This window comes from Bradyrhizobium sp. SZCCHNR1051, assembly GCF_032489615.1.
GTDB lineage: Bacteria > Pseudomonadota > Alphaproteobacteria > Rhizobiales > Xanthobacteraceae > Bradyrhizobium.
This window is the reverse complement of sequence record NZ_JAUEYJ010000027.1, coordinates 1-57,237: the sequence shown is the minus strand read 5'-3', so window position 1 is coordinate 57,237 and position 57,237 is coordinate 1. Positions and strand designations below refer to the sequence as shown.

At 66.1% G+C, this 57,237-nt stretch carries 51 protein-coding genes and 1 tRNA gene; 21 read left to right on the top strand and 31 right to left on the bottom strand.

Annotation, left to right across the window (positions count from 1 at the left end; genetic code table 11):
• Window positions 1-220 precede the first annotated feature (220 nt).
• Entirely contained in the window at window positions 221-2,029 is a 1,809-nt protein-coding gene (locus QW868_RS28755) for an amidohydrolase (protein ID WP_316232099.1), read from the top strand.
• Window positions 2,030-2,101: 72 nt separating this feature from the next.
• On the top strand, window positions 2,102-3,607 hold the full coding sequence (locus QW868_RS28750; protein WP_315780432.1) for an MFS transporter: 1,506 nt from the start codon (window positions 2,102-2,104) through the stop codon (window positions 3,605-3,607).
• On the opposite strand, the gene QW868_RS28745 is transcribed toward QW868_RS28750, so the two are convergent.
• Window positions 3,604-4,464, bottom strand: a complete 861-nt coding sequence (locus tag QW868_RS28745; RefSeq protein ID WP_315780430.1) for an LssY C-terminal domain-containing protein — start codon at window positions 4,462-4,464, stop codon at window positions 3,604-3,606. The two genes, QW868_RS28750 and QW868_RS28745, sit on opposite strands and share 4 nt — an antisense overlap.
• A 208-nt stretch (window positions 4,465-4,672) precedes the next feature.
• A complete protein-coding gene (locus QW868_RS28740) occupies window positions 4,673-4,975 on the bottom strand; it encodes a hypothetical protein (protein WP_316232098.1) in 303 nt (100 codons plus the stop codon).
• 252 nt (window positions 4,976-5,227) lie between these two features.
• On the opposite strand from QW868_RS28740, the gene QW868_RS28735 reads away from it, so the two are divergent.
• From QW868_RS28735 to QW868_RS28715, 5 genes are all read left to right on the top strand, one after another.
• Window positions 5,228-5,953 carry a sulfite exporter TauE/SafE family protein gene (locus QW868_RS28735; RefSeq protein WP_315799129.1) on the top strand — a complete coding sequence of 242 codons (726 nt, stop codon included), beginning with the start codon at window positions 5,228-5,230 and terminating at the stop codon, window positions 5,951-5,953.
• A 19-nt stretch (window positions 5,954-5,972) separates the two neighbouring features.
• Complete coding sequence (radA, locus tag QW868_RS28730; RefSeq protein ID WP_316181902.1) at window positions 5,973-7,463, top strand: DNA repair protein RadA; 1,491 nt, start codon at window positions 5,973-5,975, stop codon at window positions 7,461-7,463.
• Window positions 7,464-7,636: 173 nt separating this feature from the next.
• Window positions 7,637-8,263, top strand: a complete 627-nt coding sequence (locus QW868_RS28725; protein WP_315739453.1) for a CvpA family protein — start codon at window positions 7,637-7,639, stop codon at window positions 8,261-8,263.
• Between the two features lie 59 nt (window positions 8,264-8,322).
• Window positions 8,323-9,819 (top strand): amidophosphoribosyltransferase, encoded by a 1,497-nt coding sequence (purF, locus tag QW868_RS28720; RefSeq protein ID WP_315739370.1) that lies wholly within the window; start codon window positions 8,323-8,325, stop codon window positions 9,817-9,819.
• A 283-nt stretch (window positions 9,820-10,102) separates the two neighbouring features.
• Complete coding sequence (locus QW868_RS28715; RefSeq protein WP_315755770.1) at window positions 10,103-10,846, top strand: SDR family NAD(P)-dependent oxidoreductase; 744 nt, start codon at window positions 10,103-10,105, stop codon at window positions 10,844-10,846.
• A gap of 61 nt (window positions 10,847-10,907) precedes the next feature.
• On the opposite strand, the gene QW868_RS28710 is transcribed toward QW868_RS28715, so the two are convergent.
• The 3 genes from QW868_RS28710 to QW868_RS28700 are packed head-to-tail and all read right to left on the bottom strand — an operon-like array spanning window position 10,908 to window position 13,401.
• Complete coding sequence (locus QW868_RS28710) at window positions 10,908-11,210, bottom strand: hypothetical protein (RefSeq protein ID WP_316159926.1); 303 nt, start codon at window positions 11,208-11,210, stop codon at window positions 10,908-10,910.
• Window positions 11,211-11,245: 35 nt separating this feature from the next.
• Entirely contained in the window at window positions 11,246-12,487 is a 1,242-nt protein-coding gene (locus QW868_RS28705) for a patatin-like phospholipase family protein (protein WP_315755771.1), read from the bottom strand.
• The gene (locus QW868_RS28700; RefSeq protein ID WP_315739366.1) at window positions 12,484-13,401 is read right to left on the bottom strand and encodes a DUF3313 family protein; all 918 of its coding nucleotides are present in this window, start codon (window positions 13,399-13,401) and stop codon (window positions 12,484-12,486) included. The genes QW868_RS28705 and QW868_RS28700 overlap by 4 nt, the downstream gene beginning before the upstream one ends.
• Window positions 13,402-13,562: 161 nt before the next feature.
• On the opposite strand from QW868_RS28700, the gene QW868_RS28695 reads away from it, so the two are divergent.
• The 3 genes from QW868_RS28695 to QW868_RS28685 all read left to right on the top strand — a co-directional run bounded on the left by QW868_RS28695 (window position 13,563) and on the right by QW868_RS28685 (window position 16,813).
• Window positions 13,563-14,201 carry a TetR/AcrR family transcriptional regulator gene (locus QW868_RS28695; protein ID WP_315739365.1) on the top strand — a complete coding sequence of 213 codons (639 nt, stop codon included), beginning with the start codon at window positions 13,563-13,565 and terminating at the stop codon, window positions 14,199-14,201.
• A gap of 101 nt (window positions 14,202-14,302) precedes the next feature.
• Window positions 14,303-15,442 carry a hypothetical protein gene (locus tag QW868_RS28690; RefSeq protein WP_316232097.1) on the top strand — a complete coding sequence of 380 codons (1,140 nt, stop codon included), beginning with the start codon at window positions 14,303-14,305 and terminating at the stop codon, window positions 15,440-15,442.
• A 144-nt stretch (window positions 15,443-15,586) separates the two neighbouring features.
• Window positions 15,587-16,813, top strand: coding sequence for an ABC transporter substrate-binding protein (locus QW868_RS28685; RefSeq protein WP_315777460.1), 1,227 nt, complete (start codon window positions 15,587-15,589; stop codon window positions 16,811-16,813).
• 99 nt (window positions 16,814-16,912) lie between these two features.
• Here QW868_RS28685 and QW868_RS28680 read toward each other — a convergent pair whose 3' ends face one another.
• The 9 genes from QW868_RS28680 to QW868_RS28640 all read right to left on the bottom strand — a co-directional run bounded on the left by QW868_RS28680 (window position 16,913) and on the right by QW868_RS28640 (window position 26,492).
• Window positions 16,913-18,133 (bottom strand): PLP-dependent aminotransferase family protein, encoded by a 1,221-nt coding sequence (locus QW868_RS28680; RefSeq protein WP_316232096.1) that lies wholly within the window; start codon window positions 18,131-18,133, stop codon window positions 16,913-16,915.
• Between the two features lie 136 nt (window positions 18,134-18,269).
• Window positions 18,270-19,523 carry a TCR/Tet family MFS transporter gene (locus QW868_RS28675; RefSeq protein WP_316232095.1) on the bottom strand — a complete coding sequence of 418 codons (1,254 nt, stop codon included), beginning with the start codon at window positions 19,521-19,523 and terminating at the stop codon, window positions 18,270-18,272.
• Between the two features lie 29 nt (window positions 19,524-19,552).
• A complete protein-coding gene (der, locus tag QW868_RS28670) occupies window positions 19,553-20,923 on the bottom strand; it encodes a ribosome biogenesis GTPase Der (RefSeq protein WP_315739359.1) in 1,371 nt (456 codons plus the stop codon).
• A gap of 82 nt (window positions 20,924-21,005) precedes the next feature.
• The gene (locus QW868_RS28665; protein ID WP_316232094.1) at window positions 21,006-21,542 is read right to left on the bottom strand and encodes a hypothetical protein; all 537 of its coding nucleotides are present in this window, start codon (window positions 21,540-21,542) and stop codon (window positions 21,006-21,008) included.
• A 46-nt stretch (window positions 21,543-21,588) separates the two neighbouring features.
• Window positions 21,589-22,242 (bottom strand): tetratricopeptide repeat protein, encoded by a 654-nt coding sequence (locus tag QW868_RS28660; RefSeq protein ID WP_315739356.1) that lies wholly within the window; start codon window positions 22,240-22,242, stop codon window positions 21,589-21,591.
• Between the two features lie 177 nt (window positions 22,243-22,419).
• The gene (locus QW868_RS28655; RefSeq protein ID WP_316232093.1) at window positions 22,420-24,012 is read right to left on the bottom strand and encodes a class I adenylate-forming enzyme family protein; all 1,593 of its coding nucleotides are present in this window, start codon (window positions 24,010-24,012) and stop codon (window positions 22,420-22,422) included.
• 167 nt (window positions 24,013-24,179) lie between these two features.
• A complete protein-coding gene (gene panB / locus QW868_RS28650; RefSeq protein ID WP_316159934.1) occupies window positions 24,180-25,004 on the bottom strand; it encodes a 3-methyl-2-oxobutanoate hydroxymethyltransferase in 825 nt (274 codons plus the stop codon).
• Window positions 25,005-25,006: 2 nt separating this feature from the next.
• Complete coding sequence (locus QW868_RS28645) at window positions 25,007-25,594, bottom strand: NnrU family protein (protein WP_316232092.1); 588 nt, start codon at window positions 25,592-25,594, stop codon at window positions 25,007-25,009.
• 301 nt (window positions 25,595-25,895) lie between these two features.
• Window positions 25,896-26,492 carry a hypothetical protein gene (locus QW868_RS28640; protein WP_316232091.1) on the bottom strand — a complete coding sequence of 199 codons (597 nt, stop codon included), beginning with the start codon at window positions 26,490-26,492 and terminating at the stop codon, window positions 25,896-25,898.
• A 163-nt stretch (window positions 26,493-26,655) separates the two neighbouring features.
• On the opposite strand from QW868_RS28640, the gene QW868_RS28635 reads away from it, so the two are divergent.
• From QW868_RS28635 to QW868_RS28625, 3 genes are all read left to right on the top strand, one after another.
• Window positions 26,656-27,384, top strand: coding sequence for an aspartate/glutamate racemase family protein (locus QW868_RS28635; RefSeq protein WP_316232090.1), 729 nt, complete (start codon window positions 26,656-26,658; stop codon window positions 27,382-27,384).
• A gap of 82 nt (window positions 27,385-27,466) precedes the next feature.
• On the top strand, window positions 27,467-28,333 hold the full coding sequence (locus QW868_RS28630; protein WP_316232089.1) for a S1C family serine protease: 867 nt from the start codon (window positions 27,467-27,469) through the stop codon (window positions 28,331-28,333).
• Window positions 28,330-28,737: a response regulator transcription factor gene (locus tag QW868_RS28625; protein WP_316232088.1), complete on the top strand. Its 408-nt coding sequence runs from the start codon at window positions 28,330-28,332 to the stop codon at window positions 28,735-28,737. The genes QW868_RS28630 and QW868_RS28625 overlap by 4 nt, the downstream gene beginning before the upstream one ends.
• Before the next feature lie 42 nt (window positions 28,738-28,779).
• Here QW868_RS28625 and QW868_RS28620 read toward each other — a convergent pair whose 3' ends face one another.
• The 10 genes from QW868_RS28620 to QW868_RS28575 form a co-directional block, all read right to left on the bottom strand.
• Window positions 28,780-29,271, bottom strand: coding sequence for a GDSL-type esterase/lipase family protein (locus QW868_RS28620; protein ID WP_316232087.1), 492 nt, complete (start codon window positions 29,269-29,271; stop codon window positions 28,780-28,782).
• A 283-nt stretch (window positions 29,272-29,554) separates the two neighbouring features.
• A complete protein-coding gene (locus QW868_RS28615) occupies window positions 29,555-31,174 on the bottom strand; it encodes a peptide chain release factor 3 (protein WP_316232086.1) in 1,620 nt (539 codons plus the stop codon).
• A gap of 141 nt (window positions 31,175-31,315) precedes the next feature.
• Window positions 31,316-32,323, bottom strand: a complete 1,008-nt coding sequence (locus tag QW868_RS28610) for an anion permease (RefSeq protein ID WP_315739343.1) — start codon at window positions 32,321-32,323, stop codon at window positions 31,316-31,318.
• A gap of 14 nt (window positions 32,324-32,337) precedes the next feature.
• Complete coding sequence (locus tag QW868_RS28605; RefSeq protein ID WP_315739342.1) at window positions 32,338-32,982, bottom strand: DUF47 domain-containing protein; 645 nt, start codon at window positions 32,980-32,982, stop codon at window positions 32,338-32,340.
• Between the two features lie 143 nt (window positions 32,983-33,125).
• Window positions 33,126-34,094: a branched-chain amino acid ABC transporter permease gene (locus tag QW868_RS28600; RefSeq protein ID WP_315739341.1), complete on the bottom strand. Its 969-nt coding sequence runs from the start codon at window positions 34,092-34,094 to the stop codon at window positions 33,126-33,128.
• 1 nt (window position 34,095) lies between these two features.
• Complete coding sequence (locus tag QW868_RS28595) at window positions 34,096-34,959, bottom strand: branched-chain amino acid ABC transporter permease (protein WP_315739340.1); 864 nt, start codon at window positions 34,957-34,959, stop codon at window positions 34,096-34,098.
• A gap of 77 nt (window positions 34,960-35,036) precedes the next feature.
• On the bottom strand, window positions 35,037-36,260 hold the full coding sequence (locus tag QW868_RS28590; protein WP_315780400.1) for an ABC transporter substrate-binding protein: 1,224 nt from the start codon (window positions 36,258-36,260) through the stop codon (window positions 35,037-35,039).
• A gap of 104 nt (window positions 36,261-36,364) precedes the next feature.
• Window positions 36,365-37,111: an ABC transporter ATP-binding protein gene (locus QW868_RS28585; RefSeq protein WP_315739337.1), complete on the bottom strand. Its 747-nt coding sequence runs from the start codon at window positions 37,109-37,111 to the stop codon at window positions 36,365-36,367.
• A complete protein-coding gene (locus QW868_RS28580) occupies window positions 37,104-37,859 on the bottom strand; it encodes an ABC transporter ATP-binding protein (RefSeq protein WP_315739336.1) in 756 nt (251 codons plus the stop codon). The genes QW868_RS28585 and QW868_RS28580 overlap by 8 nt, the downstream gene beginning before the upstream one ends.
• A 312-nt stretch (window positions 37,860-38,171) precedes the next feature.
• Entirely contained in the window at window positions 38,172-38,528 is a 357-nt protein-coding gene (locus QW868_RS28575; protein ID WP_315777446.1) for an ArsC family reductase, read from the bottom strand.
• 219 nt (window positions 38,529-38,747) lie between these two features.
• Here QW868_RS28575 and QW868_RS28570 point away from each other — a divergent pair, with 219 nt between their 5' ends.
• On the top strand, window positions 38,748-38,942 hold the full coding sequence (locus QW868_RS28570; protein WP_315712501.1) for a hypothetical protein: 195 nt from the start codon (window positions 38,748-38,750) through the stop codon (window positions 38,940-38,942).
• A gap of 48 nt (window positions 38,943-38,990) precedes the next feature.
• Here QW868_RS28570 and QW868_RS28565 read toward each other — a convergent pair whose 3' ends face one another.
• Together QW868_RS28565 and QW868_RS28560 are read right to left on the bottom strand one after the other, a co-directional pair.
• The gene (locus tag QW868_RS28565) at window positions 38,991-42,299 is read right to left on the bottom strand and encodes a DEAD/DEAH box helicase (protein ID WP_316232085.1); all 3,309 of its coding nucleotides are present in this window, start codon (window positions 42,297-42,299) and stop codon (window positions 38,991-38,993) included.
• Window positions 42,300-42,413: 114 nt separating this feature from the next.
• Entirely contained in the window at window positions 42,414-43,004 is a 591-nt protein-coding gene (locus QW868_RS28560) for a histidine phosphatase family protein (RefSeq protein WP_316232084.1), read from the bottom strand.
• 107 nt (window positions 43,005-43,111) lie between these two features.
• On the opposite strand from QW868_RS28560, the gene QW868_RS28555 reads away from it, so the two are divergent.
• A complete protein-coding gene (locus QW868_RS28555) occupies window positions 43,112-44,740 on the top strand; it encodes a tyrosinase family protein (protein WP_316232083.1) in 1,629 nt (542 codons plus the stop codon).
• Entirely contained in the window at window positions 44,737-45,141 is a 405-nt protein-coding gene (locus tag QW868_RS28550; protein WP_316232082.1) for a hypothetical protein, read from the top strand. Before QW868_RS28555 ends, QW868_RS28550 begins: the two co-directional genes overlap by 4 nt.
• Window positions 45,142-45,171: 30 nt before the next feature.
• Here the strand turns inward: QW868_RS28550 and QW868_RS28545 are convergent, their stop codons facing one another.
• Window positions 45,172-46,152, bottom strand: coding sequence for an oxygenase MpaB family protein (locus tag QW868_RS28545; protein ID WP_316232081.1), 981 nt, complete (start codon window positions 46,150-46,152; stop codon window positions 45,172-45,174).
• Window positions 46,149-46,853: a glutathione S-transferase N-terminal domain-containing protein gene (locus QW868_RS28540; RefSeq protein WP_316232080.1), complete on the bottom strand. Its 705-nt coding sequence runs from the start codon at window positions 46,851-46,853 to the stop codon at window positions 46,149-46,151. Before QW868_RS28540 ends, QW868_RS28545 begins: the two co-directional genes overlap by 4 nt.
• Before the next feature lie 124 nt (window positions 46,854-46,977).
• Here QW868_RS28540 and QW868_RS28535 point away from each other — a divergent pair, with 124 nt between their 5' ends.
• Window positions 46,978-47,355 (top strand): hypothetical protein, encoded by a 378-nt coding sequence (locus QW868_RS28535; protein ID WP_316232079.1) that lies wholly within the window; start codon window positions 46,978-46,980, stop codon window positions 47,353-47,355.
• A 2-nt stretch (window positions 47,356-47,357) separates the two neighbouring features.
• Here the strand turns inward: QW868_RS28535 and QW868_RS28530 are convergent, their stop codons facing one another.
• Complete coding sequence (locus QW868_RS28530) at window positions 47,358-47,585, bottom strand: hypothetical protein (RefSeq protein WP_315739326.1); 228 nt, start codon at window positions 47,583-47,585, stop codon at window positions 47,358-47,360.
• Window positions 47,586-47,664: 79 nt separating this feature from the next.
• Window positions 47,665-48,744, bottom strand: a complete 1,080-nt coding sequence (locus QW868_RS28525) for an Acg family FMN-binding oxidoreductase (protein ID WP_316232078.1) — start codon at window positions 48,742-48,744, stop codon at window positions 47,665-47,667.
• Between the two features lie 1,141 nt (window positions 48,745-49,885).
• On the opposite strand from QW868_RS28525, the gene QW868_RS28520 reads away from it, so the two are divergent.
• A tRNA-Ser gene (locus QW868_RS28520) sits at window positions 49,886-49,962 on the top strand.
• 173 nt (window positions 49,963-50,135) lie between these two features.
• A complete protein-coding gene (locus tag QW868_RS28515; RefSeq protein ID WP_316232077.1) occupies window positions 50,136-51,476 on the top strand; it encodes a TROVE domain-containing protein in 1,341 nt (446 codons plus the stop codon).
• A gap of 58 nt (window positions 51,477-51,534) precedes the next feature.
• Here the strand turns inward: QW868_RS28515 and QW868_RS28510 are convergent, their stop codons facing one another.
• Complete coding sequence (locus tag QW868_RS28510; RefSeq protein WP_316232076.1) at window positions 51,535-52,539, bottom strand: glycerophosphodiester phosphodiesterase family protein; 1,005 nt, start codon at window positions 52,537-52,539, stop codon at window positions 51,535-51,537.
• A gap of 195 nt (window positions 52,540-52,734) precedes the next feature.
• Between QW868_RS28510 and QW868_RS28505 the strand changes: the two genes are divergently transcribed.
• Both QW868_RS28505 and QW868_RS28500 read left to right on the top strand, forming a co-directional pair.
• Window positions 52,735-54,114 carry a 3' terminal RNA ribose 2'-O-methyltransferase Hen1 gene (locus tag QW868_RS28505; protein ID WP_316232075.1) on the top strand — a complete coding sequence of 460 codons (1,380 nt, stop codon included), beginning with the start codon at window positions 52,735-52,737 and terminating at the stop codon, window positions 54,112-54,114.
• An 8-nt stretch (window positions 54,115-54,122) separates the two neighbouring features.
• Window positions 54,123-56,684 carry a polynucleotide kinase-phosphatase gene (locus tag QW868_RS28500; protein WP_316232074.1) on the top strand — a complete coding sequence of 854 codons (2,562 nt, stop codon included), beginning with the start codon at window positions 54,123-54,125 and terminating at the stop codon, window positions 56,682-56,684.
• The last annotated feature ends 553 nt before the right edge of the window (window positions 56,685-57,237 follow it).

Below are 57,237 nucleotides of genomic sequence, written 5' to 3'. Positions count from 1 at the left end.
GGTCCTCCTTTTCTCTGTCTGAAAGCATTCGATTTGAAGTTTATCCATCAACAGGAAACGAAGACTTCAGTATGCGTGCTGGCGCTCGACGCCGCCGAGATTGACTTGATCGTTGTCAATCTTGGCGGGTGCTGAGTGAAGTAGTTTCAGCGTCTGACTCGGCAATCGTGCAGCTCACCCGGAGCGCGGAATTTTCGGAGCAGGACTTCGGAGCAGGACAATGTGCATTGCATGCGGTTCCGCCATCGGTTCGCTGTTTGCGGCATCTAAGTCGGAGCGCGGCGGACTGACCCGTCGCCAGATGGTCGCGACCTCGGCTGCGGCCGCAGCGTTCGCCGCTGCCTCGGCTCCGGCCTGGGCCGCCTCCAGCAGCACGACCATCTTTCGCGGCGGGCGCGTCTACACGGTGGACGACTCCCTGCCCTGGGCCCAGGCCGTCGTCGTCAAGGGAGACACGATCGTCTACGTCGGCGACGACGCAGGCGCGATGAAATTTGCCGGACGCGGGGCTGACGTCATCGACCTCAAGGGGCGGATGCTCATGCCGGGCTTCGTCGAGGCGCATTGGCATCTTTGCACGCTGGCCTTCGCCCGCGGCGCCTGGGTCAACGAGGAGGATCCGGAGCGCATCTACGCGATCCTGCGCGATTACGCGAAGACGCATTCCGACGAAAAGTTCATTCTGGGCTTCGGCTGGATCGCTAGCGCGTTTCCCGCCTCGGGTCCGCGCAAGGAGCCGCTGGACGAGATCTTCCCCGATCGACCGGTCCTGCTCGTCAGTTGCGATCTGCACGGCTACTGGGTCAATTCCAAGCTGCTGGAGATGGCCGGCATTACGAAGGATACCCCGCGCGACGTCGTGCCCGGCTCCTCCTGGTACGAAAAGGATCCCAATGGCCTGCCGACCGGCTTCATTTCAGAAGTGCCTGCGCTGTTCGCGGTGCTCAAGGCGCTCGAAAAGCACGGCATCGAACCATTCGGCCTGAAGTCGACCGCCGCCGCGATCGAGGAATGGCAGCCCAGGCTCGCAGCCGCCGGCATCACCACCTTCTTCGATGCCGGCTTCAGCGCCTGGCCGACCGAGCAGCATCACGGTTTCGGCATGCTGGTCGAGCTCGAGAAGCGCGGCAAGCTGCTGCAGCGCGTGATCGGCAGCCTGTATCACAATGATCCCAGCGTCGATCCGCTGCCGATCATTCGGGCCTACCGGAAGCGCTATCGCACTCCGCTGGTCAAGGCCGAGGTGCTCAAGCTGATCGTCGATGGCACCGAGCTGAGCCGCACCGCCTATCTGCTGGATCCCTATGCCGGAAGCCCGGATTGGCGCGGCGAACCATTGTTGCCATCGCCCGTGTTGAATCGGATACTGCGCGAAGCCCATGCCGAGGGAATCGATACGCACCTTCACGCCGTCGGCGATGCCGCCGTCCGCATGAGCCTGGATGGATACGAAGCCGCCTTTGGCAAGAACGGCCCCGGCAACCGCCGTCATACCATCTGCCACGCATTCCTCACCGCGCCATCGGACATTGCGCGCTTCAGAAAGCTCGGCGTGATCGCGAATACGCAGATCCAATGGGGCGTGCCGGATGCCAGCCAGCGTCGCGTCTGCGAGATCTACGGCGACGAGCGCTGGAGCCGCATGTACACCTTCAAGACGTTCATCGACGAAGGCGTCACGGTGTCGTTCGGCATGGATGCGCTGGCGACCGGCTCGAAGGTCGTCGTCAAGCCACTCGAGGCGTTGCAGGCCGGCCATACACGTCAGGAGCCGGGCAAGCCCGACGGCCTAGTCCATCCGCCCGCGACCGAACGCCTGGGCCTGCCGGACCTCATCCGAGGCTACACCATCAACGGAGCCTACCAGCTTCGCATGGAGGACAAGATCGGCTCCATCAAGGTCGGCAAGCTGGCCGATCTGATCGTGCTCGAGAACAATCTGTTCGATGTCGGGCCGCACGACATCGGCAAGGTCAATATTCAGCTGACGATGATGAACGGCCGGATCACGCATCGTCATGGAATCTGAGCGGGAGCGGTGAACGTGCTCGAGACGACGAACGCGCCGAATGAACAACGGCTTGCGCAAGCGAGCGCGCCGATGTCGAAACGTAATCGCTGGCTCATCCTCCTGACCGTCTCCAGCGCGCTGGCGCTCGTCGTGATCGACATGACGGTGCTCTATACGGCGCTGCCGAGCCTGACCCATGAGCTGGCTGCAACGGCCTCGGAGAAATTGTGGATCGTCATGGCCTACGGGCTCGTCGTCGCCGGCCTGCTTCCCGGCTTCGGCTCGCTCGGCGATCGCGTCGGGCACAAGAGGACATTCGTTGTCGGCCTCATCGTCTTCGGACTGGCCTCGGTCGTGGCCGCCTATTCGCCGACCGCCATGGCCCTGATCGGCGGACGCGTCCTGCTCGCGATCGGCGCCGCGCTGATGATGCCGGCGACGCTGTCGATCATTCGCATCACCTTCTCCGATGACCACGAACGGGCGCTCGCCATCGCGATCTGGGGAGCCGTTGCGTCCAGCGGGGCGGCCGTCGGCCCCTTGGTCGGCGGTGTCCTGCTGGAATATTTCTGGTGGGGCTCGGTCTTTCTGATCAACGTGCCGCTCGTCGTGCTGGCGCTGGTCGCCGGCCTGCTGCTGATTCCTGCACCGGCCGATCGTGCTGAGCGCGACTGGGACCTCCTCGGTTCAGTGCAGGTGATGGCCGGGCTGATCGGCTTCGCCTACGTCGTCGAGGAGCTCGGCAGTCGCCAGTCTTCCTATGTCGTCCTTGCCGGCACGGCTGTCGCGACGGTCATCATGTTGACGGTGTTCGTACGCCGTCAATTGCGTCTCGAGGATCCTTTGCTCGACTTCACCCTGTTCCGAAACGTCGAGTTCACGCTCAGCGTGATCACCGCGATCGTGGCTTCACTCGCCATTGCGGGGACGGAGCTCGCGATCAGCCAGCGCCTGCAACTCGTCCTCGGCTATTCGCCGCTGCAGGCGGCATTGTACATCCTTCCGGCCCCGCTCGGTGCCTTCATCGGCGGGCCGCTCGCGAGCCTGATGCTCCGTCGCGTCCGAGCCGCCACCACGATGTCCGGCGCGCTGTTGATCGCAGGCATCGGCGCGGCCGGCTACCTGCTCTGCTACAACGCCAGTCTGGCGCTGCAACTGATCTGCATCGCGGTCAATGGTCTAGGGCTGGGAGCATCCATCGCTGCCGCCTCCAACGCTGTGATGAATCACGCGCCTGAAGGCCGCGAAGGCATGGCCGCGTCGATCGAGGAGGTGTCGTTCGAGCTCGGCGGCACAATCGGCATCAGCATTTTCGGAAGCATTCTATCCGGAGTCTATACGGCGTTCATGGTTCTGCCCGACGGCCTCGGCATTCCCGCCGCTGCGCGCGACAGCATCGACGAGGCGCTGATCGCCGCCGAGCGGCTGCCGACTGAGCTCGCTGCAATCGTCGCCTCGCACGCTCATCGCGCCTTCGATCAGGCGTTCCTGACTGTCGTCAGCGTTGCGATGGTCGTCCTGCTCGGCACCGCCTTCCTGGTCCGGCCTCGAGCAGAGGGAACGACCTCGAACGCGGCTCGTCAGCAAGTCCACTAGGCCGGCGTCGAAGACCCCTCATGCGCGTCGGCATTGGCGGCGATCACCACGCTCGCCAACGCGATGTCGCCGTCCGATACGTAGTGATTGACCCGCTCGGGCAGACTCCGGCCGGCCTTATAGAGCTCGACGGTCTCGATCGATCGTGTTCTGATCAATTCGGCCATGATGTAGTCCCGCTCCGCATTGGCATCCGGATCGGTGGCGTGCGTGATCTGAAAGGTCAGTCGGGTGAGCGACAGGCCCGTATCCTTCGTGCCGGCACCGACCCAGAGGACGGACTCATCGGCCGCAGGCGTGTCGGTCGTTAACCAGAAATCGCCAGCGTTCCAGCTCTTCTCGGCGTGGGCAAGGTCAACGGCCCAGAACCGGACGTGATGACGCTTTCGCGGACTATTGCCGATGGCTTTCTGAAAGCCGATATCCTGGCCGCGACCGAACAGATAGAGGGTGCTGAAAGGAGCAGTGGGGTACGGCCTGGCGAGGACGAAGGCGCGGACCATGGCCCACGAGCTTGCCAGCCCCAATCGGTCCGCCTCGCACCAACCGATCGCAGCAAAGCTCGCGCGGAGCTGTCGAAGCGTGCCGATCAGGGCGAGATTGACGGGGTCGCCGGGCAATCCATCGCCGGTGATCGTGTAGCTGGGCACCCTCCGGCTCTGAAGGATCCTGAGACTCAATCGGATCACGCGTGGCAGAACGACATAGGCCGCGATTGCGTAGCTGACGCCGACGGCGGCAATCCAGGGCAGCCTGCGGTCCGCCGTCTCGAACACCACGAACACGATCAGCCAGACCGTGAAGATCCCGAGCCCGGCGACCAGCACGCGTTGCATGAGGCGTAAGAGCAGTCGCACTGGATCGGTCCGGTGAAAACGAGGTGATCAGCAATCGCGTTTTCGGTAGGGTGTCCGATCTTCTCTTCGTTGGCAACACCGCACGTGAAGGCACGAGGCCGCCCGGTCGCCGGCGCTATGACGAGGTTGTCCGCCCTGGGTTGCTCGACATTCGTCTGCGGCGGCACGCAGCCCCGAGCCAGCCCAAAGACAGCCGGACTGCGCGTGCTTACGCCGACAGCCGCTCGGCGTTGGCCGCGACATAATCCCGATAGAGATCGACGACCGCGGCCGGGCTCGCGCTGGCCATCAGCTTCGCCGTCGCCTCCAGGGCTGCGGCGATCTTTTCGCTGACCATCAGCTCCGCTTCCTGGCCCGCGTCGGCTTCGCCGCGCGCGAACTTTTCCAGCCGGAGCCGGATGACCTCGCCGGCTTCCATGGCCAGCATCGCGGCCGTGAACCAGGGGAACTTCGCATCGGCGGTTGCCGTCAGGGACGGCCGCATCTGCAAGGACATCGGGGTTTTGCTCATCGTCATCGTCCGAGAACATGAGCGGACGTGCGAGGAATACGCTTCAACTTTTAATGATGCGGACGCACAATCATCGACGATTTCGAGTCGGCACGAACCGCCGATTAACCACACGGCGCAGCTTGTCCCCGTCATTTGCGAGCGGAGCGAAACAATCCAGAATCCCTCCGCGGAGACAGTCTGGATGGCTTCGCTCCGCCGCTCCGCTCGCAATGACGTGGGGATAGAGCTCGTCTGCTGGAGGCGACAATCTTGGGCTTCCTGTTCGTGCTCGCGATAGGCCTCGTTGCCGGCACGTTGTCCGGCATCGTCGGCACCGGCTCGTCGATCATGCTGATGCCGGTGCTGGCCTACGAGTACGGCCCGAAGGAGGCCGTGCCGATCATGGCGGTCGCCGCCGTCATGGCGAACCTGTCGCGCATCCTGGCGTGGTGGCGCGAGGTCGACTGGCGCGCCTGCGCGGCCTATTCGGTCACCGGCATTCCGGCCGCCGCACTCGGCGCGCGCACCTTGCTGATCCTGCCGTCGCAGGCGGTCGATATCACGATCGGCCTGTTCCTGATGGCGATGGTGCCGGTACGGCATTGGCTGACGCGGCACGACCTCAAGGCCAACCTCTGGCACCTCGCGCTCGGCGGTGCGGTGATCGGATTTCTGACCGGCATCGTGGTCTCGACCGGGCCGCTCAGCGTGCCGCTGTTCCTGTTCTATGGGCTGTCGAAGGGCGCCTTCCTCGCCACCGAGGCTGCCAGCTCGCTCGGGCTCTATGTCTCGAAATCCATCACCTTCCAGCGCTTCGGCGCGCTGACGCCGGACATTCTGCTCAAGGGCCTGATCGCCGGCGGCTCGCTGATGGCTGGCGCCTTCGTCGCCAAACGCTTCGTGCTGCACATGAAGCCCGATGTGTTCCGCGTGGTGATGGATGGCATCATGCTGGCCGCAGGCCTAACTATGCTATGGAACGCCACCCACTCCTGAGCACATCGATTCTCCCTCCATGGCCAAGACCACGCTCTCCTTCGTCTGCCAGAACTGCGGCGCGGCCTATTCGCGCTGGCAGGGCAAATGCGAGGCCTGCGGCGAGTGGAACACGCTGGCGGAGGAAGACACCACGGGCGCAACCTCCGCGCCGGTGTCGCTGCGCTCCAAGCGCAAGGGCCGCACGTTCCAGCTGGAATCGCTGACCGGCAAGACCATCGACGCGCCGCGGCTGTCGTCGGGCATGACCGAGCTCGACCGCGTCACCGGCGGCGGCTTCGTGCGCGGCTCGGTGCTGCTGGTCGGCGGCGATCCCGGCATCGGCAAATCGACGCTTCTGACCCAGGCGACCTCGATGCTGGCGCGCGCCGGCCATCGCGCGGTCTACATTTCCGGCGAGGAAGCTGTCGCCCAGGTGCGGCTGCGCGCCGAGCGCCTCGGGCTTGCGGATGCGCCGGTACAACTGGCGGCTGAGACCTCGGTCGAGGACATCATCGCGACCCTGTCGGAAGGCGGCGTGCCGCGACTGATCGTGATCGATTCGATCCAGACAATGTGGACCGACACCGTCGAATCGGCGCCGGGCACGGTTACCCAGGTGCGCGCCTCGGCGCAGAAGCTCATTCGCTTCGCCAAGAAATCCGGCGCCGCCATCATCCTGGTCGGCCACGTCACCAAGGACGGCCAGATCGCCGGCCCCCGCGTCGTCGAGCACATGGTGGACGCGGTGCTGTCGTTCGAGGGCGAGGGCTCGCAGCAGTTCCGCATCCTGCGCGCCGTCAAGAACCGGTTCGGCCCGACCGACGAGATCGGCGTGTTCGAAATGACCGGATTGGGTCTGCGCGAGGTCACCAACCCCTCCGAGCTGTTTCTGTCCGAGCGCGATCTCGGCAGCCCCGGCACGGCGGTCTTTGCCGGGATCGAGGGCACCCGCCCCGTGCTGGTCGAAATCCAGGCCCTGGTGGCGCCGACCTCGCTCGGCACGCCGCGCCGCGCCGTCGTTGGCTGGGATCCGAGCCGGCTGTCAATGGTGCTGGCCGTGCTGGAGGCGCATTGCGGCGTCAAGCTGTCGGGCCACGACGTCTATCTCAACGTCGCCGGCGGCCTGCGCATCAACGAGCCGGCGGCGGATCTCGCCGCGGCCGCAGCTCTGGTCTCCTCGCTGGTCAACGCGCCGCTGCCGCCCGATGCGGTCTATTTCGGCGAGATTTCGCTGTCGGGCGCGGTCCGCCCGGTGGCGCAGACCTCGGCGCGGCTGAAGGAGGCCGCCAAGCTCGGCTTCGGCCGCGTCGTGCTGCCGGAGCGCGCCCGCGGCGAGGCCGGCGGCGATGCCGGGCTCAGCCTCAATACCGTCGGCGGATTGACCAGCCTGGTCGCCGACATCGCCGCGCGAGGCACGCCCCGCGCCCGCCACGACGGCAGCCGGGACGAGGGTGAGCAGGGCCGCCGTGGCCCCAGCCATGCCGAAAAAAATGCCACACCAGCGAGATTCCGCCGCCAGGACGGCTAGCCGGACCGTGACGTTCGCGTGACTCGCCGCTATACAACGCCGCAACCGGGCGCCCACGCGGGATGGTGCAGCGTCCGGACTTGCCGGGGAACCCTGCTCTCCTCCGCCTGGAGGGGCGGTCCTCCGTCAATTCGAAGCGAACCTTGGACCTGACAAGCGGACCTGAGCAGCCGATGCCGATAACGATCCTCGATCTCATCCTGCTCGGCGTGATGCTGGTGTCGGGGCTGCTCGCGATGGTCCGCGGCTTCATGCGCGAGATCCTGTCGATCGCCGCGTGGGGCGCGGCGGCCCTGGTCACGCTTTATTCATTCTCGAAGCTGCTGCCGACCGCCAAGACCTATTTCAACAACGATACCGTCGCCAGCGTCGTGGTCGTTGCCGGTACTTTCGTGGGCACCCTGCTCATCGTCTCGGTGATCACGGTCAAGATCTCCGACATGATCCTCGATTCGCGCATTGGCGCGCTCGACCGCACCCTGGGATTCCTGTTCGGACTGGGCCGTGGCCTCCTGATCGTGGTCGTCGCCTTCCTGTTCTTCAGCTGGCTGGTGCCGGACAAGCAGCGTCCGGACTGGGTCACCGGCGCCAAGTCCCGCGTGGTCCTGCAGGGAACCGGGGATTGGCTGATGTCGCTCTTGCCTGATGATCCCGAGAACACCATTTTAAAGAAATTCAAGAAGAACAAGCCGGACGACGACCAGACTGACACCGAGTCGCCCGGAGTGGGCGGCGATGGGTACAGCAAGCCTGCCCGCGACAGCTTGAAGAAGCTGATCGAGAAACCCGCGGCCAAGTGAGCCTAGCCCAGAAGAGAGGCGCGATGGACCAGCACCACGATTCTTCCGGCGAAGCCCAAATGGACTCCCACGCGGATCTGGACTTCGGACCTCAAGCCTACCTCAGAGACCCAGACCTTGACGGAGACACGCTGCGCGAAGAGTGCGGCGTGTTCGGCATTTATGGGCACAATGACGCCGCCGCGATCACCGCGCTCGGCCTGCATGCGCTCCAGCATCGCGGCCAGGAAGCCGCCGGCATCGTCTCCTACGATGGCGCGCGCTTCCACAGCGAGCGCCGCCTGGGTCTCGTCGGCGACACCTTCTCCCGCCGCGAGGTGATCGAGCGCCTGCCCGGCAATGCCGCGATCGGCCACGTCCGCTACGCCACGACCGGCGCGACCATCCTGCGCAACGTGCAGCCGCTGTTCGCCGAGCTCAATGCCGGCGGCTTCGCGGTCGGCCACAACGGCAACCTCACCAACGGCCTCACCCTGCGCCGCGAGCTGGTGCGCGCCGGCGCCATCATGCAGTCGACCACCGACACCGAGGTGATCCTGCATCTCGTCGCGCATTCCCGCCGCACCAACTTCATCGATCGCTTCATCGAGGCGCTACGCGCGCTCGAAGGCGCCTACTCGCTGGTCTGCATGACCAACAAGAAGCTGATCGGCGCCCGCGATCCCCTCGGCATCCGCCCACTGGTCTATGGCGAGCTCGAAGGCTGCCCGATCCTGGCCTCGGAGACCTGCGCGCTCGACATGATCGGCGCGCGCTACATCCGCGACATCGAGCCGGGCGAGGTCGTGATCTTCGACGAGACCGGCGCGCACAGCCACAAGCCGTTCCCGCCGAAGCCGGCGCGTCCGTGCGTGTTCGAATACATCTATTTCGCGCGGCCCGATTCCGTGGTCGGCGGCCGCTCGGTCTACGAGGTGCGCAAGGCGTTCGGCGCGCAGCTCGCGCGCGAGAGCCATCCCGACGTCGACGTCGTGGTGCCGGTGCCGGATTCCGGCGTGCCGGCGGCGATCGGCTACAGTCAGCATTCCGGCGTGCCGTTCGAGCTCGGCATCATCCGCAATCACTATGTCGGCCGCACCTTCATCCAGCCGACCCAGGCGATCCGCGAATCCGGCGTGCGCATGAAGCACTCGGCCAACCGCGCCGCGATCGAGGGCAAGCGCATCATCCTGATCGACGACTCGCTGGTGCGCGGCACCACTTCGCGCAAGATCGTGCGCATGATGCGCGACGCCGGTGCCACCGAGGTGCATTTCCGCCTCGCCTCGCCGCCGATCCTCTACCCCGACTATTACGGCATCGACCTGCCGGACCGTGGCGGCCTGCTGGCGGCGACGCATTCGCTCGAGGAGATGCGCGAGCTGATCGGCGCGGATTCGCTGGCGTTCCTGTCGATCGACGGCATGTACCGCGCCATGGGCGAGCCGGCACGTGATCCGGCCGCACCGAAATACTCCGACCACTGCTTCACCGGCAGCTATCCGACCCACCTCACGGACCAGGCGATGGTCGAGTCGACCCAGCATCAGCTGTCGCTGTTGGCCGAGGCGAGCTGAGGTTCTTTCCACACGCAGTCATTCCGGGGCGATGCGCAGCATCGAACCCGGAATCCCGAGCTTGCTGATCCCCGTATCATCTCCAGATTCCGGGTTCGAGGCCTGCGGCCTCGCCCCGGAATGACGATGCATAGTGAGCTGTCGTCCCGGCCAAAACCGGGACCCATCATCGCCAGCCGTCCTTGGCGGGCAGGACTAGCCACAGACAGCCAACTCCCTCATAACCGCCGCGGAGTATGGGTCCCGGCTTTCGCCGGGACGACGACGTCAGAGATTTGCGACCATGACCCTTCCCCTCGCCAACCGTATTGCCCTCGTCACCGGCGCCTCGCGCGGCATCGGCCATGCGACCGCCCGCGCGCTCGCCCGCGCCGGCGCCCATGTCGTGGCCGTCGCCCGCACCCAGGGCGGGCTGGAGGAGCTCGACGACGAGATCCGGAAAGAGACCGGCAACGGCGCCACCTTGGTGCCGCTGAGCATGACCGACAGCGACGGCATCGCTCGGCTCGGCGCCGCGCTGCATGAGCGTCACGGCAAGCTCGACATTCTCGTCGGCAATGCCGCCGTGCCCGGCCCGTCGTCGCCGCTCGGCCATATCGACCTGAAGCCCTGGAACGACGTCGTCGCCGTCAACCTCTCCGCCAACTTCCAGTTGATCCGCTGCATGGAGCCGCTGCTGAAGGCCTCCGACGCCGGCCGCGCGGTGTTTCTCACGTCAGGCGCCGCCCACAAGGCCCAGGCCTATCTCGGCCCCTACGCCGTCACCAAGGCCGCGCTGGAGACGCTGGCACGGGTGTGGGCGCACGAGACCGAGCGGACGCCGCTGCGCGTGAACCTGTTCAGCCCGGGCCCGATCCGGACCCGCATGCGCGCCACGGTGTTCCCCGGCGAAGATCCGATGACGCTCGAAACGCCCGAGCAGGTCGCCGAGTTCATCGTGCCGATGTGCCTGCCGTCGTGGACCGAGACCGGCAAGCTCTACGAGTACAAGACGCGCACCCTGAAGAGCTTCCAGCCGCCGGCGTAGCCCTGCGCAACCACCGTCATTCCGGGGCAAGGCCGCAGGCCTTGAATCCGGAATCTCGTTGTTATCTTGCGGTCGGATTGGCGGCAGCAGAGTTCGCCGCGGAAGGCTTGGCCGCCGCAGCCTTGTCCGCAGCCGGCGCCTGACGATCGCGCACTGCCGTCAGCTCCTTGCGCAGCTTCTCCTGCTGCTCCGGCGTCAGCACCGGGCGCTGGTCGTCATGCGGCACGTCGTTCACCGGGAGATAGTTGTACGTATTGCCGTACTGCGCCGTGTCGGACGATGGCGTCGTGCCCGAGGTCGCGCAGCCGCCGAGCAGCACGGACGTCAACAGCGCCGCACTCCCCAGCGCCGAACGCAAGGTCACGTGTCGCGCAAATGGCAAGCAGGTCTGACGGAAGTTCATCGCGCGGCCGCGGCCATGGTGCGCGTGGTCCCCTGCGCCGTGATGCCGTGCTCGTTGGACTGCAGCCCCGGCAGGCTCTTCACCCAGGGATAGCCGCGCTGGCCCATGTCGTGGCCGCGATCGAACAGCGCAGTCATGTAGGTGCGATCGAACGGGCCGTCGGCCTTGACCTGGAAATCGGCCGGCACGCTGGCGAGGTTGAAGTCGATGCCGTTGAACTTCGCCACCGAGTAGATGCGGTAGATGTCGCCGATGCCCTGGTTCTTGATCAGGGTCGACAGCGAGCGCTGCGTCACCGAGAGCACGTCGGCGCCGACGCTGTCCCATTGCGGATCGATGCGGGCGTTACGGATGACGTAGAGATGTGCGCCGCTCACGCTCCTGCGCGGGCCGCGGCCGGAGACGAGGCGCAGCACCGAGGGACCGATGAACACCTGCCGGGTGACGCCGCCGTCGACATGCAGCTCGTCGTAGTCCTTGTCGCCGATCCGCACCTTGATGCGAACGGGGGCGAAGGCGCCCGGCACGGTCGCGGAGGCCAACAGCACCTGACGGAACAGGGCGATCGCCTCTGGCGTATCGGCTGCTGCGATGCGGCCCATGTCCCACAGCACCGGACGCTGCGCATCGAGATTGGTGGTGCCGACCAGCAGCACCCGGCCCTTGCTGCTCTCGCGCGCGACGTCGCGGAGAAACTCGCGATCGACATATTTCTCGATCAGCCGCGACAGCGGCGTGTTGTCGGCCAGCGCCGAGCCCTGGAGCAGGCCGGGAATGTTGACCGTGAAAATGTCCTTGCGCTCATAGGCGGTGAAGATTTCGCGCAGCTTGTCGTCGTGCTCGCGCCCCAGGAAGACGAACGGCGCGATCAGCGCGCCGGAGCTGACGCCCGTCACCATGTCGAACGACGGCCGGTTCCCGGCCTCGCCCCAGCCGGCCAGAAGCCCGGCGCCGAACGCACCGTTCTCGGCACCACCGGAGATCGCGAGGAAATTCAGCGGACGCGAGATCGGGATTTCGGCCGACGCGCGCGACATCGCGGCCTCGGCAAAGCGCGGCGCCGGCTCATCACCCCAGTAGCGGACGTTGCGGAAGCCGACCGGGTCGGCGCTGACGGCAGCCGCTTCCGGCAGCGCGTTGCGCGGCATGATGGCTGCGCAGGCCGCCAGCAACAGCGACGCGGCGAACGCGAGCAGGATACGCGGGACAAGCGCGCGGAACGAGGCGGCAGACTTCATCGCGACGCTTGCTGCTCCACGCTTGCGATCTCCGGCGACGGCTGCGGCGCGTCGGGCCTGGCCTCGTCAGCGCCCTTGTCAGTCCAGCCCGGCGGCAGGCCCAGGCCGGCACCGACAAAGCCCTTCAGGCCGGGGAAGCGTCCGTACTGCTCACATGCGGCATATTTGGGAGCGCCACCCAGCTTGGCCGGCACGCTCGACACCGAAGGCAGCGAGGCCAGCGACGGGACGCCTGAGAACGGCGACTCGCCGGTCGACACCAGCTTGGCGAAGTCGGCGCCGAACTCGGAAGCGAGGTCGTAGGCGTCGCCGTCATTGGCCATCCGCGCATTGGAGACCGAGTTGGCGCCGCGCGCCCACACCATCGCGGCCTTCTGGAAGCCGGCAAAGTCGCGCGCCTCGGCCTCGACGGACAGCGTGCCGAGCCCGACCGGCAGCCGGGGCACCGGCACGGGAACGCCCGGCAGCGCGACGCTCTTGGCGATGGACGCCGCCTGCGAGGCTGCCGATGCGGTCGCGTTGGTCGCCGTGGCATGGGTCACGGTCGCCTTGACCGTCAGATCCGCCTCCTCGCGGGGTCCGACGATCTGGAATCGCTCGCTGAGACGCAGGCACATTTCGCGGCTGATGACGTTGGCCACCAGCTTGCGCTCGTTCTCGTCGAGGGCGATGTCGGGACGCGGCGGAAACGCGGTCGGCTCGATCCGGATCGTCTTGGCCTCGAGCAGCTCCTTCTTGTTGGCCTTGATCTGCGCGCGCGTCACCAGGCCGTTGGCATCGGCGAGGCGATCGTAATTCTTGAGCGAGCCGGCCCGCTCGAGCGGAGCAGTGGCGCAGCCGGCCGTTGCCAGCGCCAGGGAAATCAGGGCCGTCGACTTCAGCGGAGCGAGACGCATCGTAGCGGGGAGACCCATTGATAGATAGCTCACTCTAATTAAGTCTCACAAGCAGCAGCGCTTGTCCAACTAAACTAGATCCAATTCTCTAGATTAGAGCGGCGAGAAATATTATTTTATATTACAAGCAGTTGGCGGAAACGACGAATGTGGCGAGAGTTGGCCCGACGGGACGCGCGATGAGAAAGGTCGATCCGGTCAAGCACGAGCAGAAGCGCCAGGGGATTCTCCAGGCCGCCCTGTCGTGCTTCGTCAGGAACGGATTCCACGGCGCCAGCACCACCGACATCTGCGCTGCGGCGAAGATCAGCCCGGGCCACCTCTATCATTACTTTCCCAGCAAGGAGGCGATGATCCAGGCGCTGGTCGAGCAGAATCTGAGCCACGCTGCATCGCGCCTCCAGGCAATCCTGGCCTCGCCCGACGTGATCGACGCCCTGGTGCAAGAGCTCGAGAGCGCCAGCATTCACCAGCCGCAGGCCCAGGTCCTCAGCGCCGAGGCCTTGGCCGAGGCCTGTCGCAATGCCGACTTTGCCGCCATCGTCCACGCGCATGCGCGCGCGATGCGGGCGCTGCTGGTCGACTTCCTCACCAAGGCACAGGGCCGCGGCGAGGTCGATCCCCGCCTCGATCCGGAGGCGACCGCGAACATCCTGTTCGTGATCGTCGACGGCGCACGTGCGCTGCCGATCCGCAATCCGGCGGTCGATATCAAGCAGAGCAGTGAGCATCTGCGGCTCATGCTGACGCGCTTTCTGCGGCCGCCCACGTTGCCGACGCCGCCGAAAAAGGAAGCTGTGGAGCAGGCGCCCGTCTGAGCCTGCCGATCGGCGTGCCCCCGCGCGATTGACACCCCGCCATGCCCGCGATTGACTGCGCTCATAAGCGGATGACCGCAGCACATATCGGGGAGGACGGTATGACGCGAGCACGACGCGGACGCGCGACAAGGCCTGCCCTGGTCGTTCTGCTGTTCGCCGTTGCGGCCGGCAACGTCCTCTTCTCTCGCGGCACCAGCGCCGCAGCGGAGGTGCCCGCGTTCGCGGTCGAGCCGTCCTGGCCGAAGCAGCTCCCCAACAACTGGATCCTCGGCCAGGTCGGCGGCATCACGGTTGATCACCAGGGCCACATCTGGGTCATTCACCGGCCGCGCTCGCTGACCGACGACGAGAAAGGCGCCACGCTCAATCCGCCGCGATCGAAATGCTGCATGCCGGCGCCCCCGGTGCTCGAATTCGATACCGACGGCAATCTCTTGCGCGCCTGGGGCGGCCCGGGCCCGGGCTATGAATGGGTCGGCCGCGAGCATGGCATCGAGGTCGACGAACGCGGCTTCGTCTGGATCGGCGGCAATGCCGACAATGACAACGCCATCCTGAAGTTCACGCTCGATGGCAAGTTCGTCGCTCAGATCGGAACGATGGCGCCGAGCAAGGGCTCCAACGACACCACCCAGCTCGGCAAGCCCGCGGAGACAGCGATCGACAAGGAGGCGAACGAGATCTACGTCGCCGACGGCTACGGCAACCGCCGCGTCATCGTGTTCGATGCCACCACCCTCGCCTACAAGCGGCATTGGGGAGCCTACGGCCGTGTCCCTGATGATGCCAAGCAGCCACCGTATGATCCCAAGGCATCGGTCGCCCAGCAGTTCGGCAATCCCGTGCACTGCGTGAAGATCGCCGACGATGGTCTCGTCTATGTCTGCGACCGCATCAACGACCGCATCCAGGTGTTCAGGAAGGACGGGACATTCGTGACCGAATGGTTCTTCGAAAAGAACACGCTCGGCAATGGCGCGGTGTGGGACATCGCGATCTGGCCGGATCCGAAGCAGACCTACCTGCTGTCTGCCGATGGCGAGAACAACGAGATCCGCATCATCAGGCGGGATGACGGCAGCGTGGTTGGCAGCTTCGGCCACAATGGCCGCAATGCCGGCCAATTCCATTGGGTGCACGCGATGGCTGTCGACCGGCAGGGCAACGTTTATACCGCCGAGGTCGACACCGGTAAGCGCATCCAGAAATTCCGGCTGACCTCGGACGCCCTGCGTTAACGCTCAAGCGAAACGCACAAACCTTGCGCGCGTCTCGCGCCTTTTGGCGCATTGCCGCAACTCACAAGACCGGCTATCCAGGGAGACCGACGGCAAAGGGCGCCCAAGAAGCCCCGCCATGACACGACACCAGGGAGGACTTTGATGACGACGTCTCATACGCGGCGGATGGCCGCGTTGCTTGCTGCCACCACGCTCAGCTTTGCCGGCTCCGCCTTCGCCGACGACAAGGTCGTCAAGATCGGCGTGCTCAACGACATGTCCAGCCTGTATGCCGACATCGGCGGGCCCAACTCGGTCGCAGCCGTCAACATGGCGGTCGAGGATTCAGGCCTGAAGGCCAAGGGCTGGACCATCGAGGTCATCAGCGGCGACCACCAGAACAAGCCCGACGTCGGCGTCAACATCGGCCGGCAGTGGATCGACACCCAGAAGGTCGACGTGATCATGGACACGCCGAACTCCGGTGTGGCGCTGGCCGTCTCCAATCTGGTCAAGGAGAAGAACTCGATCCTCCTGAACTCCGGCGCGGCCACTGCCGACCTCACCGGCAAGGCCTGCAACGCCAACACCATCTCCTTCACCTACGACACCTACATGCTCGCCAACGGCACCGGCAAGGCGCTGACCAAGGCCGGCGGCGACACCTGGTTCTTCCTCACCGCCGACTACGCCTTCGGCCATGCGCTGGAGCGCGACACCTCCGCAGTCGTGACCAGCAGTGGCGGCAAGGTGCTCGGCTCGGTAAAGCATCCGCTCAACACCGCGGACTTCTCGTCCTTCCTGCTGCAGGCGCAATCGTCGAAGGCCAAGGTCATCGGCCTTGCCAACGCCGGCGGCGACACCACCAACTCGATCAAGCAGGCTTCCGAATTCGGCATCGTCCAGGGCGGCCAGAAGCTCGCCGCGCTGTTGTTGTTCGTCAACGACGTGCATGCGCTCGGGCTCAAGGTCGCGCAGGGCCTGACCTTCACCGAGTCGTTCTACTGGGACCTGAACGAGCAGACCCGCGCCTGGTCCAACCGCTTCCAGAAGCTGTCACCGAAGGGCACGATGCCGTCGATGACGGTGGCCGGCGTCTACGCCGGCGCGCTGCACTACCTGAAGACCCTCGAGGCACTCGGCGGCAATCCGCATGACGGCGCCAAGGTCGTGGCCAAGATGAAGGAGATTCCGACCGACGATCCGCTGTTCGGCAAGGGCCCGCTGCGCGCCGACGGCCGCCGCCTGATCCCGGCCTATCTGTTCGAGGTCAAGAAGCCCGAAGAGTCCAAATATCCGTGGGACTACTACAAGCTGATCGCCAAGATCGCGCCCGAGGATGCCGCCAAGCCGCTCGAGGCCAGCGAGTGCCCGCTGGTGAAGAAGTAAGCCGATAGCTCCGATGCGGGATGCGGTGGATTAGCATCGCGTCCCGCCAGTGCCGCTGCGCAGACGATACGACATTCGCTGCGCAGAATCACGTCATCGTCAGCGCAGCAGACTCGCGAGGCGGCCGATGCCTTCCTCGATCACGGCTTCCTCGGGCAGCGAATAGGACAGGCGGATCGTGTTGGTGCCGCTGCCGTCGTGGAAGAAGGCAGCCCCGGGAACGAACGCCACCTGGGCCTGATTCACGGCCCGGTCGAGCAAGGCGGCACCGGGCACGCCGTCCGGCAGGGTGAGCCAGACGAAGAACCCGCCGTCGGGGCGCGTCCACCTCGCTTCTGACGGCATCTGTGCCTCGAGTGCCCTCAGCATCGCATCGCGCTTGAGCCGATAATGCGCGCGCGCCCGTGCAATCAGCCCGGCATGCCCTCCGTCTTTCACGAGCCTGTGCATCACGATCTGATTGATCGCTGACACGTTGAGGTCGCTCGCCTGCTTGATGAGGACGAGACGGCTGATGATGGCGCGCGATGCACAAACCCAGCCGATGCGCAGGCCCGGCGCGACCGTCTTCGAGAACGTTCCGAGATGGATGACGCGGGAAGCATCGAGCGAGCCGCGGCGACGGACGTCCAACGACTGCAGCGACGGCATCTCGTCGCCGTCGAAACGCAAGGCAGAATAGGCGCTGTCCTCCAACACCGGCACGTCCAGCTCGCCGGCGAGATCCAGGACATCGGCGCGCGCCGAACGCGACAGCGTCTCACCGGTCGGATTGGCAAAGTCCGGCACGACATAGACGAACTTCACGCGCGCCCCCGCAGCTTCTTTCGCGGCTTCGTCCGCGTAGGAGGCCGGGGTGCGGTTCGCAGCGCGTGGACCGATCGAATCGTAACGCGGCTCGTAGGCCGAAAAGGCCTGCAGCGCGCCAAGATAGGTGGGAACGGTGACGAGCGCCGTATCCGCGGGCGTGAGCAGCAGCTTGCCGAGAAAATCGAGCGCCTGTTGCGATCCCGCGGTGACGAGGATGTTGTCTGGCGAGGCTGCTATGCCCTGCGCGGTCATGTGCTCGGCGATCCACTGGCGAAGCGGACCGTAGCCCTCGCTGACGGCATATTGCAGAGCAGCGGAAGCCACGTCGGGCGACGCCAGCGCATCGGCATAGACCTGCGCCGCCGCTGCTGCAGGAAACAGCGCGGGATCGGGGATGCCGCCGGCGAACGAAATCATGCCGGGCCGCTCCAGCACCTTGAGCAGCTCGCGGATCTCCGATGCCTTCATGCGATCCGCGCGGCGCGCGTAGACGGGCTTCCAGCTCACCAATATTCCTCCCGTGATCCGGCTATTTATGTCAGTATTATTGACCTATTTTGAAGCGTGTGCAATCCCCGTCCCGCGAGAGCGCGAGAGCTGCATCGGTGGGGTCAGGGGATGAGAACCTTCAGGCCGGCGCGCTACTCTAGCTGCTCTTTGCCGAGGACAGCGTCCGCACCGCAATCAGGAGAGCGACGATCAGCAACGCCGACGCCAGCAGGAACGGCGCGCCGGGTAGATGCGCCGGCGCGGCCGCTCCGATGAAATAGGCAAAGGTCAGCGTGAACAGGAAGGGACCTGCGAGCTGGGCCACCCTCTGCACGCTCGACGTCGCGCCCTGTAGCTGGCCCTGCCTGTCCGGTGGGACGAGGCGGGTCATCAAAGCCTGCATGGCCGCGCCCGAGACGCCCCACAGCGCCATCACGGGAATGCCGAGCCAGCTCAACGGCCCGGTCGGCGCAAGGCCGAAGATCAGGAAGCCCACCGTCCCCGCGGACAGGCCGAGCATCAGCGCGCCGCGCTCGCCGAGCAGGCGGACGATCAGCCCCACCGCCCCGCCCTGCACCACCATGGCGCAGATGCCGACCATCGCCAGCGTCAGCCCGACCGTGCGCGTATCCCAGCCATAGCGATAGGTCGCGTAGAGCACGAAGGTCGACGGCAGCACGACATGAGCGAGCTGGGTGATGAAGTTGACGACCGACAGTCCGCCGAGGATGCGATCCGAGCGCAGCAATTGCAGCGCGCCGAGCGGGCTCGCGGCTCGCCATCGGAACGGACTGCGCCGCTTTGACGGCAGCGATTCCGGTAGCACCAGAAGTCCGTACAACGCGTTGGCGAAGCTGAGCGCGGCTGCAGCCCAGAACGGCAGCCGCGGGTCGATGTCGCCGAGCAGGCCGCCGGTGGCAGGACCGAGCACGAAGCCCGCGCCGAACGCCGCGCCGATGCGCCCGAAGATCGCCGCACGCCGGTCGGGCGGCGTCAGGTCGGAGATGTAGGCGAAAGCCGTCGAGATGCTGGCCGAGGTGACTCCGGAGATCAGGCGCCCCACGAACAGCCACGCGAGCGACGGCGCCAGCGCCATCAGCACGTAGTCCGCGGCCAAGCCGAAGTTCGACAGCAGGATCACCGGCCGCCGGCCGAAGCGGTCGGACAGGCTGCCGAGCACCGGCGAGAACACGAACTGCATCAGCGCCCAGGCGGTGCCGAACAGGCCGAAGATGCGGGCCGCCTGCGCAGTGTCGTTGCCCACGAAGCTCTCGATCAGCTTCGGCAGGATCGGCATGATCAGCCCGAGCGCGAGCATGTCGAGCAGGATGGTGACGAAGATGAAGGCGACGGCGCCGCGGCGTGGGGCCGGCGCATCTTCTGTCGCGACGCTCGGCGGGCTTGCTTCCATGGCCGGACCGCTTCCGCTGACGCAACTGATCAGTTCGGCCGCTTGCGCTTGTGCGCGAACGGGTTGGCCTTCTCGCGCAGGGTGATGCGCACCGGTGTGCCCGGCAGCTCGAAGGTCTCGCGCATCGAGTTGGTGAGATAGCGCAAGTACGATTGCGGGATCGCGTCGGCCCGCGAGCAGAACAGCACGAAACTCGGCGGCCGCGCCTTGGTCTGGGTGATGTAGTTCAGCTTGAGCCGGCGGCCCGACACCGCCGGCGGCGGGTTGTCGGCGATCGCCTGCTCGAACCAGCGGTTCAGCGCCGCGGTCGGCACGCGCCGGTTCCAGATCGCGTAGGCTTCGACGATCGCCTGCATCAGCCGGTCGATGCCCTCGCCCATCAGGCCCGACACCGCCACGATCGGCGCGCCCGCGACCTGCGGCAGCCAGTGGTCGGCATCGCGGCGCAGCATCGAGATCTGGCCGGGGTTGCCGTCCATCAGGTCCCATTTGTTGACGGCGATGACCAGCGCACGCCCCTCGCGCTCGATCAGATCGGCGATGCGCAGATCCTGCTCCTCGAAGCGGTTCTGCGCATCCATCATCAGCACGACCACCTCGGCGAAGCGCACCGCGCGCAGCGCATCGGCCACCGACAGCTTCTCCAGCTTCTCCTCGATGCGCGAGCGCCGGCGCAGACCTGCGGTGTCGAAGATGCGGAAACCGCGGCCCTTCCACTCGATTTCGACCGCGATCGAATCGCGCGTCGTACCGGCCTCGGGACTCGTGAGCAGCCGCTCCTCGCCGAGCAGATGGTTGATCAGGGTCGACTTGCCGGCGTTGGGACGGCCGACGATCGCGACCCGGATCGGCCTGTTGGCGCGCTCCTCGTCGGTCTCCTCGTGCTCGTCCTCCTCATCGTCCGTGGGCGGCACGAGCTTGCTGACGGCGTCATAGAGCTCGCCCATGCCCTCGCCGTGCTCGGCCGAGATCTGGATGGGATCGCCAAGTCCCAACGCATACGACTCCATGGCGCCGAGCTCGCCATGCTTGCCCTCGCTCTTGTTGGCGAGCAGCAGCACCGGCTTGTCGGCGCGGCGGGCGAAATCGGCGAAGGCGCGGTCGGCGGGCGTCAGGCCGATGCGGGCATCGATCACGAAGAACAGCGCGTCGGCGAGCGCGATCGCGGTCTCCGTCTGCTCCTGCATGCGCGCGGTCAGCGAGCCCTTCGGCCCCTCGTCGAGGCCGGCGGTGTCGATGATCGTGAAGTTGAGATCGAACAGCTTAGCTTCGCCCTCGCGGCGGTCGCGCGTGACGCCCGGCATGTCGTCGACGAGCGCCAGCTTCTGCCCGACCAGACGGTTGAACAGGGTCGACTTGCCGACATTGGGCCGGCCGATGATGGCGATGGTGAAGGGCATGATGATCCGTGCGCGTGAGCGCGCAGCTTTAGCGCATTCGGCCGCAAAACCGAACGGGCGATCCGCCGATTCGCAGGTGAGATTAACGGCTGAAGGAGCCGCTCGGCATCGGCGCCGGGAAGCCGCCGCCGGATCGCTGGGACGCCGGCGGCTGCGCCGGGGCCGTGGCCGGGTCATCCGCCGGCGGTGCGGTGGTGCGGCGGCGCACGATCTTCTTGGGCTTCGGTGCCGGCGGAACGGCGGCAGCGCCCTCCTCGACCGCGGCAGCCTCGCCATCCTGCGGATCGGCCGTCGTCGGGTTGTTCACGGCCGCCTGCCGCCGGCCCTTTCTGCCCTTGGGCTCCTCCACCGGAGGCGCCGGCGGCATCGCCGCCTGAGCGGCCGGGTCGGTCATCGGCTGCTGCTGCGCACCCTTGTAGAGTTCCTTCGGCACGCCCTGCTCGAGACCCGGCACGCCCTCCGGGAACACCGGCTTGCGGTCACCCGGCAGCTTCTTCTTGGTGTCCAGGAAGTCGAGCATGTCCGAGGGGTCGAAACTTCCCCCGCTCGCGCAGCCGCCCAGCACGCCGGAAAGCGCAATGAGGACCGTCAGGGCAATGGCACGTTGGGGGCGGCGCATGATCGTCGTTCCAATCAACTCGGTTTCGCCGTCGCGAGGTCCGCGATCAGCTCTTGGCGACTGCAGGCAACAGTGCCTGCAGCGCTTCGGCGCGCGAGCGCAGGCCCGGCGGGGTCTCACCATCCAGCGCAATCATGTCGAGCCATTGACGGGCCGCCGCGGCATCATTGGCCTTCCACGCCGACAGCGCCAGCAATTCTCGGGCGGCGTGGCGGAACGGCGCGCCGGGCGCCGTTTCGCCTTCGAGGCGCTGCTTGAGGTCGGCGTAAGGCGCCGTGTCGGCCAGCAGGCCGGCCGCGCGCAGCCGCGCCATCGACTGCTGCTCGGCCCCGATGCTGCGGTCGGCGGCGAGTTCGTCATAGAGCTTCACGGCAGCCGCCTTGTCGCGCATCGCGGCCTCGGCGGCCTGGTGGAAGCGGGCCAGCATGCGGTATCCCGATGGGGCCGTGGCTGCGACATCGGCAAAGGCCTTCTCCGCCTCGGCATGCTTGTTCTGCTCGGAGAGTTCGAGGGCCTTGTTGAAGGCCGAGCCTGCTTCGGCCGCCTTCTGGCCCTCGAGATACTGGTAGCCGCGCCAGCCGCCGACGCCGGCGATGATCAGCACGGCAATGGCGATGATCAAGATCGAGTAGCGGTCCCACAGCTTCTTGAGCTGTTCCCGACGGACCTCCTCGTCTACTTCATCAATGAATTCAGACACCTAAGGACATCCCGTCAGGTTCGCTGCGAGCGCGCGCGCATGGGTTTGAAGTGCCGCGCGAGCGGCCCGTTGCCCGCGCGCCGGCGCCGATACCGCATCGGCATGGCGGTGGCAAGGCGAGTCCAGCCGAATCAAGGCGTTACTCCCCGGTTCTGCCACAGGGTCCGAACGCGGCTATCACGCCGTCAAGGCTTCGCGCAACTGCCGTTTCATCACCTTGCCGTTGGCGTTGCGCGGCAAAGGGTCCGCGGTCACGGTCAGGGTTTCCGGGACCTTGTAATCCGAGACCCGCTCGGCGCACCAGCTGCGCAGCGCTTCGGCGCTCATCGGCTCGCGGGTCACGACCACCGCGTGCACCCGCTCGCCGAGCACCGGACATGGCCGGGCGATGATCGCGCTCTCGACCACCGCCGGGTGGCTCGCCAGCACCGATTCGACCTCGGCCGAGTAGATCTTCAGCCCGCCGCGATTGATCATGTCCTTCTGCCGGTCGAACACCCGGACGAAATTGTCGGCATCGATCGAGCCGAGGTCGCCCGAGTGCCAATAGCCGGCAGTGAAGCTCTCGGCGGTGGCCCTGGGATTGTTCCAGTAACCCTTGATGACCTGGCCGCCGCCGATCCAGATCTCGCCGATCTCGCCACGTGGCAGCTCTCGCCCCTGCCCGTCCATCACCAGGATGCTGGCGCCCGGACACGGCAGCCCGACGCTGTCGATCTGACGGGCGGTGAGATCAGGCGGCATCAGGGTCGCCGGCGAGGTGGTCTCGGTCGAGCCATAGGCGTTGACCAGCCGCAGGCCGGGGATCTTGGCTGCGAGCTTCTCGATGGTCGCGACCGGCATCGGCGCGCCGCCGAAGCCGCCGATCCGCCAGCACGAGAGATCATGACTGTCGAAGTCGCGCTGCAGCAGGCAGAGATTGTACATCGCCGGGACCATGACCGTGTAGGTCACGCGCTCGCGCGCCGCGAGCTTCAGATACTCGCCGGCCTTGAACTCCGGCATGATGATCAAGGTGCCGGCGCAGCGTGCCATGCTGGTGATGTTGGCGACGACGCCGGTGACATGGCCGAGCGGCACGGCGGCGATCGAGCGGTCGGCGGGCGTCAGCCCCAGGCACGCCTCGTAGATCATCGAGGAGTGCACGATGTTGCAATGGGCGAGCATCGCGCCTTTCGGCCGGCCAGTGGTGCCGGAGGTGTAGAGGATCATCGCAGTGTCCTCTTCAGTCACCTCGACGTGATTTTCGTGCGCAGCATGATCGGCCAGCGCTGCAAAATCCGACCGCGCCGGACGATCGTCGACGGCAATGCGCCCCGCCAGCTCCGGCGTTTCCGCAGCGGCCGGCAACCGGTCCGCCAACGCCGCCTCGTGCAGCAGCAGCCGGGCGCCGCAATCGTTCAGCACATAGGCGATTTCCGGGGTCTGCTGCCGGGTCGACAGCAGCACCGTGATCAGCCCGAGCTTGGCCGCGGCAAACAGCGTGAGCACGAATTCCATGCGATTGCCGAGCAGCACCGCCAGCCGGTCGCCCTTCTGCAATCCCCTCGCCTGCAGCCCGCCGGCGATCCGCGCGGCGGTCTCGGCGACCTCGCGCCACGACAGCCGCACGGCCCCGTAGACCAGCGCCTCGCCGTCGCCGTTGCGCTCCACCGCTTCTTCGACCATGGCCCAGATGTTCGCGGGCCGCTCCGTGAACAACGGAACCACGCGATCGCCGAAACGGGCTTCGCGCCGCATCGGCGGCGTTACATAGGTCGACCAGTCCATGGAGTTTCCCCGAGCTTGGCTTCTTGTCGTTGTTCGCCGCGATGCGGACCAGCCTGAAACATAACCAAGGGATGACGCGCTTGGCTATCTCCGCCAGCGCCGGAGATTCATCCCGTGACGCCGCGCGCACCACCGCGCCAACGGGACGACCAAGCGAGAGGCGCCCATCAGGTCTTTGACCTCATTCCGTAGACATGTTCCGCCGCCGGAAACGCACGGGTACGCACGTCGGCCGCGTAGCGTTCGATCGCCTCGTCGATCGCCGGACCGAGATTGCCGTAGCGGCGGACGAATTTCGGCGCCCGCGGCGACAGGCCGAGCATGTCCTCCAAAACCAGCACCTGGCCGTCGCAGGCGACGCTGGCGCCGATGCCGATGGTGGGGATCGCGATCTGCTGCGTGATCTTGCGCGCCAGCGGCTCGGCCACGGCCTCGATCACCACCGAGAACGCGCCGGCCTGTGCAATCGCCGCAGCGTCGTTCTCGATCGCAGCCCAATCCGCCTCGTCGCGGCCCTGGGCCCGGAACGAGCCGAGCGTATTGATCGATTGCGGCGTCAGGCCGACATGGCCCATCACCGGAATGCCGCGCTCGCTGAGGAAGGCCACCGTCTCGGCCATCCGCGCCCCGCCCTCGAGCTTGACCGCGCCGCATTGCGTCTCCTTCAGGATCCGCACCGCCGCATGAAACGCCTGCTCCTTCGACGCCTCGTAGGAGCCGAACGGCATGTCGACCACCACCAGCGCCTGGCGCGAGCCGCGCATCACGGCGCAGCCCTGCAGGATCATCATTTCCAGCGTCACCGGCACGGTGGTCTCGAAGCCGTGCATCACATTCCCGAGGGAATCGCCGACCAGGATCACATCGCAATGGCGATCCACCAGCGCCGCGGTATGGGCGTGGTAGGACGTCAGCATCACGATCGGCTCGCCGCCCTTGCGGGCGCGGATCTCGGGAGCCGTCTTGCGGCGGACGGTCGACTGCACCGACATCGCTAACCTCCGATGACAGGAATGCCGAGCACGACAGGATGGAACGCGAAGGCCAGCGCGGCATAGACGATGATGCCGACCACCACCGCGATGACGTCGTTGCCGACGCCGCCGACCGGAATCGGCGGCCCGCCGGCATCGGCGCGACGCTTCAGCGAGATGCGGTCGAACACCGCCCAGGCCAGGATCGAGCCGAACAGGATGATGCCGCCGAGGTCGCCATTGCTGAGCAGGTGGCCGAACGCCCACAGCTTCACGCCCGCCAGCATCGGATGCTTGAGGACGGTGTAGATGCGGCCGCGGATATGGGCGGCGACGATCATGATCATCGCCGGCAGCATCAGGGCGAGATTGATGTGCTTGAGCGCCTTCGGCGGTGTCCAGACCTGGATCCAGCCGCCGCCATGGCGGTACTCGGCAAAACCCCAGACGATCAGGGCGAGGCCGGCAAGGGCCACGACAGTATAGACGAGCTTATACGTGCCCTCGCCCAGCCGCGCGATGATCTTCGCGCGCGCCTCGCGCCGGGTCGTGAACACATGGGCGCCGAGAAACAGCACCAGCCCCACCACCATCACCAGAAGTCCCACGGCGTCCCCCTTCGCTTGCACGCGACCTGTGCGTGGGCATCGGTATCATTTCCGGGGGCCGCCTCGCAACGTGGCGCGGAGACCGCCTGCAAGCCGCACGCTGCCGATTCGCCATCACACATCGTCATTCCGGGGCGACGCGTCAGCGTCGAACCCGGAATCCCGAGATTGGTTTGCGTTCTTCGCAACCATATCGAGATTCCCCGCTGCGCAATCGCCCAGCTGAGGTTCGCACGCGTTGCGTCCGTCCCGAATGATCGGTGGGTGGGGTTCGCGCCGTGCGAGACGGCGCGGCAGGGCGCTATTGCCGCTCCGACGTGTTCTTCAAATCCCGGTTGTCGACATAGCGGATCGCGATCGGCCGCCCCGCCAGCGCTCCGCCGAGGCCTTTTGTGAACTTCAGCGGCAGGCAGCCGTCGAGCGAGGCATTGATGGCCTTCAAATAGGTCGCGCGCGTGTCGGCCGGCGCGCCTGAGGTCACGAAGGTCACGCGCGGCGGCGAGATCATCTCGCCGGTCCGCTTGAAGCTGAAGCGCACCGTCATCTGCATCCCCGCGCGGGCGCTGTCCTCCGGCGGCGGCGTCCAGCATGCGCGCAGCGCCGCGAACAGATCGCCGATCGTGTCGAGATCGTGATCCGGCTTCTGATATTTGGCCTCCTGATCCTTGGCGGGCCGGCTCTCGATCGTGAGCTGCAGGTTCTGGCCATAGGGATAGTTCATCTCGGGAATGCAGGGCCACGGCCCGTAGACGCTGCAGAACGACGGCGTGCACGGCTGCTCGTCGAGCACGCTGCACGGCGTGTGCGCGAACGGCACCGGATTGATCTGCTGGCGGCGCGCGTCGGCGGCGGCCGGAGCGGCCACCATCAGCAGGAGGAGCACGACGACACGGAGCATGGGACTCTCGGAGTGGGATGAAATCCAAGCTGGATCCCGATCGCAGAACTCGCAAGCTCAATCCCGTTCACGTCTGCGCGTTCCCGCATCGCGAACGGCCCTCGACCGTAACAGCGGAACTCGGCTAGAACACGGCAGGATGCGACAACAAACGGACGCGACGATGAGCCACAGCGAGACCGTGATCAACGTCATCAACCCGAACATGACGGTGACGATGACCGAATTGATCGCCAAGGCGGCCCAGGCCAGCGCAAGCCCATCGACGCGGATCGTCGGCCGCACCGCGCGGTTCGGTGCCGCCTCGATCGAAGGCCATTACGACGAGGCGATTGCCGCGGTCGGCATGCTCAAGGAGGTCGAGGCCGGAGACGCAGAAGGTTGCCACGCCCATGTAATCGCCTGCTTCGGTGATCCCGGCCTGCTTGCCGCGCGCGAATTATCGGCTGTGCCGGTGCTCGGCATCGCTGAAGCGGCGATGCATGCGGCGAGCTTCGTCGCCACCCATTTCAGCATCGTGACCACGCTGTCGCGCACCAAGGTGATCGCCGAGCACCTCGTGCGCAATTACGGCATGGAGCAGCATTGCCGCAGGGTGCGCGCGGTCGACGTTGCCGTGCTCGACCTCGACAAGCCCGAGGCCAATGTCCGCGGCACGCTGCTCGGTGAATGCCGGGCGGCGCTGCGCGAGGACGGTATCGGCGCCATCGTGCTCGGCTGCGCCGGCATGGCCGATCTCGCGCACGACCTCTCCACCGAGCTCGGCATTCCCGTGATCGACGGCGTCGCCGCCGCGGTGTGCTTTGCCGAGGCGCTGGTCGGGCTGGGGCTGAAGACCTCGAAGCACGGCGATCTCGCCTTCCCCCTGCCGAAAGCGCGGACGACGCTCTGAAGCCGGTCGACTACCTGATCGGGTAGTTTCGAAACCGCTTCGGAGACGCCAAATTGGGACCAGACCCATTCTGGAGCGTCCCATGTCCGATCCGTCCGCCCTCGCCTCGCTATCGTCGGCATTGACGACCGCCGTCGCGCAAGCCGCGCCTGTGGTCCTCACCGTCTCCTCGCACCGCAGCCGCGCCACGGGCTTCGTCTGGAAGCCGGGCCTTGTCGTCACCGCCGACGAGGCGCTGGCGGACGAAGGCGAAATCGTGCTCGTCTTTGCCGATGGCACGCAAAGGCCGGCCACGGTGGCGGGCCGCGACCACACCACCGACATCGCCCTGCTCCGCTTCGATGGCGGCACTGCGGGACCGGCCCAACTCTCCGGCGAGATGCCCGCGCTCGGCTCGCTCGCGGTCATCGCCGCTGCCGAGCACGGCACGCCAACGGCCGCGCTCGCGATGGTGTCGAAATCCGCCGGTCCCTGGCGCAGCCTGCGCTGCGGCGACATCGATGCGCGCATCGAGCTCGACACCAGGCTGCGGCACAGCGCCGAAGGCGGCCTGGTGATCAACGCCGACGGTCATGCGATTGGCATGGCGGTGCGCGGCCCGCGCCGCACGCTCGTCATTCCCGCGGCCACGATCGAACGGGTCGCCAGCAAGCTCGAGACGCATGGTCGCATCGCTCGCGGCTATCTCGGCGCCGGCCTGCAGCCGGTCCGGCTCGACGATGGACTCGGTGCGATGATCATGAGCCTCGACAAGAGCGGCCCGGCCGCGGCCGCCGGCCTGCGCCAGGGTGACGTCATCACCGCGCTCAACAAGGAGCCGTTCAGGGGCATGCGCGCGATGATGCGCGAACTCGGTCCGGACAGCGTCGGCACCGTCGTCGAGGTCGCAGCGCTGCGTGCCGGCGAGCCGGTGCAGTTCGCCCTGACCATCGGCGAGAGGCCGGCGTGAGCGAGGAAGCGCGCGCGCCGATCAGGATCGCGATCGCGGTCGACGATGCCGAACTGGCCGACCGGCTGGCGGCGCTGCTCGGCGATGTCACGGGCCTGACGCTGGTCGCGCCCGGCGAGAGCGCCGACGTCGCCGTCGCGCCGTTGCATGCCAGTGATGAGGCTCGCAGCGGCGACGACAGGATCGACGGCGCCGCGACCGATGATTTTCAGCTCACCGCGCGCGAGCGCGACGTGCTGGTGCTGATGGCCGAGGGCTGCTCCAACAAGGAGATCGCGCGCAGCCTCGGCATCTCCGTGCACACCGCCAAATTCCACGTCGGCTCGCTGCTCGACAAGCTCGACGCCACCGGCCGCACCGATGCGGTCGCGCATGCGGCAAGGCGGGGGATCATCGAGCTGTGAGACCGCAGGCCGGCGCGGCGCGCGTCGCGACCTCGCGGCGAGCTACTTCCGCAAGCCGCTCATCACGCGCGGCAGCAGCGATGCGGCCAGCATGCGATAGCCCTCCGGGGTCAGATGCACACCGTCGACCTGATGCGGCAGGCCACGGAACATGCCGTTCTCGACCATCACGACCTTGATGCGGCGCTGCGCGGCCCTGGCCATGATGGCGCTGATGCTGCTGGCGCGCTGGTCGCCGGCACCTTTGCGGGCGTCGTTGCCGCCGGGCTGCAGCACCAGCACGCGGGTTGATCCATCGACCGTGCTGTCGAAGCGGGACAGCATCCCGGCGGTGGTATCACCGTTGATGCCGGCGTTGGCGACGCTCACCCGAACGCCCTTGCCGTGGAGCATGGCCTCGAGCTGGGCCGGGAAGTCCTCGCCGCGATTGACGCCCTTGCCGTAGGTGTTGCTGGCGCCGAGCGCGACGACCTCGGCCGCGTCAGCCGTTGCGATCGTCGCGAACGCAAGTCCACACATAGCCAACAGTGCCATCATCTGTCGCCGCACAAGACGGCCAATCGATCCCGCCGGCATGTCCATCTCCCTCGCCTGTTGATGAGAGGAAGACTAGCGCGCCGATCACCCGACGCAAAGTACGCGGCGCCACGGATATCATCCCACAGCGGGAGCGAGGCTCACGATGAGGCAGCGCATGTCTTTCCGGGGCGCCCGCAGGGCAAGCCCGGAAGCCATCGGGCTTTAGAACGAGAGGGAAAATGGATTTCTGGGCTCATCGCTGCGCGATGCCCCGGAATGACGAGAGAGTGTCGGGCGGCTACGCCTTCTTCTTCACGTCCTTGACGTTGGAGAACACGATGCCTTCGGCACGCTCCTTGGTGTAGCCGAGATAGAACTCGTTCTTGGCCAGGAACACCGGATCGCCGTCGACGTCGTCGGCGACGCCGGAATTGTTGGCGGCGATGAACGCCTCGAGCTTCTTCTTGTCGTCGCACGAGATCCAGCGCGCCAGCGAGAACTCGGAGATTTCGAATTCGACGGGCAGCGAATACTCGGCATCGAGCCGCGCCTTGAGCACGTCGAGCTGCAGCGGGCCGACCACGCCGACCAGCGCCGGCGCGCCGTCGCGCGGACGGAACACCTGCACGACGCCCTCCTCCGACATCTGCTGCAAGGCTTCCTTCAGCTTCTTCGCTTTCATCGCATCGGTGAGGCGGACGCGACGGACGATTTCCGGCGCGAAGCTCGGCACGCCGACGAAGGTGAGGTCCTCGCCCTCGGTCAGCGTGTCGCCGATGCGAAGCGAGCCGTGGTTGGGAATGCCGACGACGTCACCCGCAAAGGCTTCGTCCGCGACCGAGCGGTCCTGGGCGAAGAAGAATTGCGGGCTCGACAGCGGCATGGTCTTGCCGGTGCGTACCAGCTTCGCCTTCATGCCGCGGTTGAGCTTGCCCGAGCACAGCCGCGCGAACGCGATGCGGTCGCGGTGGTTCGGGTCCATGTTCGCCTGGATCTTGAACACGAACGCGCTCATGCGCGGCTCGGCGGCATCGACCTTGCGCAGGTTCGACTCCTGCGCGCGCGGCGACGGCGCGTAGCGGCCGAGGCCCTCCAGGAGGTCGCCGACGCCGAAATTGCGCAAGGCGCTGCCGAAATAGACCGGGGTCAGATGGCCCTCGCGGAATGCCTCCAGGTCGAACGGCTTGCAAGCTTCCTTGACCAGCTCGAGCTCGTCGGTGATCTGGCTCATGTCGAGATTGGCGTTGAACTTGCCGAGCTCCGAAATCGCGATCTGCTGCGCGGCGCCGGTCTTGGCACCGCCGCCTTCGAGCAGGCGCACGCCGCCGTCGCGGATGTCATAGGTGCCGATGAAGTCGCGGCCGCGGCCCACGGGCCAGGTCATCGGCGTGGTGTCGAGCGCCAGCGTCTTCTCGATCTCGTCCAGCAGATCGAAGGTGTCGCGGCTCTCGCGGTCCATCTTGTTGATGAAGGTGATGATCGGGATGTCGCGCAGGCGGCAGACCTCGAACAGTTTTCGCGTGCGCGCCTCGATGCCCTTGGCGGCGTCGATCACCATCACCGCGGAGTCGACCGCGGTCAGCGTGCGGTAGGTGTCCTCGGAAAAGTCCTCGTGGCCCGGCGTGTCCAGGAGGTTGAAGACCAGCCCCTCGAACTCGAAGGTCATGACCGAGGTGACGACGGAGATGCCGCGCTCGCGCTCGATCTTCATCCAGTCCGAGCGGGTGTTGCGGCGCTCGCCCTTGGCCTTGACCTGGCCGGCGAGGTTGATGGCGCCGCCGAACAGCAGCAGCTTCTCGGTCAAGGTGGTCTTGCCGGCGTCCGGATGCGAGATGATGGCAAAGGTGCGCCGGCGCGCCACCTCGTCGGACAAGGCGGTGCGGGCGGGCTGTTCGGTCGTGACGGCAGTATCGGACATGAGGCGGCAAGCGTCGTTTCAGGCCAGAGAGCGGGCGATTTACGGGAAAGGCGCGGGATCTCGGCCGCCGCGCGCCTTCCATATAGGCGTTTTGCACCGCAACTCCAACCGGCGAGTTGAGCCCGGCCGGGCCGATCCGGATCAGTGCCGGAGCACCGACACCAGCCAGAACGTCAGCGCCGCGACGATCGCCGAGGCCGGAATCGTGAAGACCCAGGCATAGACGATCGATCCGGCCACGTTCCAGCGCACCGCGGAGGCACGGCGGGCGGCGCCGACGCCGACGATGGCCCCGGTGATGGTGTGGGTGGTCGAGACGGGCACGCCGAGGAAGGTCGCCAGGAACAGCGTGATCGCGCCGCCGGTCTCGGCGCAGAAACCCTGCATCGGGTTCAGCTTGGTGATGCGCAGGCCCATGGTGCGGACGATGCGCCAGCCGCCCATCAGGGTGCCCAGCGCCATCGCCGCCTGGCACGACAGCACGACCCAGAACGGCACCGTGAACTCGTTGCCGAGATGGCCCTGCGAATACAGCAGCACGGCGATGATGCCCATCGTCTTCTGCGCGTCGTTGCCGCCATGGCCGAGCGAATACAGCGAGGCTGAGGCGAATTGCAGGATGCGGAAGGCGCGGTCGACCGCGAACGGCGTCGAGCGCACCGAGGCCCAGGACACGATCGCGACCAGGACCATCGCCAGCACCAGCCCGACCAGCGGCGACAGCACGATCGCGAGCACGGTCTTCGACAGGCCGCTCCAGACGGCGGCCGAGATGCCGGCCTTGGCGACCCCTGCCCCGACCAGGCCGCCGATCAGCGCGTGTGAGCTCGACGAGGGAATGCCGGCCGCCCAGGTGACGAGGTTCCAGACGATGGCGCCGACCAGGGCCGCGAAGATCACCTGGGCGTCGACGATGGCGGGATCGATGATCCCTGTACCGATGGTCTGCGCGACGTGGAGGCCGAACACCGCGAACGCGACGAAATTAAAGAATGCGGCCCAGAACACCGCATATTGCGGCCGGAGCACGCGGGTCGAAACGATGGTCGCGATCGAGTTGGCGGCGTCGTGCAGGCCGTTCAGGAAATCGAAGGCGAGCGCAACGGCGATGAGGCCGACCAGGATCGGAAGGCCGAGTTGAGCGTCCACGGCGCGGCCCTACCCTAGACCTGTTCGATCATGATCGAATTGATCTCGTTGGCGACGTCGTCGAAGCGGTCGGCGACCTTCTCCAGATGGTCGTAGATCTCGGCGCCGACGATGAAGTCCATGGTATTGGCCTTGCGGTGCTTGAGGAACAGCTCCTTCAGCCCGATGTCGTGGAGGTCGTCGACCCGGCCCTCGAGCTTGGTCATCTCCTCGGTGATCGCGGTGATCATCGGCACGTTCTGGCCGATCGCCTGCAGCAACGGCAACGCGCGGCCGATCAGATTGGCGCAATCGACCAGCAAGGTGCCCATCTCGCGCATGGTCGGCTCGAACTCTTTGACCTCGAACAGCACCACGGCCTTGGCGGTCTGCTGCATCTGATCGATGGCATCGTCCATCGAGGTGATCAGGTTCTTGATGTCGCCGCGGTCGAACGGGGTGATGAAGGTGCGGCGGACCGCGGTCAGCACTTCGCGGGTGATGTTGTCGGCCTCGTTCTCGAACTGGCTGACGCGCTGGCAGTGGGCGAGGATGTCGTCACCGCCCTGCAGCATGTCCTGCAGCGCATGGGCGCCCTGAATCACCACCTTGTTGTGGCGGGCGAACAAATCGAAAAACCGCTCCTCCCGCGGGAGGACGGCGCGAAACCAGTGCAGCATGGGACGAGATCCATCCATTCCGAAACGGGCCAGGGCCGGCCCGTCACAGAACTGTCATACTCCGGATCGCGCACCAGCAGAAGCGGTGGCCGGTTCATCCACCGCTTTCTGCCCTTTCGACGATCTCTTTTCAGATCAACGGCTTAAAGGGACCGTTTGAACAGATGGGCGATTTCGCCGACCACGCCGCGGCGGAAGGTGAGCACGCAGGCGACGAAGATCACGCCCTGGATCACCGTCACCCACTGGCCGAAGCCGGACAGATATTGCTGCATGCCGACGATCACGAACGCGCCGACGACGGGGCCGAACACGGTGCCGAGCCCTCCGACCAGGGTCATGAGCACGATCTGCCCCGACATCGCCACCTCGACGTCGGTCAGCGAGGCGTTCTGGGCGACGAACACCTTCAACGCGCCAGCCAAGCCGGCCAGCGTCCCGGATAGAATGAAGGCGAGCAGCTTGTAATGGTCGGTCTTGTAGCCCAGCGAGATCGCCCGCTGCTCGTTCTCGCGGATTGATTTCAGCACTTCGCCGAACGGCGAGTTGATGGTGCGGAAGATCAGCAGGAAGCCGGCGAGGAAGCCGACCAGCACGACGTAATAGAGCACCGTCGGCCTGGACAGGTCGAGGATGCCGAACATCCGCCCCTGGGGAATGCCCTGGATGCCGTCCTCGCCATGGGTGAACGGCGCCTGCAGATAGATGAAATACAGCAGCTGCGACAGCGCCAGCGTGATCATCGCGAAATAGATGCCCTGGCGGCGGATCGAGATGTAGCCGGTGATCACCGACAGGACGAACGATCCGGCGACGCCTGTGAGGATGCCGAGCTCGGGCGGCAGCCCCCACACCTTCAGCGCGTGGGCGCTGCAGTAGCCGGCCGTTCCCAGGAACATCGCGTGGCCGAACGACAGCAGGCCGCCATAGCCGATCAGGAGGTTGAAGGCGCAGGCGAGCAGCGCGAAGCACAGCGCCTGCATGACGAAGAACGGGTACAGCCCGGTCCACGGTACGATCGCCAGCAGCGCCGCCATGATGACGAACACGATCATCTCGTCGCGCATCGCGCGCGGGGTGATCGGCAGGGTCGTGTCGGTGATGGATGTCATGTCAGGCCGCCCGTCCGGTCAGACCCGTCGGCTTCACCAGCAGCACCAGGACCATCAGAACGAAGACCACGGTGTTGGAAGCCTCGGGATAGAAATATTTGGTCAGTCCCTCGATCACACCGAGCAGGAAGCCGGTGATGATCGAGCCCATGATCGAGCCCATGCCGCCGATCACGACCACCGCGAACACCACGATGATGATGTGCTCGCCCATCAGGGGCCGCACCTGGTTGATCGGCGCCGACAGCACGCCGGCGAGGGCCGCGAGCCCGACGCCGAGGCCGTAGGTCAGCGTGATCATGCGCGGCACGTTGATGCCGAACGCCCGCACCAATGTCGGATTCTCGGTGGCGGCGCGCAGGTAGGCGCCGAGCCGGGTGCGCTCGATCAGGAACCAGGTCGCCAGACAGACGACCAGGGAGAATATGACGACCCAGCCGCGATAGACCGGCAGATACATGAAGCCGAGATTCATGCCGCCACGGAGCTGATCCGGGATCGCATAAGGCAGGCCGGACGAGCCGAAGAAGTTCTGGAACACGCCCTGGATGATCAGCGCCAGTCCGAACGTCAGAAGCAGTCCGTAGAGATGGTCGAGCCCGGCGATCCATTGCAGCATGGTGCGCTCGAGGATCATGCCGAAGACGCCGACGATGATCGGCGCCAGCAGCAGCGCCCACCAGTAATTGATGCCGCCGAGGTTGAGCAGGAAATAGGCGCAGAACGCGCCCATCATGTAGAGCGCGCCATGGGCGAAATTGATGATGTTGAGCATGCCGAAGATGACGGCAAGCCCGAGACTGAGCAGCGCGTAGAACGAGCCGTTGATCAGTCCGACCAGGAGCTGTGCGTAGAGGGCCTGCATCGTCTTGTTCTGTTTTCTCTCGGCGTTTCCCAGAAGATGGCGGCCCCGGCGACGTCAGCCGCCGGAGCCACAGCGGTTCATTTCTTCAACAAGGCGCACGCGCTCTTGTCGAGCGGCGTGAAGGCCTGGTCGCCCGGTACCGAGCCGACCAGCTTGTAGAGATCCCACGGGCCCTTGGACTCCGAGGGCTTCTTGACCTCGAACAGATAGGCGGTGTGGATGGTGCGGCCGTTGGGCTGGATCTCGCCCTTGCCGAACAGCGTATCCTCGGTCGGGATCGACTTCATCTTGTCGACGATCTTGGTGCCGTCGTGCGGGTTCTCGCCCAGCGCGTCCAGCGCCTTGAAGTAATGCGCGAGACCGGCATAGACGCCGGCCTGGACCATGGTCGGCGGCGCGCCGTTCTTCATCCGCTTGGCGAACCGCTCGGAGAAGGCGCGGGTCTGGTCGTTCATGTCCCAGTAGAAAGTCTCGGTGAAGTTGAGGCCCTGCGCGATGTCGAGCCCGATCGACTTGACGTCGGTCAGGAACAGCAACAGCGCGGCAAGCTTCTGGCCGCCCTTATTGATGCCGAACTCGGCCGCCTGCTTGATCGTATTGGTGGTATCGCCGCCGGCATTGGCGAGGCCGATGACCTTGGCGTTCGACGACTGGGCCTGCAGCAGGAAGGACGAGAAGTCGGAGGTGTTGAGCGGATGCTTGACGCCGCCGATCACCTTGCCGCCATTGGCGGTGACGACCGCCGTGGTATCGCGTTCCAGCGCGGCGCCGAAGGCGTAGTCGGCCGTCAGGAAGAACCAGGTCGAGCCGCCCGCCTTGACCAGCGCCTGGCCGGTGGTGTGCGCCAGCATGTAGGTGTCGTAGGTCCAGTGCACCGTGTTCGGCGAGCACTGCGCATTGGTGAGATCCGAGGTCGCAGCGCCCGAGTTGATGTAGACGCCGTTCTTCTCCTTGACGACGTTGTTGACGGCCAGCGCGACGCCGGAATTCGGCACGTCGACGATGACGTCGACCTTCTCGACATCGAACCACTGCCGCGCGATCGCGGTGCCGATATCCGGCTTGTTCTGGTGATCGCCGGAGATCACGTCGATCTTCCAGCCCTTGGCGGCGAGGCCGGAATCCTCGATCGCCATCTGCGCGGCGAGCGTCGAGCCGGGGCCGCCGAGATCGGCATAAAGACCCGACTGATCGGACAGCGCGCCGATCTTGACGGTCTTGTCGCCGGCCGAAGCGACGCTGCCAGCGGCGAGAGTGAGCGCCGTTCCCAGCAGCAATGACGCGATGAATTTGCTCTTCATTTCCAACTTCCAGAACTTTCCAACAAAACTGCCAAGAAGACCATAGAGAAGACCGTAGAGAAAACCGCGGGAGGAAACCGCCAAGTCAACGTCGCCGGCGCCGGTCAGACGCCGAGATAAGTATGCAGCTTATCCATGTTGGCCGACAGATCGGCATTGGCGAAACCGTCGATGACCTTGCCGTGCTCGACCACGTAATAGCGGTCGGCGACCGTCGAGGCGAAACGGAAGTTCTGCTCAACGAGAAGGATCGTGAAGCCTTCCTTCTTCAGCCGCGCGATGGTGTGGCCGATCTGCTGGATGATCACGGGCGCGAGACCCTCGGTCGGCTCGTCCAGCATCAGGAAGCTGGCACCGGTGCGCAGGATGCGCGCGATCGCCAGCATCTGCTGCTCGCCGCCCGACAGCTTGGTGCCCTGGCTCTTCAGCCGCTCCTTCAGGTTCGGGAACAGCTCGAAGATCTGGTCGAGCATGAGCCCGCCCGGCCGCACCACCGGCGGCAGCAGCAGGTTCTCGCGCACGTCGAGGCTGGCGAAGATGCCGCGCTCCTCCGGACACAGCGCGATGCCGAGCCGCGCGATCTTGTCGGAGGTCATGCGGATCAGCTCGCGCCCGTTGAACTGGACCGAGCCGGTGCGCTTGCCGATGATTCCCATGATCGACTTCAGGGTCGTGGTCTTGCCGGCACCGTTGCGCCCGAGCAGGGTGACGACCTCGCCGGCATTCACGTTGAAGTTCATGCCGTGGAGAATGTGGGATTCGCCGTACCAGCTCTCGAGATTCTTGACGTCGAGAATGGTGCTGGTCACAGCGCCAGCGGTGGGCGTCTTGGCCGTCATCACCTCAGGCATGTCCGGCCCCCAGATAGGCTTCCTTGACGCGCTCGTCCTTGGCGAGCTCCGAATACGGCCCTTCCGTCAGCACCTGGCCGCGCGTCAGCACGGTGATGGTGTCGGAGAGGTTGGCGACGACGCTGAGATTATGCTCGACCATCAGGATCGTGTATTTGGCGGAGATGCGCTTGATCAGCGCGGCGATCTTGTCGATGTCCTCGTGGCCCATGCCCGCCATCGGCTCGTCCAGCAGCATCATCTCCGGATCGAGCGCCAGCGTGGTCGCGATCTCCAACGCACGCTTACGCCCATACGGCATCTCGACCGCCGGAATGTTGGCGAATTCGCTCAAGCCGACGTCGTTGAGAAGCTCCAGCGCCCGATTGTTGAAGCGGTTCAGAACGCTCTTGGAGCGCCAGAAATCGAACGACGAGCCATGCTGGCGCTGCAGGGCGACGCGGACGTTCTCCAGCGCCGTCATATGCGGAAACACCGCCGAGATCTGGAACGAGCGGACCAGGCCAAGACGCGCCACGTCGGCCGGCGCCGTCGCAGTAATATCCTGACCCTTATAGAGAATCTTGCCGGCCGACGGCCGCAGGAACTTGGTCAGAAGGTTGAAGCACGTCGTCTTGCCGGCCCCGTTCGGGCCAATCAGCGCATGAATGGTGCCCCGGCGGATCTTGAGCGAAACATCGCGAACGGCAAAAAATCCCGCGAATTCCTTCGTCAATCCGTGGGTCTCGAGAATGAACTCGTCAGCCAAAGATTCCCCCCAAGCCGGCGCCTTCAGCGCCTGGCCCTCGCTTCTTCCTGTACGGCGGCTCTGCCGGACGACTGGACGATTCCTCGCCGCCACCCGCGACCGCTTCGCGCCGGAATATGCCGTCAATCGAGTGAGTTAGGCAAGGCGGAAAGCTGGGCAACGGCGTCGCAAGGCGGCCGACGCACCTTGCGTTGAAATCACCTGCGATTTCCCGCTGACATAGAAAATCATACCACCGGCATTTTCCTGCACGCGCGCGCTGCAAAGGCGGCGGCGCGGCCCGCGAGACGGCGCAGCGATGATCGTCTCCAACTACTTCGCGGCCTTCACGTCCTTTGCATAGAGATCCGGCTTGAAGCCCACCACGCGGCGGCCGCCGAGATCGAGAACCGGGCGTTTGATCATCGAAGGCTGCGCCAGCATGAGCGCGATCGCCTTGCTCTCGGTGAGTCCGTCCTTGTCCGCGTCGGGCAATTTCTTGAACGTCGTGCCGGCGCGATTGAGCAGCACCTCCCAGCCGAGCTCGTCGCTCCATGCCTTGAGTTTAGCCTTGTCGATTCCGGCGGTCTTGTAGTCGTGGAATTGGTAAGCGACGCCGTGATCGTCGAGCCAGGCGCGCGCCTTCTTCATCGTGTCGCAGTTCTTGATTCCGTAGATCGTGATGCTCATGCCACGCGTCCTCAAACAATCGTGTCCGACCGCGGCGGATGTCCCACGTTGCGACAATCGGCCGTGCATTTTGCCGTGCGATTCACCCGCTTTTGATGCGGCGGACGCCACTCGTTCCGCGGTCGGAATTCACTCCGACCTTTGCCACGAAACTGTCGGCTGAGCATTACATTTTCTTCGCATCCCCGGCGTATCTGGCCCACGAACAGGAGACCGCGAATGGGCAAGATCATGGTACGTTGTCCGCAGACCGGCCGCAGCATCGAGACAGGGATGGAAATGGACGCCGCGCGCTTTCAGCGCATGCCCGTGTTCTTCTCGCGTGCCTACTGCCCGCACTGCCGCATCTACCATGAATGGTTCGCCGCCCATGCCTGGGTCGAGGAGACGCGCGAGCGTATCGCGCTGGCTTGACCGCACTCAAGTTGACGGATGCTGGCCGCCACGCATCTCCACCCGACATCAAGACAGCAGAGCAGCGATATCCTCCTCCGTCAGCGCCTTGCCGATATTGCCCTCGCGATCGAACAGTGAATCAGCCAGCGCCTGCTTGCGCAGCTTGAGCTCACCGATCTTCTCCTCGATCGTCCCGGCCGTCACCAGGCGATAGACGAAGACCTTCTTGTCCTGGCCGATGCGATGCGCCCGGTCGATCGCCTGCGCCTCGACGGCAGGATTCCACCAGGGATCGTAGATGATGACGGTATCGGCTGCCGTCAGGTTGAGGCCGACTCCGCCGGCCTTCAGGCTGATCAGGAACACCGGGCTGTCTCCCCTCTGAAACGCCTCGATCGGCCGCTTGCGATCGCGGGTGTCGCCCGTGAGCAGCTCGTAGGCGATGTCAGCCGCCTCGAAACGCTCCTCGATCAGGGAGAGCATCGAGGTGAACTGCGAGAAGATGATGATCTTGCGCCCCTCGCTGAGCAGTTCCTCGACCATCTCAATCAGCCGGTCCAACTTGGCCGAGGGGCGCTCGACCTTGTCGTCGAGCTTCACCAGCCGCGGGTCGCAGCAGACCTGGCGCAGCCGCAGCAGCGCTTCGAGCACGACGATGTGGCTGCGCGCGAGACCACGTTCGTCAAGGGCTTTGCGCACCTTCTTCGCCATCGCCGCGCGGATCGAATCATAGAGATCGCGCTGCTTGCCGTCGATCGCGACGGTCTCCACGATGTCGACCTTGGCCGGCAGCTCGGACGCAACCTCCTCCTTGGTCCGCCGCAGCAGGAACGGCTTGACGCGGCGGGTCAGCGCCGCCGCCCGCATCGCATTGCCTTCTTTCTCGATGGGCGTGCGCCAGTTGCGCGTGAACGCGGTCTTGTCGCCGAGATAGCCGGGGTTGACGAAGCTCATGATCGACCAGAGCTCGCCGAGATGGTTCTCCATCGGAGTGCCCGTCAGGCAGAAGCGGTGGCTGGCCTTGATCGCATTGAGCCAGCGCGTCGTGGCGGCATTGGGATTCTTGATGGTCTGCGCCTCGTCGAGAATGGCCATGTGCCAGTCCCGTCCCAGGATGAGCTCATGGTCGCGCGCGATCAGCGGATAGGTGGTGAGCACGACGTCGTGCTCCGAAATCTGCGCGATCAGCTCCTTGCGAGCGGCGCCGTGGAACACCAGGACCTTCAGGTCAGGAACGAACTTGCTTGCCTCGTTGAACCAGTTCGTCATCAGGCTGGTCGGCGCGACGATGAGCACGGGCCTCGCCAGCGCGCCGCGCGCCTTCTCGAGCGCGAGCAGGGCCAGCACCTGGACGGTCTTGCCGAGGCCCATGTCATCGGCGAGCACGCCGCCGAGGTTGGCCTGCCGCAGGAGATCGAGCCAGGCGACGCCCTGCCGCTGATAGGGGCGCAACGTGGCGGTGAAGCCGGCCGGCAGCTTCAATTCATCCGGCCGATGCTGCCGCACCAGATCCGCGAGCCGGCGCAGATCATCGGGGCCCTTGAATGCGCCCGGATCGTGCGCCAGCAGCGGCACGAGCTGCGCACGAGACAGCTTGAGCTTGCCCGACGCATCCAAGCCGCCGCCGCTCAGCCGCATCGTCTGCAGCGCCAGCAGAACCGGCAGGAAGCGGCCGGCCGCGAGCGCCAGGTGTCGGCCGTCGGGCAGCGGCACATACATGTGCTTCGCGGTGGAGTCCGCGTCGGCCAGCGCGTCAACGATCCCGGGCTGCGCGAGCAGCCGCGCCAGCAGCTCGGCGAGATCATGCGGCTTGCCGTCGATGTCGATCTTGAAGCCGAACTCGAACCAGTCGATCCCGCTCCCTTCGATCTCCATGTCGATGAGGCCGGAGGACTCGGCCATCCGGAACGGGAAGGCATCATCGATCCGTATCTCGAATCCCTCCGCCCGCAATGCCTCGAGCTCGAGATGCATGAACTGCAGCCAGCGACCTTCGTCGGCGAAGGTCAGATCGTCACCGTGGCCACCGAAGCTGTAGGTCTGGACTTTCTTGAGCGGAACGAGGCCGAGATCGCTCAGCCGCTTGGACGTCTTTCGCTCGTCCGCCTTGGCCCGCGTGACGAGGTGTACCCGTCCGTCGTGGAACACCTCCATCCCGTTGGCGCTGCTCTTGGTCTCGATTTCGATCGGACCGTAACGGAAGGCCAGGCGGATCACGCCGAGTGGAAGCCCGCTGGTGTGGACGCCGCGGAAGCCATAGCCGGGATAAGGTCCGCGTCGCAGGTGCAGAACAGGCACCGGCTTGGCCTCGATCTTGACGACCTCGCTCGGCGGCGACGGCAGCAGGGCGCGATCGAGCGCGGGCAGCCGCTGGCTGAGACGCCGGGACACTTCGCCGATCAGCGCCTTCGGCAACGTCGGCGCGCTCAGCAGGTGATGCGCGGTTCGCGGATCTATACCGGGATCGGCCTCGCCGACGACGCCGCTGTTCTCGTCGGCATAGATGGGCGGCTCGGCATGCAGGGCCGTCAGACCATCGACCACGAGCCTTGCGCCGATGCCTCGCAGGCCGACCGGCTGCCATTCGATGCGGCCGCCGCGGATGTCGCCCCAGCGCAGCAGCGGCCCGGTATGATCGCGCCAATACGCCCGGCCGGTCTCGACGATTCGCTTCAGCAGCGCGGCAGAGCCGATCCGGAACGCCCATTGTCCGTCGAGATAGACTTGATGTCCAAGCCACGCCGCGATCGCGATGTCGATGTCGCGATAGAACGCCGGCGCATGCGCGGCACTTGTCCGCAGTTGATCGACCTTCGCGAACGCGGAGGCAAAGCTATCGTCCTTGCCCAGCCGGACCGACCACAGACGGACGACCGGAAAAGGTGCACCTCCCGGCTCGGAATGGGGCTGCACGCCATAGATCAACCTCTGCCTCACCGCGGGGGGATAGCTATCGCCACGGCTGACCGCGCCGATCTTGTTGAGCCACGCGCTGATCTCTGGCGGCAGCACCACTGTGCCCGCCTGCCCTGCTGTCTTTCCCGCCGCCCTTGGCGGAGTCCCCTGATCCAGGTCGTTCTCCGACGGCTCGATGGCTTCGAGCAGAACCGCCGCAACGTGCTTGCAATTGTGCTGCATCGGGCACGTGCATGTGCCGGATACGTCCAAGCGCCCGTGCTGGTCCCGCTCCAGCCTGATCTCGACCTCATAGGGCCAGGATTGCGATCCCTGCACCGAGGCCGCCAGTTCCCGGCCGTCATCGCTGATGTCGAGATCGAGAACCCCTCCGCGAAGCTGAATATGCTCGGCCTTCTGAAAGGCGGCATGGCCGAAGAAGGACCGGATGGCCTGGGGCCTTTTGAAAGGAAGCGGCATGCATTGTAATCCGGCGAACGCGATCGCGCGTTCGACAGACCCATTTACCACGATCCGGGCGGCAGCATCGCGCCGCACCCTCTTCCCTGGGGATAATATCTCCGGCTTGGTGGTTCACCCGTCGTTCGGATCGCTCTGCAGCGGCTTGTCGGAATCCCCCGGCATCAGGCAGGGATAGAGCTCGCTGAACGTGAATTCCGCCCCGCCGTCGGCGCGATCGAACCGCAGCACCACATCGAAGCGTTTGCCGGACCAGTGGGTCGGTAACTGGCTTTCATTGCTCACCGGCAGCCGCGGCAGGATGTCGGAGATGATCGCCTTGTGCTCCCAAGCCACCAGCACGGTGCCGGACAGCGATAGCAGGGCTTCGACCAGCGCCGCCTCCTGCCCCTTCGCAAAGGACGTGTTCGGCTTGTCGAGGCCGACGCGCGCAGCCAAATCGAGCACCGTCTCATAGGGCCGGCGGCTCGGGTCGGAGCCGTCCTCGGCGGTGTCGGGATCGGCGGCATAGACCGCCTGCGGTGTCGGATAATCCGTGCCGCCCAGTCCGCTGCCGAACAGCGCCGTCCAGGCCCCTGCCCGCTCCCAGCCGAAGATCACCAGCGACTTCGAGTCCGGCTGGCCCTCGTGGGTCAGGCCCGGGCCTGTCGCGTCGCCGTCCGGCTTCTCTGCATGGCGGATGATCAGCAGCGTCAGCGCGTTCATCGGCAAACCTCTCAGGTGGCATCATACATCCATCACACGCAATTGCTACTTGAGATTGCAAGCGCGAGACCGCATCATGGCGCTTTTCCAACCAGGATTCATTTCAGATGAGCATGGGATTGCGACAGACCCGCCGGACATTCCTGGCGACGGCCGCGATGGCCGCAGCCTCCACCGTCATCTCGCCGAGGCCGAGCCGCGCCGCCGCGAAATATCGCCGCCACAACGTCACCAGCGCGGAAGGCCAGAAGATGCTGGCGAGCTACGCCAAAGGCGTCGCCGCCATGCTGCAGCTTCCCGCAAACCATCCGCAGAACTGGTTCCGCAACGCGTTCATCCACCTGATGGACTGCCCGCACGGCAATTGGTGGTTCTACGTCTGGCATCGCGGCTATCTCGGCTATTTCGAGCAATCGATCCGCGCCCTCAGTGGCGACGACGATTTCGCGCTGCCCTATTGGGACTGGACCGAACTGCCGGAGATTCCCGCCGGCATGTTCGACGCCGTACTGACACCGACCGACCGCGCGTATCAGCCGTTCACCGGGAATCTCGCGGTCTTCACCTCGTTCATCAAGCCGGCGCTGACGGATTACTGGAACAGCCTGTCGAAGGATCAGCGCGGCCAGCTCGAGATCCGCGGCTACAAGTCGATCGACGATCTCTGGAACGACGTCACCGGCTTCTCGCCGTCCGCCAATGCCGGCATCTCCGGCAATGAGGCCTTCGCCACCACCTGCGCCTCACGCTATCTGTCACGCGACAATCCGAAGCTCGACGCCAAGACCACCTACGACGTCTCGCCCTTCGTGATCATGGCGGGCCTGCTGCCGACCGACTTCTACAACGTCGACAATTATCTGAGCTTCACCAGCTCGAAGACCGCCTCGCACAACACCCAGCCGAACGGCGCGACCAAGTTCTCGACCTTGGAAGGCCTGCCGCACAACAAGGTCCACAACTACATCGGCGGCGTCGGCCCGCTCGATCCCGGCCCCTACGGCAACATGACCAACTTCCTGTCCCCGGTCGACCCGATCTTCTTCCTGCATCATTCGAACATGGACCGGCTCTGGGATGTCTGGACGCGCAAGCAGCAGCGGCTCAAGCTTCCCTACCTGCCGCAGGGCGCCGACCTGAAGACGTTCTCCGACGAGCCCTTCCTGTTCTATGCCGACGGCAAGGGCGGCTACGTCGGCCCCAGCAAGGCCGACGACTACATCTCGACCGATCGCTTCGACTACGACTATGCGCCGGGCTTCGGTGAGGACATCGTCAATCCGCCCGCGGTCGCCTCGGCGCCGCAGGCCAAGCCGCAGCAGGGCTCGGTCAAGGCCAATGTGGGCACGGTGAGGATCCCCGGCGATGCGCTCGAAGCGCATCTGGCGGCAGCGCGGCCGCAGCCGCTGATGGCGCAGATCACGCTGCCCCGCCCGAGCGGCTATTCGACTGTGCGCGAGTTCGACGTCCTGGTGAACGCGCCCGCCAACGTCACCAAGGTCACGGCTGACAGCCCATATTATGCAGGCACCATCGCCTTCTTCGGATCGATGATGCCGGGCATGGCCATGACCATGGATGCGACCTTCGCGGTGCCGCTGCCGACCAAGCGAGAGGCCTTCTCCGCCCTGCGGGCCGCGCCCAACCAGCCGCTGAGCATCCGCGTCGTGCCCTCGGGCGGCGTCGGCGCTGCGCCGACGCTGAAAGCGCTCTCGGTCGGACCGCTGCGCCCATGAACGGGAGGCGCGCCGCGCTGCGAGCCTGCGCCGTGCTGCTATGTGCCGTGCTGCGGCCGGCCTCGTCCTTGGGGGCGGAGCCGTTCAGAGCCATCGATCTGGTCCTGCCGCGGCCATTGGATGCGAGCGACGCTCCAGTCGTCGAGATCAGCCTGGGCGCACTGGGGCGAGGCCAGGAGGTGACGGTGACGACGGCGTCCGGGATGCCGCTCGGGACCATCTCGCCATTCGGCCTTCGCACTGGTGCGGAGGCCGGCACCTACGCGCTTCCGGTGCCGAAGGAGGCGATCAAGAGTGGACGGCTGTCGATCCGTCTCAGCATCAGCCAACCCGGCGGCAGCCGCGCGCCGACGCCGCAGGAGGTTCGCGGCATCACGCTCAAGCTCGCTCCACGGCCATGATCCGTCGTCTGCGCCGCAAGCGCGCCGGCCTCAGACCGTTCCGCTCCGCGCACGTTCTGCACGCTGTTCGAACGGGCTGCCCATGCTGGGCTGTCCGATCCAGACACGGTTGAGCAGCCGCGTGAACGGCGGACACGTCGTCCCCTCGATGCGCGCCATCGCCTCCTGATAAGGGCCGACGGTGCGCAATCTCTCCGGCAGCACCGCATAGGCGCGCGGCAACCAGACTCGAGCTCGCGCGGCGCTGCGGCGTTCGCGCTCGCCATAAGGCAGCCCGAACGCAAGCCGCAGCCGCTCCGGCAACATCTCGGCCGTCAGCGCCGTGAACCAACGCGGCGGTGCGATCCAGGTCGCCTCGCCCGAGAAGATGCGCTGCGCGATGTCGCGCGCGGCCGTGCTGACCGTCAGCGTCTCCGATTCCATCATGTCGGCCGCATAGGCCTTGAAAGCCCCCCAGTCCGGCGGCAGCACCTCATGCGGAATCCCGAACAGACCGGCGAAGCGCATCGCCTCACGCCAATATTGCTCGCGCTCGTCATCGCCGAGCGGCGGACACAACAGGCCGTAGGACATCATCGCAGTCTCGACCAGGGTGGCATGGACCCAGCGCAGCGCGTCGACGTCGTTGGCGCGATAGTGCGAGCCGGCCACGAACGGTCCGACCGTCTCAGGCATGACGCCGTCGACCGCGGCGTGACGCCGATACAACCGCCGCGCCACGGCAACCGCCTGCGCGCGCGTGCCGAACACCATGGTGTAGACGATGCCGAAGGTGCGGTGGAAACGGCCGAGCGGATCGGCGAACACCTTCGACTGCTTGGCAACGCCCGCCGCCACCCAGGGATGGGCGAGCTGCAACAGCAGCGCGCGGCCTGCGCCGAGAAACAGCGCGGCCTCGCGATGCACGCGCCACATCACGCTGTCGGACGGCAGCACGCCGTCGCCCGGCGTGGCCGGCGCGGACAGCAGCTCGGCCATGCAACGTTCGAAATCGGCCTCGCTGACGATCACGGCCGCTGCGGGATCTCCAGCCCGCGCTGTACCGCCGGCCGCGCCAGCCCGCGCTCGAGCCAGGCCGGAACATGCGCGAACTCATCGAAGGCTGTGAGCTCGCGCGCGCCGTAGAAGCCGATCAGGTTGCGCACCCAGCCGAGCGTCGCGATGTCGGCGATGGTGTAGTCGGCGTCCATGATCCACTGCCGGCCATCAAGCCTGTCGTCGAGTACGCCGAGCAGCCGCCTGCTCTCCGCGACATAGCGCTGCAACGGCCGCTTGTCCTCGTACTCGCGGCCGGCGAATTTGTGGAAGAAGCCGAGCTGCCCGAACATCGGACCGATGCCGCCCATCTGGAAATGCACCCACTGGATCGTCTGCCAGCGCCGCGCCGGATCGTTCGGCAGGAATTTTCCGGTCTTCTCGGCAAGGTACTGCAGGATTGCGCCGGATTCGAACAGGCCGAGCGGCTGGCCGCCGGGACCGTCGGGATCGATGATCGCGGGAATCTTGCCGTTCGGATTGAGCGAGAGGAATTCCGGGGTCTTCTGGTCGTCCTTGCCGAAATCGATCGTGTGCGGCTCGTAGGCCAGGCCCGTCTCCTCCAGCATGATCGAGACCTTGACGCCGTTCGGGGTCGGCAGCGAATAGAGCTGGATGCGGTCGGGATGCTGCGCCGGCCAGCGCGTGGTGATCGGGAAGCTGGAGAGATCGGACATCGTGGCTCTTGCTCGCTTTGTCGCTGAGGCCTCAATCTAACCCCGTGAGCCGCCGCTGCAAGGTTCGATGCGGAACCGCATGCGGCCGACGGTCTTATGTTGCTGCATCGTGCAGAAAGCCAGCATGCCGAGCCCGACCTACCAGTTGATCATGCAGGCGATGATCACACGCCAGCAGGTGCTGTGCATGTATGGCGGCTTCGCCCGCGCGATCTGCCCGATCATCCTCGGCCACACCGCCGGCCGCGAGCGCGTGCTCGCGTTCCAGTTCGCGGGCGGCGCGAGCAGCGGCCTGCCGCCGGGCGGCCAATGGAAGTGCTTCGATGTCGCTGACATCAGCAAGGTCGAGCTGCGCCAGGGGCGCTGGCATTCGGGGCGCAGCCACCGCCAGCCGCAATACTGCGTCACCGACGTCGAGCTCGACGTCAATCCGAACAGCCCCTACGACCCGAAACGACCGATCGCGACGCCGCAGAGCCGTAAGCTTCGGCGGAAGCGCTGACGCTACTGCGGCTCGCGCAGACGCACGCGCAGCAGCGCCGGAAGCTTCGACGTGGCGTCATGCTGCGCGAGCTTCGCCGCGACCCGGCGCATCAGCGACGACGCGCCCTGCTTGGCAAACACCTTCATGCCGCGATAGCTGAAATCGACCACCACTTCATGATGGCGCATGCCCTTGCCGCCCTTGACCAGGCCAAGGTCGCGCACCAGGCAATAATGCCCGTCGCTCATGCGTGCAAATCGGGTGTTCTCGAACATGCAGCGAAGCAATGCACCGAGTCGCAAATCCGTCAAGATTGACAGGAACGACTCATGAACTCAGCACATCGGCAACGCGTCGCCGCGGCGAGAAGGGCAGCGCCGGCCCGTAGCCGAAGCGCAGCACGAGATCCGGCCGCCGTGTCGTTCCGACCACGCGCGCCAGCTCTGGCCGCAACGCGGCCACTTCGACCGGCTGGTTGATGAAGGCGAGCTTCAGGCCCAGCCGCGTTGCTTCGAGCGCGAAGCGCTGGCACGCCTGCCCGGCCCTGATCCAATGCGAGGCATCGGCCTGCTCGGCGGTGAATACGGCGACACCGGCCGATGAGCGAATCTGCCGCGCGTATTTGTCGTTCTCCGATGCTGCATTGAAGAGCCGATCGAAGGCGAGGCCACCGAGCGCGGTCGGCAATGACGGGTTGCCGCTGGCAGCCGCGAACAGCCCGTCGCCGGTCTCGATCGCGCTGCGCGGATTGAACCGCAGCCAGCTCTTCAGTTCGCGCATGAACGCCGCATCGCGCATCTGCGCATCATTGCCGGCGACGACGAGATCGCGGATGGCGGCGATCGCTGCGGGAGCCGTGATGATCGCGAGATCGACGCCTGGCATGGTTGACGCGGCCTGCAGCGCGGCGAGATCGCCTGGCGGCACTGGTCGTCCGTCATACTCCGCGCGCGTCGACTGTCTGCGGACGATTGCCGCAAGCCGCGCATCGTCATGCGCCGTGCCGTTCGTGAAGCTGTACCGCACCGTCCGGCCGTCGCTGCTGAGCTCGCCCGGACGGCCGCTCGCATCCGCGGCGATCGCGAGATTGGCGGCCGCGCAGCCCAGGCTGACGAACAGATGATGGTCGTCCGGATCGACCACCGGCGTGCGGCGTGACGGATCGGGCATGATCTCGATCGCATCCTGCGCTACGCGAAAGCGCCAGGGCTGCGTGTTGTGGCTGTTGGCTGCAAGCGTCGCGTAGCGGATCACCGAAGTGATATCGGGCGACAGCGGCGCGCGCAGTCGGGCGCTATACGTCTCATAGTCGTGCATCGTCCCCGTGATCGCGCGCCAGGATGCAGCGCCGAGCATGGCGGCAGCAATCGCGCTCCCCGTTCCTAACAATACCGTTCGCCGGTTCATAGCAAACACGCCTGCATGTTCCGCTGCAATCGAGCCAAAGATGACAATACGCCGGCATCGCATCGGCGCGTTGTTGCAGATCAAGGCCGCCGCAGTCGGCAAAAAAGTTCGAAGACACGCTGTTGACAGCCCCAACAAAGCGGCGTATGTCCCGCGGCCTCGCGAGCGACTGCGCCCGCGACAAACATGAGCGAGACGATGTCCTTCGGCTACGAACACTTCATCCGCACGTCCAACGGCGTCATGCCGGTGGATGGCGCACGCCATGCTCGGGGGAGCGGTCTTGCTTGAGGCAAGATCAACAGTCCGCATCACACGGACCCTCCCGAGCCAGCCGCTCCGGAGGGTTTTTTGTTGCCCTCACGCGAGCGGCCTGCACGGCGAAACCAACGGAAGTCCCGGCTGTCAGCCGGAACGGGAGACCCGGATCCCGGGGCTCGCGCAGGTGATGCGCGTGCCCGAGCGCGCGGGGCCTGTCGGAGGGAACGAGGCGGCAACGCCGGACACCGATGGCAGAGCGAGCTTCCTTGGAGCTCGCAACATGCGGCGCAAACGCGCGCCGCAGACAAGCTATTTGAATTCCCGGTCGTTCGCGGCCGGGAGCTGCTGGTGGTGAAGGTGTCGGCTCCTTCGTACCATTGGTGATGCGGGTTCGAATCCCGCCTATGGCGTCACGTACCGTGGAGGCGGCCATGCGAGGGCCGTCGAGTCGCGGGTTTCGGTTGTTCTTCTTTCGGATGACCTGCGTTGGCGTCATTGATCGCCGAGACCGCCTGTTCCCCAGCATGCCATCAACGCCACTCGGCGACCGCCGGGCGGGCAAGGCGGTGGTGAAGATGTCTGTTACTTCGTTGAAACCGAGCGCCCCATTGGGGCAGCAACAGCATCGCCTATTCCCCGCCGACCGCATCCACGAGCCGTGGTGAAGACGACTGTTACTTCGCCTTCCACGCCAGAGGTCGCGGGTTCGACTCCCGCCCGGCGCCATGCCGGTAGCTCAGAGGTCAGAGCGCTGTCCGGTCCATCAGCGACCGGGTCTCAGCCGTCGCCTGTTCCCGGCTCGTGATCCATCTCAACTGATCGTCTTCGAACAGGCGGTCAGATCGTTGCGGCGCAGACGTCTGCTGCGCCACCTTCTTCCACGTGCCGTGGTGAAGAGTGCTGATACTTCGATTGCTAATCGAGAGGTCGTGGGTTCGAGTCCCATCCGGCGTTCCATGCGCCGGTAGCTCAGCGGCAGAGCACTATCCGCTCCACGCGAGTGGAGCGGAGCTCAGCATTCGCCCGTTCCCTGCGCGTGGTCATCTGTGACGCGTGGTCTCCGCACGAGATCACGCGTGACGTCCCTTCCACCCGTCATCAACCAAGATCAACCCAGAGAGGAGGCCATCATGGTCAGGCTCAACAAGTTCCTGCGCGCCTTCACCCATGAGGGTGCGCCGTCCCGGCAGCTCGCGCCCGAGCAGGCACTGCAGCGTACGCTGCTGAGCTGCCTGCTGTGGGAGGACCAGTTCTACGAGGACGGTGTGTCGGTCGCCGAGCGCATCAAGGCGCTGGTGCCGCAGGTCGCGCCGCGCGAGGCGGCGCAGCTCGCGGTCCGCGCGCGCGAGGAGATGAAGCTGCGGCACGCGCCGCTGCTCGTCGCCCGCGAGATGGCGCGGCTGCCGGAGCACCGTGCGCTGGTCGCCGAGACGCTGGCGCGCATCATCCAGCGGCCGGACGAGATGACCGAGCTGCTCGCTATCTATTGGGCGGACTCGCTGGGTCCGCAGCAGCAGCGCAGGCGGCAGCCGGTGTCGGCGCAGGTCAAGAAGGGGCTGGCGAAGGCGTTCACGAAGTTCGACGCCTATCAGCTCGCGAAGTATGACCGCGAAGGACCGGTGCGGCTCCGCGACGTCCTGTTCCTGGTGCACGCCAAGCCCAGGGATGCCGCCCAGGAGGCGGTGTGGAAGCAGCTCGCCGCAAGCGAGCTGCCCTCGCCCAACACCTGGGAGGTCGCGCTGTCGAAGGGCGCGGACAAGCGCGCAAGCTTCGAGCGGCTGCTCGCCGAGAAGCGGCTCGGAGCGCTGGCGCTGTTGCGCAACCTGCGCCTGATGCGAGAGGTCGGGGTGCCGCGGGCAACCATCGCGGCCGCGATCGAGACGATGCGGACGGACAGGATCCTGCCGTATCGGTTCATCACGGCGGCGCGGCATGCGCCGGACTTCGAGCCCGAGCTCGAGCAGGCGATGCTGGGCGCGATCAAGGGCTACGCGCGGCTGCCAGGTCGCACGCGGCTCCTGATCGACGTCTCGGGATCGATGTTCGCAAAGCTGTCCGCGCAGTCAGAGATGACGCGCGCGGAGGCTGCGTGCGGGCTCGCGATCCTCGCCCGCGAGGTCTGCGACGAGGTGGAGATCTTCACGTTCAGCGACAAGATCGTGAAGGTGCCGCCGCGCCGTGGCTTTGCGCTGCGCGATGCGATCCTCGGGTCGCAGCCGCATTCCGGGACCTATCTCGGCCGTGCGGTCGGCGAGATCGACCGCAAGGGAGACCGCCTGATCGTCTTCACCGACGAGCAGAGCCACGATGCGGTGCCGTCGCCCAAGGCGCGCGGGACCATGGTCAACGTGGCGTCGTACCAGCACGGGGTCGGTTACGGACCCTGGACGCGGGTCGACGGCTTCTCCGAGGCCGTGATCGCCTGGATCGCGGCGCAGGAGGAGACGCTGCGAGGCGCCACCCTGCACTGACGACAACGGACCCGGACGCGTCACAGACGCGCCCGGGTCCCCTTCCCATGCTGCGCGGTTACGGCCGGCTCGATTGATCTCTTTGCGGAGCGTGCTTCAGGAGCGGCGCCACCGTTTCGATCTCGTCCGTCATCACGCCCCCAGCGAAGTTCTTGGGCAACTGGGCGATGTCGTCCGGCGAATCCAGTCCGGTGGAGAATGTCTCGCCATGATAGGCACCGACCACGAAGACGCTGCTTCCTCCTTGTGCCATGCGCTCGAGGAAACGGTCTGGCCAGCCCCAGAGCCACGGCGCGACATTGACCGGGACCAGCACCATCATGTTCCGGCATGCGGACGGCACCAGCCCCGTCCAGCCATATCCGATATATCGCAGCAGGCAGCTCTTCAGCATGCCGCGCGACATCACCTTCAGCCCCGGCTGCGCCGCCCTGAGCGCCGCGATCGGCGCATCGCCACCATACACCATCAGCCGCCCGCGTTGCGCAGCGTCGATCGGTGCAAGTGCCGCGGCAAGCAGCCGGCCTTCCGCCGGATCATTGCTCTTGACGTTGATCAGGAACGACTTGTCCGGAAAGGTCGCGAGCACGTCGTCCAGCGACGGCATCAGGCCGACGCCCTTTCCGCGGAATGGATAGGTGCGGCCGCCATCGGCGGTGTAGCCATAACCGATGTCGAGCTGCCGCAACGCCGTCATCGCATGCTCGCGCGTGACGCCCTTGCCATCGGTGCGACAGTCGAGCGTCCAGTCATGGAACACCGCGAACTGGCCATCGGTGGTTGGGTGCACGTCGAATTCCACGATATCGGCGCCGGCCAGGAAGCTCGCGCGCATGGAGGCGATGGTGTTCTCGAGATAGTCATGCGTCGGCGGCAGCATCCGCGCCGCAGTGCAGGTTTCGCTCGTCAGGCCGGTGCGATCGAACTGCTGTGACACACCTCGATGAGCCAGGAGATGCAGCCGCCCAGCCTCCTTTGTCACCTGCAGATTGGCGTTGTTGAAGAACATGAAGCCGGCGCAGATCAGCACCAGCAGCCCGGCGATTTTCAGGACTCTGCTCATGCGAAGTCAATTCCATGACGATTCGAGCCGAATTGCGTCCCTGCCCTCGTTCTCCGCAAGAGTCGTCCTGCGGAGATGGCGTACCTTTTGTCCAGCGCTCCCAGATCCGATGCGAAAGCGAATGCGAGAACGGCCACCGCCAAACTTTGGCTTCGAAGCACTGGATCGTTGTTTCCTCATCCGGTATCTGACCTCATGTACCTGTCCATCGCCACCACCCATCAGCCCGCCACCGATCTCGGCTACCTACTCAACAAGCATCCGGAGCGGCTGCACGAGCTCGCGCTCACCTATGGCAAGGCGCTGATCTTCTATCCCGAGGCCAGCGAGAGCCGCTGCGAGGCGGTGCTGATGCTCGACGTCGATCCGATCGGGCTCGTGCGCGGCAAGGGGCAGAGCGATGGCCTGCTCGACCAATATGTCAACGACCGCCCCTACGCGGCGTCGTCCTTCCTCTCTGTCGCGCTCAACAAGGCATTCCGGACCGCGATGAACGGCGTCAGCAGCGCGCGCCAGGAGCTCGCCGACAGCGCCATTGCGCTCGAGGCGGTGGTGACGCCCCTGCCCCTGCGCGGCGGCGAAGCCGTGCTGCGGCAATTGTTCGAGCCGCTCGGCTGGCAGGTCGATCTCGCCGCGATCCCGGGGCCGCAGGGCGACGCGTCGAGCCGCTACGTCCGGCTCACGCTGCGCGGCACCGCGCGGCTCAGCGCGCTCCTCAATCATCTCTACGTGCTGATCCCCGTGATGGACGACGCCAAGCACTATTGGGTCGGCGACGAGGAGATCGACAAGCTGCTCAAGCGCGGCGAAGGCTGGCTCGACACGCATCCTGCGAGGGAGCTGATCGTGCGCCGCTATCTGCGCCACCGCGGCGTACTCGCACGCGCGGCTTTGGAACGCCTTGCGCCCGAGACGCAGGACGACGCGCTGGAGCCGGAGGCGCGCAGCGAGTCCGAGGACACGCTGGAACGGCCGATCCGGCTCAACGACCTGCGGATGGAAGCGGTCGTCGACGCGCTGCGCACGAGCGGCGCCAAGGCCATCGCCGACCTCGGCTGCGGCGAAGGCAAGCTGCTGCAGCTCCTCGTGCGTGAGCGCTGGGTGACCCGGCTGATCGGGCTCGATCCTGCCGCGCATGAGCTGGAGCGCGCGTCCAGGCGACTGAAGCTGGGATGGCCAGGCGGCCCGCCCGAAGGCCGCGTCACGCTTCTCCACGGCTCGCTGACCTATCGCGACGACCGCTGGGCCGGCGTCGATGCCGCTGCATTGGTCGAGGTGATCGAGCATCTCGATCCCGACCGGCTGCCGCTGGTCGAGCGCGTCGTGTTCGGTGCAGCGCGTCCGCGCGCCGTGATCGTGACCACGCCGAACGCCGACTACAATGCGCTGTTTTCGAGCCTGCCCGCAGGCCAGTTCCGCCACCGCGACCATCGCTTCGAATGGAGCCGTGCCGAGTTCGCCGCCTGGGCCGAGCGCATCTGCGCAGCCTTCACCTATCAGGTCGCCTTCTCCGGTATCGGCCACCATGACGAGACCTTCGGCGCGCCGACCCAGATGGCCGTCTTCACCCGCTGAGCAATTCCATGAACATCGACATCCCCGACTTCTCGCTGGTCGTATTGATCGGCTCGACCGGCTCCGGCAAGTCGACCTTCGCCGCCAGGCATTTCCTGCCGACCGAGGTGATCTCCTCGGATCACTGCCGCGCGCTGGTCGCGGACGACGAGACCGATCAGAGCGTCTCCGCCGATGCCTTCGACATCGTGCGCGAGATCGCAGGCCGACGCCTCAAGCATCGCCGCCTCGCGGTGATCGACGCCACCAATGTGCGCCCCGCGGACCGCAAGGGCTGGATCGAGCTGGCGCGCAAATGGCATGCGCTGCCGGTCGCGATCGTGTTCGATCCCGGCATCGACATCTGCATCGACAGAAACCGGACACGGCCGGAGCGCACTTTCGGCGGGCCAGTCGTGCAGCGCATGGTGTCGGAGATCCGCCGCGGCCTCGGCGGCCTGCAGCGCGAGGGCTTTCGCCAGGTGTGGAAGCTCGACAGCGTCGAGCGGATCGAGGCCGCCACCCTCACGCGGCAGCCGCTGTGGACCGACAAGCGCCACGACGGCGGGCCGTTCGACATCATCGGCGACGTCCATGGCTGCGCCGATGAGTTGCAGGCGCTGCTGGCGAAGCTCGGCTATCAGGTCACATGGACCGAGGCCGGGGGCGATCGCGCGGTCACCGTGACGCCGCCGGCCGGCCGCAAGGCCGTCTTCGTCGGCGATCTCGTCGATCGCGGCCCGCGCTCGCCGGATGTGCTGCGCATCGTCATGAGCATGACGGCCGCGGGCACCGCCTATGCCGTGCAGGGCAATCACGACCGCAAATTCCAGCGCTGGCTCGCCGGCCGCAAGATCACGATCGCGCACGGCCTGCAGGCCACGATCGATCAGCTTGCGAAGGAAAACCGCAGCTTCCGCGACGCGCTGCCGTCGTTCCTCGACGGCCTGCGCAGCCATGTCTGGCTCGATGGCGGCCGGCTCGCGGTCGCGCATGCCGGGCTGAAGGAGGAGATGATCGGCCGCGGCTCCGGCGCGGTGCGCGAGTTCGCGCTCTATGGCGAGACCACCGGCGAGATCGACGAATTCGGCCTGCCCGTGCGCGCCGACTGGGCCGCGAACTATCGCGGGACGACCAGCGTGGTCCATGGCCACACGCCGGTGCTCAACGCGGAATGGGTCAACAACACGCTCTGCCTCGACACCGGCTGCGTGTTCGGCGGACGCTTGACCGCGCTGCGCTGGCCTGAGCGCGAGATCGTCGATGTCGAGGCCGAGCGCGTCTGGTGCGAGCCGGTGCGTCCGCTCGCCGCCCGTGCCGGCAGCGCTTCGGCCCAGGCCGAGGCCGACCAGTTGCTCGATATCGCCGACGTCAGCGGCCGGCGCTGGATCGACACGACGTTGCTGAACCGCGTCGTCGTCGCCGAGGAGAACGCCGCCGCCGCGCTGGAGGTGATGAGCCGGTTCGCGCTGGCGCCGCAATGGCTGGCCTATCTGCCGCCGACCATGTCGCCGTCCGAGACCAGCGCGCGCGAGGGCTGGCTGGAGCGGCCCGAGGAAGCGTTCGCGCATTTCCGCGACCGTGGCGTCGGCGAGGTCGTGTGCGAGGAGAAGCACATGGGCTCGCGCGCGGTGATCGCGCTGTGCAGGAGCGCCGAGGTGGCCAGAGCGCGCTTTGGTGTTGGCGGCGGCGAGCGCGGCGCGATCTGGACCCGCACCGGACGCGCCTTCTTCAACGACGCCGCGATGGCCGAGGCGCTGCTGGCGCGGCTGCGGCTGGCCTTCGACGAATCCGGCTTGTGGCAGGAGCTGCAGTCCGACTGGGCTCTGCTCGATGCCGAGATCATGCCGTGGTCAGCCAAGGCCGGCAGCCTGATCGAGAGCCAGTATGCCCCGGTCGCGGCGTCCTCGGTCGCCGGCCTCTCGGCGGCGGCGGATGCGCTGGATCGCGCCGCCGCGCGTGGCCTCGATGTCGCAGCGCTCGGCGATCACGTCCGCGACCGGGTGCAACGTGCCATACGCTATGGCCGGGCCTGGGCGCCCTACATCTGGCCGGTCTCGGGCGTCGATGATCTCAAGGTCGCGCCGTTTCACCTGCTGGCCAGCGAAGGCCGGGTCTGGTTCGACCAGGACCATGTCTGGCACATGGGCCTCGCCGACCGGCTGGCGGCCGTGTCGACATCCGTCGTCACCCGCACGCAATGGCGGACAGTGGCGCTGGCGGACGACCAGGCCGTCGCCGACGCCATCGCCTGGTGGGAGCAACTCACCGAAGGCGGCGGCGAAGGCATGGTGGTGAAACCGCGCAGCTTCGTCGCACGCGGCCCGAAGGGCCTGATCCAGCCGGCGCTGAAGGTGCGCGGATCAGAATATCTGCGCATCATCTACGGCCCGGAATATGATGCGCCGGAGCACATCGTCCGGCTGCGCCAGCGCAGGCTCGACGGCAAGCGCAAGCTGGCCTTGCGCGAGTTCGCCCTCGGCCACGAGGCGCTCACGCGCTTCGTCGCCCGCGAGCCGCTGCGGCGCGTGCATGAATGCGTGTTCGCGGTGCTGGCGCTGGAGAGCGAGCCGATCGACCCGCGGCTTTGAGCGCCATCACTGCATCACACGCCGCGCGGTGGTCACCGGAGAGCGGTGCGGTCCTTCATCAAGGCGAAGCTCAGCGCTGCCCGTCGGGCGACTCACAGGCCCGGACTTGCGGCGACCAGCCGCAGCCGCGACGTCGGAGCAGCCTCGTGCGGACTCACGCAAAGACCTTTTCCGCCAACGCTCTCAATGCGTTCGCCGGCGCCAGTCATGAGCCGGCAAGATTCCTCTTTCGCTTTTTCGGAATTCATGAAACAGTGGGCCTGTCTCGCCTCACCAAGAGGGGCGCTTCGCGATCGTCACGAACGTGGAGGCGGGATGCGATGGGCGCAGCTCTGCCGCAGCATGGTGTTGCCGTGCGGACGAACGGCAGGATGCGCCGGCGAAATCGTGTGGTCCTGGCCTCCCGATGCTGAGGTCAAGCCGGCTGAGATGATCAGCAGGCGACGGGGGCAACAAAGCCCGGTCCCCGAGGAGAGCGCGTATAAGGTGCGCCGTGGAAAGGCGCGGTTCTTGAGAGGGTGAAAGTCCCTTCCGGCAAATGTCGTTCCAGCCG

What these genes read in the sequence shown, in the direction of transcription:
- QW868_RS28755 (WP_316232099.1), top strand. Translation starts at nt 221, where the DNA reads ATGTGCATTGCATGCGGTTCCGCCATCGGTTCGCTGTTTGCGGCATCT.
- QW868_RS28750 (WP_315780432.1), top strand. Translation starts at nt 2,102, where the DNA reads ATGTCGAAACGTAATCGCTGGCTCATCCTCCTGACCGTCTCCAGCGCG.
- QW868_RS28740 (WP_316232098.1), bottom strand. Translation starts at nt 4,975, where the DNA reads ATGAGCAAAACCCCGATGTCCTTGCAGATGCGGCCGTCCCTGACGGCA.
- radA (WP_316181902.1), top strand. Translation starts at nt 5,973, where the DNA reads ATGGCCAAGACCACGCTCTCCTTCGTCTGCCAGAACTGCGGCGCGGCC.
- QW868_RS28725 (WP_315739453.1), top strand. Translation starts at nt 7,637, where the DNA reads ATGCCGATAACGATCCTCGATCTCATCCTGCTCGGCGTGATGCTGGTG.
- purF (WP_315739370.1), top strand. Translation starts at nt 8,323, where the DNA reads ATGGACTCCCACGCGGATCTGGACTTCGGACCTCAAGCCTACCTCAGA.
- QW868_RS28715 (WP_315755770.1), top strand. Translation starts at nt 10,103, where the DNA reads ATGACCCTTCCCCTCGCCAACCGTATTGCCCTCGTCACCGGCGCCTCG.
- QW868_RS28705 (WP_315755771.1), bottom strand. Translation starts at nt 12,487, where the DNA reads ATGAAGTCTGCCGCCTCGTTCCGCGCGCTTGTCCCGCGTATCCTGCTC.
- QW868_RS28700 (WP_315739366.1), bottom strand. Translation starts at nt 13,401, where the DNA reads ATGGGTCTCCCCGCTACGATGCGTCTCGCTCCGCTGAAGTCGACGGCC.
- QW868_RS28695 (WP_315739365.1), top strand. Translation starts at nt 13,563, where the DNA reads ATGAGAAAGGTCGATCCGGTCAAGCACGAGCAGAAGCGCCAGGGGATT.
- QW868_RS28690 (WP_316232097.1), top strand. Translation starts at nt 14,303, where the DNA reads ATGACGCGAGCACGACGCGGACGCGCGACAAGGCCTGCCCTGGTCGTT.
- QW868_RS28685 (WP_315777460.1), top strand. Translation starts at nt 15,587, where the DNA reads ATGACGACGTCTCATACGCGGCGGATGGCCGCGTTGCTTGCTGCCACC.
- QW868_RS28675 (WP_316232095.1), bottom strand. Translation starts at nt 19,523, where the DNA reads ATGGAAGCAAGCCCGCCGAGCGTCGCGACAGAAGATGCGCCGGCCCCA.
- der (WP_315739359.1), bottom strand. Translation starts at nt 20,923, where the DNA reads ATGCCCTTCACCATCGCCATCATCGGCCGGCCCAATGTCGGCAAGTCG.
- QW868_RS28665 (WP_316232094.1), bottom strand. Translation starts at nt 21,542, where the DNA reads ATGCGCCGCCCCCAACGTGCCATTGCCCTGACGGTCCTCATTGCGCTT.
- QW868_RS28655 (WP_316232093.1), bottom strand. Translation starts at nt 24,012, where the DNA reads ATGGACTGGTCGACCTATGTAACGCCGCCGATGCGGCGCGAAGCCCGT.
- panB (WP_316159934.1), bottom strand. Translation starts at nt 25,004, where the DNA reads ATGTCGGTGCAGTCGACCGTCCGCCGCAAGACGGCTCCCGAGATCCGC.
- QW868_RS28640 (WP_316232091.1), bottom strand. Translation starts at nt 26,492, where the DNA reads ATGCTCCGTGTCGTCGTGCTCCTCCTGCTGATGGTGGCCGCTCCGGCC.
- QW868_RS28635 (WP_316232090.1), top strand. Translation starts at nt 26,656, where the DNA reads ATGAGCCACAGCGAGACCGTGATCAACGTCATCAACCCGAACATGACG.
- QW868_RS28630 (WP_316232089.1), top strand. Translation starts at nt 27,467, where the DNA reads ATGTCCGATCCGTCCGCCCTCGCCTCGCTATCGTCGGCATTGACGACC.
- QW868_RS28620 (WP_316232087.1), bottom strand. Translation starts at nt 29,271, where the DNA reads ATGGCACTGTTGGCTATGTGTGGACTTGCGTTCGCGACGATCGCAACG.
- QW868_RS28615 (WP_316232086.1), bottom strand. Translation starts at nt 31,174, where the DNA reads ATGTCCGATACTGCCGTCACGACCGAACAGCCCGCCCGCACCGCCTTG.
- QW868_RS28605 (WP_315739342.1), bottom strand. Translation starts at nt 32,982, where the DNA reads ATGCTGCACTGGTTTCGCGCCGTCCTCCCGCGGGAGGAGCGGTTTTTC.
- QW868_RS28600 (WP_315739341.1), bottom strand. Translation starts at nt 34,094, where the DNA reads ATGACATCCATCACCGACACGACCCTGCCGATCACCCCGCGCGCGATG.
- QW868_RS28595 (WP_315739340.1), bottom strand. Translation starts at nt 34,959, where the DNA reads ATGCAGGCCCTCTACGCACAGCTCCTGGTCGGACTGATCAACGGCTCG.
- QW868_RS28590 (WP_315780400.1), bottom strand. Translation starts at nt 36,260, where the DNA reads ATGAAGAGCAAATTCATCGCGTCATTGCTGCTGGGAACGGCGCTCACT.
- QW868_RS28585 (WP_315739337.1), bottom strand. Translation starts at nt 37,111, where the DNA reads ATGCCTGAGGTGATGACGGCCAAGACGCCCACCGCTGGCGCTGTGACC.
- QW868_RS28575 (WP_315777446.1), bottom strand. Translation starts at nt 38,528, where the DNA reads ATGAGCATCACGATCTACGGAATCAAGAACTGCGACACGATGAAGAAG.
- QW868_RS28570 (WP_315712501.1), top strand. Translation starts at nt 38,748, where the DNA reads ATGGGCAAGATCATGGTACGTTGTCCGCAGACCGGCCGCAGCATCGAG.
- QW868_RS28565 (WP_316232085.1), bottom strand. Translation starts at nt 42,299, where the DNA reads ATGCCGCTTCCTTTCAAAAGGCCCCAGGCCATCCGGTCCTTCTTCGGC.
- QW868_RS28560 (WP_316232084.1), bottom strand. Translation starts at nt 43,004, where the DNA reads ATGAACGCGCTGACGCTGCTGATCATCCGCCATGCAGAGAAGCCGGAC.
- QW868_RS28555 (WP_316232083.1), top strand. Translation starts at nt 43,112, where the DNA reads ATGAGCATGGGATTGCGACAGACCCGCCGGACATTCCTGGCGACGGCC.
- QW868_RS28550 (WP_316232082.1), top strand. Translation starts at nt 44,737, where the DNA reads ATGAACGGGAGGCGCGCCGCGCTGCGAGCCTGCGCCGTGCTGCTATGT.
- QW868_RS28540 (WP_316232080.1), bottom strand. Translation starts at nt 46,853, where the DNA reads ATGTCCGATCTCTCCAGCTTCCCGATCACCACGCGCTGGCCGGCGCAG.
- QW868_RS28535 (WP_316232079.1), top strand. Translation starts at nt 46,978, where the DNA reads ATGCCGAGCCCGACCTACCAGTTGATCATGCAGGCGATGATCACACGC.
- QW868_RS28530 (WP_315739326.1), bottom strand. Translation starts at nt 47,585, where the DNA reads ATGAGCGACGGGCATTATTGCCTGGTGCGCGACCTTGGCCTGGTCAAG.
- QW868_RS28525 (WP_316232078.1), bottom strand. Translation starts at nt 48,744, where the DNA reads ATGAACCGGCGAACGGTATTGTTAGGAACGGGGAGCGCGATTGCTGCC.
- QW868_RS28515 (WP_316232077.1), top strand. Translation starts at nt 50,136, where the DNA reads ATGGTCAGGCTCAACAAGTTCCTGCGCGCCTTCACCCATGAGGGTGCG.
- QW868_RS28510 (WP_316232076.1), bottom strand. Translation starts at nt 52,539, where the DNA reads ATGAGCAGAGTCCTGAAAATCGCCGGGCTGCTGGTGCTGATCTGCGCC.
- QW868_RS28505 (WP_316232075.1), top strand. Translation starts at nt 52,735, where the DNA reads ATGTACCTGTCCATCGCCACCACCCATCAGCCCGCCACCGATCTCGGC.
- QW868_RS28500 (WP_316232074.1), top strand. Translation starts at nt 54,123, where the DNA reads ATGAACATCGACATCCCCGACTTCTCGCTGGTCGTATTGATCGGCTCG.